Annotated in this window: 52 protein-coding genes, 1 rRNA gene and 1 pseudogene; 25 read left to right on the top strand and 29 right to left on the bottom strand. The window is 68.4% G+C overall.

Annotation, left to right across the window (positions count from 1 at the left end; all coding sequences use genetic code 11):
* Window positions 1-110: 110 nt before the first annotated feature.
* Together E1J61_RS32500 and E1J61_RS32495 are read right to left on the bottom strand one after the other, a co-directional pair.
* Window positions 111-1,253 (bottom strand): hypothetical protein, encoded by a 1,143-nt coding sequence (locus tag E1J61_RS32500; RefSeq protein ID WP_133097955.1) that lies wholly within the window; start codon window positions 1,251-1,253, stop codon window positions 111-113.
* Window positions 1,254-1,339: 86 nt separating this feature from the next.
* Window positions 1,340-1,885: a GNAT family N-acetyltransferase gene (locus E1J61_RS32495; protein ID WP_133097969.1), complete on the bottom strand. Its 546-nt coding sequence runs from the start codon at window positions 1,883-1,885 to the stop codon at window positions 1,340-1,342.
* 208 nt (window positions 1,886-2,093) lie between these two features.
* Between E1J61_RS32495 and E1J61_RS32490 the strand changes: the two genes are divergently transcribed.
* Window positions 2,094-2,330: a hypothetical protein gene (locus E1J61_RS32490; protein WP_029048395.1), complete on the top strand. Its 237-nt coding sequence runs from the start codon at window positions 2,094-2,096 to the stop codon at window positions 2,328-2,330.
* A gap of 9 nt (window positions 2,331-2,339) precedes the next feature.
* On the opposite strand, the gene E1J61_RS32485 is transcribed toward E1J61_RS32490, so the two are convergent.
* Both E1J61_RS32485 and E1J61_RS32480 read right to left on the bottom strand, forming a co-directional pair.
* Complete coding sequence (locus tag E1J61_RS32485) at window positions 2,340-3,704, bottom strand: MFS transporter (RefSeq protein WP_133097954.1); 1,365 nt, start codon at window positions 3,702-3,704, stop codon at window positions 2,340-2,342.
* A gap of 75 nt (window positions 3,705-3,779) precedes the next feature.
* Window positions 3,780-5,525, bottom strand: a complete 1,746-nt coding sequence (locus E1J61_RS32480; RefSeq protein WP_133097953.1) for an IlvD/Edd family dehydratase — start codon at window positions 5,523-5,525, stop codon at window positions 3,780-3,782.
* A 192-nt stretch (window positions 5,526-5,717) separates the two neighbouring features.
* Here E1J61_RS32480 and E1J61_RS32475 point away from each other — a divergent pair, with 192 nt between their 5' ends.
* Window positions 5,718-6,698, top strand: coding sequence for a LysR substrate-binding domain-containing protein (locus E1J61_RS32475; RefSeq protein WP_207951291.1), 981 nt, complete (start codon window positions 5,718-5,720; stop codon window positions 6,696-6,698).
* Window positions 6,699-6,717: 19 nt separating this feature from the next.
* On the opposite strand, the gene E1J61_RS32470 is transcribed toward E1J61_RS32475, so the two are convergent.
* The 5 genes from E1J61_RS32470 to E1J61_RS32450 all read right to left on the bottom strand — a co-directional run bounded on the left by E1J61_RS32470 (window position 6,718) and on the right by E1J61_RS32450 (window position 11,716).
* Window positions 6,718-7,284: a DUF3016 domain-containing protein gene (locus E1J61_RS32470; protein ID WP_133097952.1), complete on the bottom strand. Its 567-nt coding sequence runs from the start codon at window positions 7,282-7,284 to the stop codon at window positions 6,718-6,720.
* 77 nt (window positions 7,285-7,361) lie between these two features.
* Window positions 7,362-8,537 carry an L-rhamnonate dehydratase gene (locus E1J61_RS32465; protein ID WP_133097951.1) on the bottom strand — a complete coding sequence of 392 codons (1,176 nt, stop codon included), beginning with the start codon at window positions 8,535-8,537 and terminating at the stop codon, window positions 7,362-7,364.
* Between the two features lie 89 nt (window positions 8,538-8,626).
* Window positions 8,627-9,646: a 4-hydroxythreonine-4-phosphate dehydrogenase PdxA gene (locus tag E1J61_RS32460; protein WP_133097950.1), complete on the bottom strand. Its 1,020-nt coding sequence runs from the start codon at window positions 9,644-9,646 to the stop codon at window positions 8,627-8,629.
* A 22-nt stretch (window positions 9,647-9,668) separates the two neighbouring features.
* The gene (locus tag E1J61_RS32455; RefSeq protein ID WP_133097949.1) at window positions 9,669-10,661 is read right to left on the bottom strand and encodes a tripartite tricarboxylate transporter substrate binding protein; all 993 of its coding nucleotides are present in this window, start codon (window positions 10,659-10,661) and stop codon (window positions 9,669-9,671) included.
* Window positions 10,662-10,768: 107 nt separating this feature from the next.
* Entirely contained in the window at window positions 10,769-11,716 is a 948-nt protein-coding gene (locus E1J61_RS32450; RefSeq protein ID WP_133097948.1) for a LysR substrate-binding domain-containing protein, read from the bottom strand.
* A 142-nt stretch (window positions 11,717-11,858) separates the two neighbouring features.
* Here E1J61_RS32450 and E1J61_RS32445 point away from each other — a divergent pair, with 142 nt between their 5' ends.
* The gene (locus E1J61_RS32445; protein ID WP_133097947.1) at window positions 11,859-12,788 is read left to right on the top strand and encodes a dihydrodipicolinate synthase family protein; all 930 of its coding nucleotides are present in this window, start codon (window positions 11,859-11,861) and stop codon (window positions 12,786-12,788) included.
* 166 nt (window positions 12,789-12,954) lie between these two features.
* On the top strand, window positions 12,955-14,529 hold the full coding sequence (locus E1J61_RS32440) for an aldehyde dehydrogenase (NADP(+)) (protein WP_133097946.1): 1,575 nt from the start codon (window positions 12,955-12,957) through the stop codon (window positions 14,527-14,529).
* Here E1J61_RS32440 and E1J61_RS32435 read toward each other — a convergent pair.
* Window positions 14,526-15,452, bottom strand: coding sequence for a LysR family transcriptional regulator (locus E1J61_RS32435; protein ID WP_133097945.1), 927 nt, complete (start codon window positions 15,450-15,452; stop codon window positions 14,526-14,528). The two genes, E1J61_RS32440 and E1J61_RS32435, sit on opposite strands and share 4 nt — an antisense overlap.
* Window positions 15,453-15,573: 121 nt before the next feature.
* Window positions 15,574-16,062: a histidine phosphatase family protein gene (locus E1J61_RS32430; RefSeq protein WP_133097944.1), complete on the bottom strand. Its 489-nt coding sequence runs from the start codon at window positions 16,060-16,062 to the stop codon at window positions 15,574-15,576.
* A 167-nt stretch (window positions 16,063-16,229) separates the two neighbouring features.
* Here E1J61_RS32430 and E1J61_RS32425 point away from each other — a divergent pair, with 167 nt between their 5' ends.
* Together E1J61_RS32425 and E1J61_RS32420 are read left to right on the top strand one after the other, a co-directional pair.
* Window positions 16,230-16,889 carry a dienelactone hydrolase family protein gene (locus E1J61_RS32425; protein ID WP_133097943.1) on the top strand — a complete coding sequence of 220 codons (660 nt, stop codon included), beginning with the start codon at window positions 16,230-16,232 and terminating at the stop codon, window positions 16,887-16,889.
* 123 nt (window positions 16,890-17,012) lie between these two features.
* Window positions 17,013-18,062 (top strand): phytoene/squalene synthase family protein, encoded by a 1,050-nt coding sequence (locus E1J61_RS32420; RefSeq protein WP_133097942.1) that lies wholly within the window; start codon window positions 17,013-17,015, stop codon window positions 18,060-18,062.
* A gap of 18 nt (window positions 18,063-18,080) precedes the next feature.
* Here E1J61_RS32420 and E1J61_RS32415 read toward each other — a convergent pair whose 3' ends face one another.
* Entirely contained in the window at window positions 18,081-19,259 is a 1,179-nt protein-coding gene (locus tag E1J61_RS32415; RefSeq protein WP_133097941.1) for an FIST N-terminal domain-containing protein, read from the bottom strand.
* A gap of 91 nt (window positions 19,260-19,350) precedes the next feature.
* Window positions 19,351-20,349, bottom strand: a complete 999-nt coding sequence (locus E1J61_RS32410; RefSeq protein ID WP_133097940.1) for a tripartite tricarboxylate transporter substrate binding protein — start codon at window positions 20,347-20,349, stop codon at window positions 19,351-19,353.
* Window positions 20,350-20,535: 186 nt separating this feature from the next.
* On the opposite strand from E1J61_RS32410, the gene E1J61_RS32405 reads away from it, so the two are divergent.
* The 3 genes from E1J61_RS32405 (at window position 20,536) to tcuB (ending at window position 24,186) form a co-directional block, all read left to right on the top strand.
* The gene (locus E1J61_RS32405; protein ID WP_133097939.1) at window positions 20,536-21,462 is read left to right on the top strand and encodes a LysR family transcriptional regulator; all 927 of its coding nucleotides are present in this window, start codon (window positions 20,536-20,538) and stop codon (window positions 21,460-21,462) included.
* 128 nt (window positions 21,463-21,590) lie between these two features.
* Entirely contained in the window at window positions 21,591-23,000 is a 1,410-nt protein-coding gene (gene tcuA / locus E1J61_RS32400) for an FAD-dependent tricarballylate dehydrogenase TcuA (RefSeq protein ID WP_133097967.1), read from the top strand.
* A complete protein-coding gene (gene tcuB / locus E1J61_RS32395) occupies window positions 22,987-24,186 on the top strand; it encodes a tricarballylate utilization 4Fe-4S protein TcuB (protein WP_133097938.1) in 1,200 nt (399 codons plus the stop codon). Before tcuA ends, tcuB begins: the two co-directional genes overlap by 14 nt.
* Before the next feature lie 131 nt (window positions 24,187-24,317).
* Here the strand turns inward: tcuB and E1J61_RS32390 are convergent, their stop codons facing one another.
* The 5 genes from E1J61_RS32390 to E1J61_RS32370 all read right to left on the bottom strand — a co-directional run bounded on the left by E1J61_RS32390 (window position 24,318) and on the right by E1J61_RS32370 (window position 28,909).
* Window positions 24,318-25,325, bottom strand: a complete 1,008-nt coding sequence (locus E1J61_RS32390) for a tripartite tricarboxylate transporter substrate binding protein (RefSeq protein WP_133097937.1) — start codon at window positions 25,323-25,325, stop codon at window positions 24,318-24,320.
* Between the two features lie 196 nt (window positions 25,326-25,521).
* Entirely contained in the window at window positions 25,522-26,253 is a 732-nt protein-coding gene (locus E1J61_RS32385; RefSeq protein ID WP_133097936.1) for an SDR family NAD(P)-dependent oxidoreductase, read from the bottom strand.
* Window positions 26,254-26,343: 90 nt separating this feature from the next.
* Complete coding sequence (gene pcaF / locus E1J61_RS32380; protein ID WP_133097935.1) at window positions 26,344-27,546, bottom strand: 3-oxoadipyl-CoA thiolase; 1,203 nt, start codon at window positions 27,544-27,546, stop codon at window positions 26,344-26,346.
* Window positions 27,547-27,585: 39 nt separating this feature from the next.
* Window positions 27,586-28,224 (bottom strand): 3-oxoacid CoA-transferase subunit B, encoded by a 639-nt coding sequence (locus tag E1J61_RS32375; protein WP_063241051.1) that lies wholly within the window; start codon window positions 28,222-28,224, stop codon window positions 27,586-27,588.
* A gap of 22 nt (window positions 28,225-28,246) precedes the next feature.
* The gene (locus E1J61_RS32370; RefSeq protein WP_195428012.1) at window positions 28,247-28,909 is read right to left on the bottom strand and encodes a 3-oxoacid CoA-transferase subunit A; all 663 of its coding nucleotides are present in this window, start codon (window positions 28,907-28,909) and stop codon (window positions 28,247-28,249) included.
* Between the two features lie 517 nt (window positions 28,910-29,426).
* On the opposite strand from E1J61_RS32370, the gene E1J61_RS32365 reads away from it, so the two are divergent.
* Entirely contained in the window at window positions 29,427-29,666 is a 240-nt protein-coding gene (locus E1J61_RS32365) for a hypothetical protein (RefSeq protein ID WP_133097933.1), read from the top strand.
* A gap of 41 nt (window positions 29,667-29,707) precedes the next feature.
* On the opposite strand, the gene E1J61_RS32360 is transcribed toward E1J61_RS32365, so the two are convergent.
* Both E1J61_RS32360 and E1J61_RS32355 read right to left on the bottom strand, forming a co-directional pair.
* Window positions 29,708-32,770: an AAA family ATPase gene (locus E1J61_RS32360; RefSeq protein ID WP_133097932.1), complete on the bottom strand. Its 3,063-nt coding sequence runs from the start codon at window positions 32,768-32,770 to the stop codon at window positions 29,708-29,710.
* A complete protein-coding gene (locus tag E1J61_RS32355; RefSeq protein ID WP_133097931.1) occupies window positions 32,767-33,915 on the bottom strand; it encodes an exonuclease SbcCD subunit D in 1,149 nt (382 codons plus the stop codon). The genes E1J61_RS32360 and E1J61_RS32355 overlap by 4 nt, the downstream gene beginning before the upstream one ends.
* A gap of 111 nt (window positions 33,916-34,026) precedes the next feature.
* On the opposite strand from E1J61_RS32355, the gene E1J61_RS38715 reads away from it, so the two are divergent.
* Window positions 34,027-34,161 (top strand): hypothetical protein, encoded by a 135-nt coding sequence (locus E1J61_RS38715; RefSeq protein WP_256376149.1) that lies wholly within the window; start codon window positions 34,027-34,029, stop codon window positions 34,159-34,161.
* Between the two features lie 147 nt (window positions 34,162-34,308).
* On the opposite strand, the gene E1J61_RS32350 is transcribed toward E1J61_RS38715, so the two are convergent.
* Window positions 34,309-34,515: a dodecin gene (locus tag E1J61_RS32350; RefSeq protein WP_029048440.1), complete on the bottom strand. Its 207-nt coding sequence runs from the start codon at window positions 34,513-34,515 to the stop codon at window positions 34,309-34,311.
* A 237-nt stretch (window positions 34,516-34,752) separates the two neighbouring features.
* On the opposite strand from E1J61_RS32350, the gene E1J61_RS32345 reads away from it, so the two are divergent.
* The 3 genes from E1J61_RS32345 (at window position 34,753) to E1J61_RS32335 (ending at window position 37,955) form a co-directional block, all read left to right on the top strand.
* Window positions 34,753-35,448, top strand: coding sequence for a phospholipase D family protein (locus E1J61_RS32345; protein WP_133097930.1), 696 nt, complete (start codon window positions 34,753-34,755; stop codon window positions 35,446-35,448).
* Window positions 35,449-35,575: 127 nt separating this feature from the next.
* Window positions 35,576-36,286, top strand: coding sequence for a dienelactone hydrolase family protein (locus tag E1J61_RS32340; RefSeq protein WP_133097929.1), 711 nt, complete (start codon window positions 35,576-35,578; stop codon window positions 36,284-36,286).
* A gap of 121 nt (window positions 36,287-36,407) precedes the next feature.
* Window positions 36,408-37,955: an acyl-CoA synthetase gene (locus tag E1J61_RS32335; protein ID WP_133097928.1), complete on the top strand. Its 1,548-nt coding sequence runs from the start codon at window positions 36,408-36,410 to the stop codon at window positions 37,953-37,955.
* Between the two features lie 31 nt (window positions 37,956-37,986).
* On the opposite strand, the gene E1J61_RS32330 is transcribed toward E1J61_RS32335, so the two are convergent.
* Window positions 37,987-38,688, bottom strand: coding sequence for a glycine zipper 2TM domain-containing protein (locus E1J61_RS32330; protein WP_133097927.1), 702 nt, complete (start codon window positions 38,686-38,688; stop codon window positions 37,987-37,989).
* Window positions 38,689-38,862: 174 nt separating this feature from the next.
* Window positions 38,863-39,321, bottom strand: a complete 459-nt coding sequence (locus E1J61_RS32325) for a MarR family winged helix-turn-helix transcriptional regulator (protein ID WP_133097926.1) — start codon at window positions 39,319-39,321, stop codon at window positions 38,863-38,865.
* Window positions 39,322-39,531: 210 nt separating this feature from the next.
* Here E1J61_RS32325 and E1J61_RS32320 point away from each other — a divergent pair, with 210 nt between their 5' ends.
* On the top strand, window positions 39,532-40,095 hold the full coding sequence (locus tag E1J61_RS32320; protein ID WP_133097925.1) for a YggT family protein: 564 nt from the start codon (window positions 39,532-39,534) through the stop codon (window positions 40,093-40,095).
* 159 nt (window positions 40,096-40,254) lie between these two features.
* The gene (locus E1J61_RS32315) at window positions 40,255-40,548 is read left to right on the top strand and encodes a hypothetical protein (RefSeq protein ID WP_133097924.1); all 294 of its coding nucleotides are present in this window, start codon (window positions 40,255-40,257) and stop codon (window positions 40,546-40,548) included.
* Window positions 40,549-40,602: 54 nt separating this feature from the next.
* Here E1J61_RS32315 and E1J61_RS32310 read toward each other — a convergent pair whose 3' ends face one another.
* On the bottom strand, window positions 40,603-41,622 hold the full coding sequence (locus E1J61_RS32310) for a LysR family transcriptional regulator (protein WP_133097923.1): 1,020 nt from the start codon (window positions 41,620-41,622) through the stop codon (window positions 40,603-40,605).
* A 60-nt stretch (window positions 41,623-41,682) separates the two neighbouring features.
* On the opposite strand from E1J61_RS32310, the gene E1J61_RS32305 reads away from it, so the two are divergent.
* Window positions 41,683-43,305 (top strand): MFS transporter, encoded by a 1,623-nt coding sequence (locus E1J61_RS32305; protein ID WP_133097922.1) that lies wholly within the window; start codon window positions 41,683-41,685, stop codon window positions 43,303-43,305.
* Window positions 43,306-43,508: 203 nt separating this feature from the next.
* Complete coding sequence (locus E1J61_RS32300; protein WP_133097921.1) at window positions 43,509-44,345, top strand: IclR family transcriptional regulator; 837 nt, start codon at window positions 43,509-43,511, stop codon at window positions 44,343-44,345.
* Window positions 44,346-44,375: 30 nt separating this feature from the next.
* On the opposite strand, the gene E1J61_RS32295 is transcribed toward E1J61_RS32300, so the two are convergent.
* A complete protein-coding gene (locus tag E1J61_RS32295; protein ID WP_133097920.1) occupies window positions 44,376-45,224 on the bottom strand; it encodes a phytanoyl-CoA dioxygenase family protein in 849 nt (282 codons plus the stop codon).
* Between the two features lie 250 nt (window positions 45,225-45,474).
* Here E1J61_RS32295 and E1J61_RS32290 point away from each other — a divergent pair, with 250 nt between their 5' ends.
* The 5 genes and pseudogenes from E1J61_RS32290 to E1J61_RS32270 all read left to right on the top strand — a co-directional run.
* On the top strand, window positions 45,475-46,401 hold the full coding sequence (locus E1J61_RS32290) for a MoxR family ATPase (protein ID WP_133097919.1): 927 nt from the start codon (window positions 45,475-45,477) through the stop codon (window positions 46,399-46,401).
* A 5-nt stretch (window positions 46,402-46,406) separates the two neighbouring features.
* Complete coding sequence (locus tag E1J61_RS32285) at window positions 46,407-47,474, top strand: DUF58 domain-containing protein (RefSeq protein WP_133097918.1); 1,068 nt, start codon at window positions 46,407-46,409, stop codon at window positions 47,472-47,474.
* Window positions 47,471-49,444: a DUF3488 and DUF4129 domain-containing transglutaminase family protein gene (locus tag E1J61_RS32280; RefSeq protein WP_133097917.1), complete on the top strand. Its 1,974-nt coding sequence runs from the start codon at window positions 47,471-47,473 to the stop codon at window positions 49,442-49,444. Before E1J61_RS32285 ends, E1J61_RS32280 begins: the two co-directional genes overlap by 4 nt.
* Window positions 49,445-49,475: 31 nt before the next feature.
* Window positions 49,476-49,946: a MarR family winged helix-turn-helix transcriptional regulator gene (locus tag E1J61_RS32275; RefSeq protein WP_133097916.1), complete on the top strand. Its 471-nt coding sequence runs from the start codon at window positions 49,476-49,478 to the stop codon at window positions 49,944-49,946.
* A pseudogene (locus tag E1J61_RS32270) lies at window positions 49,943-50,334 on the top strand (MFS transporter); the annotation flags it as partial. The gene E1J61_RS32275 and the pseudogene E1J61_RS32270, both read left to right, overlap by 4 nt.
* 351 nt (window positions 50,335-50,685) lie before the next feature.
* Here E1J61_RS32270 and E1J61_RS32265 read toward each other — a convergent pair.
* On the bottom strand, window positions 50,686-51,018 hold the full coding sequence (locus E1J61_RS32265; protein WP_133097915.1) for a hypothetical protein: 333 nt from the start codon (window positions 51,016-51,018) through the stop codon (window positions 50,686-50,688).
* A gap of 235 nt (window positions 51,019-51,253) precedes the next feature.
* Window positions 51,254-52,723: a DegQ family serine endoprotease gene (locus E1J61_RS32260; protein ID WP_133097914.1), complete on the bottom strand. Its 1,470-nt coding sequence runs from the start codon at window positions 52,721-52,723 to the stop codon at window positions 51,254-51,256.
* Between the two features lie 170 nt (window positions 52,724-52,893).
* Between E1J61_RS32260 and E1J61_RS32255 the strand changes: the two genes are divergently transcribed.
* Both E1J61_RS32255 and E1J61_RS32250 read left to right on the top strand, forming a co-directional pair.
* The gene (locus E1J61_RS32255) at window positions 52,894-53,382 is read left to right on the top strand and encodes a MarR family winged helix-turn-helix transcriptional regulator (protein ID WP_133097913.1); all 489 of its coding nucleotides are present in this window, start codon (window positions 52,894-52,896) and stop codon (window positions 53,380-53,382) included.
* Between the two features lie 33 nt (window positions 53,383-53,415).
* Entirely contained in the window at window positions 53,416-53,838 is a 423-nt protein-coding gene (locus tag E1J61_RS32250) for an organic hydroperoxide resistance protein (RefSeq protein ID WP_133097912.1), read from the top strand.
* Between the two features lie 50 nt (window positions 53,839-53,888).
* Here E1J61_RS32250 and E1J61_RS32245 read toward each other — a convergent pair whose 3' ends face one another.
* Both E1J61_RS32245 and rrf read right to left on the bottom strand, forming a co-directional pair.
* Window positions 53,889-54,158 carry a GIY-YIG nuclease family protein gene (locus E1J61_RS32245; protein ID WP_063241085.1) on the bottom strand — a complete coding sequence of 90 codons (270 nt, stop codon included), beginning with the start codon at window positions 54,156-54,158 and terminating at the stop codon, window positions 53,889-53,891.
* A 104-nt stretch (window positions 54,159-54,262) separates the two neighbouring features.
* Window positions 54,263-54,376, bottom strand: a 5S ribosomal RNA gene (rrf, locus tag E1J61_RS32240).
* Window positions 54,377-54,421 lie beyond the last annotated feature (45 nt).

Below are 54,421 nucleotides of genomic sequence, written 5' to 3'. Positions count from 1 at the left end.
GCTGCATTTCCTGTGGTTGTCTCCTCCGAGCCCGATCCTGCGGGCAGGGACTTGAACCCGCGATTGCCGCGGGTTTTTTTCTTGCCGTGACGGTGTCCGGATGCGCCGCCTCAGAGCTGCGGCGCACGGCAGGCCGCACCGCCGGCATTGGCGGCTTCAGGCATGCCGAACACCGCCCGCGCCCCGCACTGCGAACCGAACATGCGCGCCTGGTCGTGCCCCACGCCCACCACTTCATACGCCTGATGGCGGATGGCCAGGCCCGGGCTGGCGAGGTAGCGCTCGTAGCGCAGGTAGCCGCGCGCACGCTGCAGCCGCGTCGCGCCCTCGGCCTCGGCGCCGCAGGCCTTGTCGAGTACGCGGTGGTTGGGATCGTTGTCCTCGGTGCCGGCGAGATAGGTCACCTTGCGCCCGGCATAGCGCTTGTACAGCGCCATGCCGTCGGCACCTTTCGCGTACGGCACCATGTCCTGCACGCCGTAGCGGTACTTGTCGTAGTCCGGGCAAATGGCCTTGTCATACGGCGCGAACAACTTGCCATTGGCGCCGGCCGGCCGTACCGGCGTGAAATACAGGTAGGACGACGGATTGGCCACGACGTAGCGCAGGTCGATGCCGCCCGCGCGGATGCGCTCGTCGACATTGTTCAGCACCGCGTAGCGGTGCACGACCTGGGCGCCGCCGGAATGGCCGGCCACCGTCACCTTGCCGACCTGCGGCAGCCGCGCCTTGTCGGTGACGAAGGCGAGCAGGTCGTCGAGCACCTGCAGCGAACTGACGCGGGCCGGGCCGTCGATCGCGTCCTCGCCGCTGAGCCAGCCTTGCACCGACCATTGCGGCATGCCGGTAAAACCCTTCTTCTGGTCAGGCGTGCCGGGAAAATTCGGCGCGAGCAGCAGCACCTCGTCCGGCTTGCGGCCGCTGGCCTTCAGCAGTTCGGCGCCGGCGGCATAGTAGTCGTCGCCGTTGCGCTGCAGGCCATGCTGGACAAACACGACTTCACGAATGCGCGACAGGTCGCCGTCGAGCCGGTGGTTGGCATAGACCGGGAAGTCATAGCCGGCGCCAGCGCCAAGATGCACGCGTTGCCAGTGCGGTGCGGCCACCGCGGTATCGGCAGCCTTGGCCGCGGCGGGCGGCACTGCCGTCGTGCCGGCGCAGCCGGCCAGTACCACAGTCATGGCTGCAGCGGCCAGGGCCAGGGACAGGCGAGAACGGTTGTGCTGAGGCAAGCTGGCGGTCGATAGGATCATGGCTGGGCGCCTCCGGTTGGCATGCCGGCGATGGTAGGCCAGGGGCAAGCGGTTCGGCAACGCCTGCCGTGCCCGCCATCCCTGCGTTACGCCAGCCGCTTGGCCAGCGCCGCCACGTCGGGCCAGGTCACGCGCCGCACCATGACGCGCAGGCCCGGCCCGTGGAAATCGTCTTCGAACGGTTCCGATGCCTCGCCGCCCAGCCGCTGGTAGAACTCGCGCGCCTGCGTATTGGCCTCAAGCACATAGAGGAACAGCGGCTGCCCCGGCCAGCGCTGCGCCACGCGCTGCACGCAATGCGCCAGCAGCCTCTTGCCCAGTCCCTGGCCATGGAAGGCAGGCAGGACATGCAGGTTGTCCAGGTAGATGCCGTAGCGGGGGTCGGCCTCGGGCAACAGGCAGGCAAAGCCGGCGTCCGCGCCATCGACCAGCGCCAGCGTGGCCTCCACGGGGCCATCCGCGCCGTCATGCATGCGCGCGCGCCAGGCCGCCAGCCGCTCCGGATAGGCCTGCTCGCGCAGGTACGCGTCTGGCAGCATGCCGGGATAGGTGTGCTGCCAGCTGGCGGTGTGCATGGCGGCGAGGCGGTCGGCATCGGCAGCGGTGGCGGGAATCAGCGCAATATCGGGCATGGAGTGCATGGAGTATCGGGACGAGACGGGAACGGCACAGCGACGATGCCAGAAGCGCCCATTGTGCCCGTGGTACGCCAAAGCTTGCAAAAGTCCGAGGAACAGATTGCAATCGGCATGCACGGCGAACCCTGCCTTCGCCCCTGCCCTGCCGGGAACGAAGGTTGCAGCGCCTCGTGGTCACCGGCGCAATCGAGAGGAATGCCTTATGTACATGGTCTACTGGTCCGAAGCCCACGGCACCGGACTGACGCCGCACGCGCAGTCGTTCCCGAGCGACGCGATGCGCGAGGCGCTGCACTTCACCGAAGCGCTGCGCCAGCGCCAGCATGCGGGCGAGCCGGTGAGCTTTGTCACGCTGTGCTCGGAAAACCCCAACTCGGTCGGCCGCGCCGGCGCGGCGGATCCGCCGCCCGACTACGAGTGGAAGAAGCGGCGGCCGTGACGATTGCGGTCAGGCACCGGCCTGCTGCGCCGCACCGGCGCGCGCCGCCGGTCGCAGCGCGGCGCGCACCACGAACGCCATCACCACCGCGAACACCAGCATCGCCGCCAGGAAGTACAGCCCCGCCGCCAGGCTGCCGGTGGCGTCCTTGATCACGCCGATGCCATACGGCCCGAAGTAGCCGCCGAGGTTGGCCAGCGAGTTGATGGTGGCAATCCCCACCGCGGCGCTGGCGCCGGTCAGGAATTCGCCCGGCAGTGCCCATACCACCGCCTGGATCGAATAGATCGAGAACGCGGTCAGGCAGATAAACAGGAACTGCAGCACCGGCGACTGCACCCAGGCGCTCAGCGCCATGGTGATCGCTGCCATCCCCGACACCACCACGATATGGCCGTAGCGCTCGCCCTTGCGGTCCGAGTGGCGCGGCACCAGGTACAGGCCGACCACGGCGAACAGGTAGGGCACCGCCGACAGCAGGCCGGTCATTGCATCGGTCACGCCGAACTGCTTGATGATGGTCGGCAGCCACAGCGATAGCCCGTAGATGCTCAGCGGGAACGGCAGGAACAGCAGCGACAGCAGCAGCACGCGCTTGTCCCTGAGCGCCTGCAGCGGATTGCCGTGCGGCTTGAGCGCATAGGCGGCCTGGTCGGCGGCGAGTTCGCGCTCGATCCAGGCGCGGTCGGCCGGTGCCAGCCATGCGGCACTGGCGGGCGATTCCGGCAGGATGCGCAGCGTCGGCAGGCACAGCAGCACCGCGGGCAGGCCGCTCAGCACGAACAGCGTCTGCCAGTTGGACATGCCGAACAGCCCCTGTGTCGACAGCACCAGGCCTGCAATCGGTCCGGTGATGATCAGCGCGATCGGCTGGGCCAGCACCAGCAGGCCGATGATGCGCGCGCGATGCCGCATCGGGAACCACTTGGTCAGGAAGTACAGGATGCCCGGATACAGGCCGGCTTCGGCCGCGCCCAGCAGGAAGCGCAGCACGTAGAAGCTGTGCGCGCCCTGCGTGAACGCCATCGCCATGGTGATCAGGCCCCAGGTCAGCAGGATGCGCGCGAACCAGCGGCGCGCGCCGAAGCGCTCCAGCGCCAGGTTGCTCGGCACCTCGCACAGGAAATAGCCGACGAAGAACAAACCCGCGCCCAGGCCATAGGCCGCGTCGCTGATGCCGATCGCCGCGTTCATGTGCAGCTTGGCAAAGCCAACCACCGAGCGGTCGATATACGCGACCACGTAGATCAGCGCCAGGAACGGGATCAGCCGGCGCACCAGCATGCCGACGATGCGGGTCTCTTCCTGCGCCTGTGCGCCGGTTTCCTGTGCTGGGACGGCGCGCTCCAGCGGCGCGGTCTGTGTGCCTTGCATGGCTAGTCTCCTCTGTTCTTGTAAGGGGTCGCGCGCGCCGCCGGGGCCGCGCGCATTCAATGCAATGGGATGGAATCAGTGCGAGTGGCGCGGCACTTCACGTCCGCGGCAGCCGACGAGGAAGTCGAGGTCGCAACCTTCGTCGGCCTGCAGCACGTGGTTGATGTAGAGCTTGCGATAACCGCCGTCGGCGGGCGCCTGCAGCGGCTGCACGTCGGCCATGCGGCGTTCGAACTCGGCGGGATCGATATCCAGGTGCAGGCGCCCGGCCTCGCAGTCCAGCTCGATCCAGTCGCCGTCGCGCACGATCGCCAGCGGGCCGCCGGCGGCGGCCTCGGGCGCGACGTGCAGCACCACGGTGCCGTAGGCGGTGCCGCTCATGCGCGCATCGGAAATGCGCACCATGTCCTTGATGCCATGGCGCAGCAGCTTGGGCGGCAGGCCCATGTTGCCGACCTCAGCCATGCCGGGATAGCCGCGCGGGCCGCAGCGCTTGAGGACGAGGACGGAATTCTCGTCGACGTCGAGCGATTCATCGACAATGCGCTCCTTGTAGTGCTCCAGGTTCTCGAACACCACCGCGCGGCCGCGGTGGCGCAGCAGCTTGGGCGTTGCCGCCGACGGCTTGAGCACCGCGCCGCGCGGCGACAGGTTGCCGCGCAGGATGCGGATGCTGCCGTCGCGGATCAGCGGCTTATCCAGCGGTCGGATGACTTCGTCGTTGGTGATCGGCGCATCCCTGACGTTGTCCCAGAGCGCCTTGCCGTTGACGGTCAGCGCGCCCGGATGCGGCAGCAGGCCGGCCTCGCCCATGCGGCGCAGCACCGCGGGCAGGCCGCCCGCGTAGTAGAACTCTTCCATCAGGAAGCGGCCCGACGGCATCAGGTCGACGATGGTCGGCGTGTCGCGCCCCACGTTGCTCCAGTCTTCCAGCTCCAGCGGCACGCCGATGCGGCCGGCGATCGCCTTCAGGTGGATCACGGCGTTGGTCGAGCCGCCGATCGCCGCATTGACGCGGATCGCGTTCTCGAACGCCTGGCGCGTCAGGATCTTCGACAGCGTCAAGTCCTCGCGCGCCATCTCCACGATGCGGATGCCGGACATGTGCGCCAGCACGTAGCGGCGCGAATCGACCGCAGGGATCGCCGCGTTGTGCGGCAGCGACGTGCCCAGCGCTTCGGCCATGCAGGCCATGGTCGAGGCGGTGCCCATGGTGTTGCAGGTGCCGGCCGAGCGCGACATGCCGGCTTCGGCCGACAGGAACTGGTGCAGGTTGATCTCGCCTGCCTTCAGCGATTCATGCAGCTGCCACACCGCGGTGCCCGAGCCGATGTCCTTGCCGTCGAGCTTGCCGTTGAGCATGGGCCCGCCGGTAACGACGATGGCCGGCACGTCGCAGCTGGCCGCGCCCATCAGCAGCGCCGGCGTGGTCTTGTCGCAGCCGGTCAGCAGCACCACCGCATCGATCGGATTGCCGCGGATCGCTTCTTCCACGTCCATCGCGGCCAGGTTGCGCGTCAGCATGGCGGTCGGGCGCAGGTTCGATTCGCCGTTGGAAAACACCGGGAATTCCACCGGGAAGCCGCCGGCCTCGTACACGCCGCGCTTGACGTGCTCGGCCAGCTTGCGGAAATGCGCGTTGCAGGGCGTGAGTTCCGACCACGTATTGCAGATACCGATCACCGGGCGGCCGTCGAACGCGTGCTCGGGAATGCCCTGGTTTTTCATCCAGCTGCGATACATGAAGCCGTTCTTGTCGGCGGTGCCGAACCACGCCGTCGAGCGCAGCGGCTTGCGTTGCTTGTCCTTGGAATCCGACATGTTGTTCCTGATGCGAGGGCTGCCCGGGAAGGCGGCGGGAATGGCAGGGACGACGGATCCAGCGGCCTGGCAAGCGCCACGCTGTCTCCTGTCGTTGTTGTTTTGTCGGACGGAGTGTATGCAGCTTGCCGATATGCTACTAATGAAGAGTTCGGCATTTGCGATATCGATATCGGCATTGGTATTTACCCTATGGACGCCCCCAACCTTTCCGTCGCGGCTGATGCAGCACCTGCGGCACCCGTATGGCACAGCCACACCCGCCTGAAGACGCGCCAGCTGCTGCTTTTACTGGCCGTCGCCGACGAGGGCAGCATCCACCGCGCCGCGGAACGGCTGGCGATGACGCAGCCGGCCGCGTCCAAGCTGCTGCGCGAGCTGGAAGAGATGCTGTCGGTCCCCCTGTTCGAGCGCCTTCCGCGCGGCATGGCGCCGACGGACTATGGCCGCGCGATGATCCGGCACGCGCGCGCGGCGATCGGCAGCCTGAACCAGGCGCGCGAGGAAGTGCTGGCGTTGAAGGCGGGCCGGCTCGGCCACGTGGCGATCGGTGCGATCACCTCGCCCGGCGTGCGGCTGCTGCCGCCGGCGATCGCCCGGGTGAAGGCCAGCTATCCGGGATTGCGGGTCTCGGTGGAGATCGACAACAGCAACGTGCTGCTCGACCGGCTGGGGCAGGAGAAGCTGGACATGGTGGTCGCGCGGCTGTTTCCCGAGCACGACAAGGGCCGGTTGCGCTACGAGCCGATGGCGGAAGAGCCCGTCTGCGCCGTGGTGCGGCCCGGCCACCCGATGCTGGCGGCGCCCGCCCTGTCGCTGGCCGACACCACCGACGCCGCCTGGATGATCCCGCCGGCCGGCACGGTGCTGCGCCACCGCTTCGAGCTGATGTTCCAGCGCGCGAGCCTGGCGCCGCCGACCAACGTGGTGGAAACCGCCGCGCTGCTGTTCCTGACGCGCATGGTGACGCAGTCAGACATGATCGCGGTGCTGACCGCGGATGTCGCGCAGTACTACGCGGCGTTCGGCATGGTGGAGGTGCTGCCGATGGCGATGCCCTGCCATATGGACGACTTCGGCCTGATCACGCCGACCGACCGGCTGATGTCGCCCGGCGCGCTGCTGGTCACGGATGCGCTGCGCGAGACGGCGCTGCGCATCTACGGCCCGTAGTGCTAATGCCCGCTTCAGATCATCCCTGCCCGTCCTGGCGCGCTGCGATCCGGCGCCTGACGGTCTCGTCGAACCAGCGGTCCATCATCGCCTTTTCATAGCGCAGCCTGTCGCTCTGGCTGTAGACGTTGACACCCATGTTGAAGTTCTGGTCGGAGATGCGCTGCTCGCCGCTGCCGATCACGGCACCGTCGCTGCCGCGCAGTTCATAGCGCAGCGTCATGCGCGGCCAGGTGACATCGCGCACGATGCGCACGTCATAGCCGCGCACGCGCCATGGCTCGAAATGTCCTGCGAGATCGACATCCAGCACCGCGATGCTGAGCGCATAGCCCTGCGGCAGGTAGCGTGCCGCCAGCTCGTCGAAGTGTCGGCGGATATCGTTCATCACCTGCGCGCGCTCGCGGTCGCTGCCGTATGCGCTGCGGTAGGCGGCATCGGTGTAGGTTTCGGGATGGGGGAAGGAAACTGTCAGCGTTCCGGCAGGCGGCGCGGCGAAGGCACTGATGGCGCTGACGGCACCGATGGCACACATCAGGCCCATGGGTGCCGCGCAGGCGGCCAGCAGACGGCGGGATCTGGCCATGGCGAACTCCAGCACAAGGGCATTGCGCTTCTTGATTGTAGTGCGCCAGGGCCGGTCAGCCAGCGACAGCCCGCCTGTCAGCCGATGATGTTGAACTGGCTGAAGTACTCCTCGTTCAACTCCAGCCCCAGCCCCGGCAGGTTGTCGTCAAGCTGCAGGTAGCCGTTGTCCGGGGCCGGATCCCCCTTGAAGATGTAGTAAAACAGCTCGTTGCCGACCTCGACGTCGTGCACGGGGAAGTACTCCGACATCGGCGATGCGGTCGACGCCATGGTCAGGTGGTAGTTATGCATCTGCCCCGCGTGCGGGATCACCGGCACCGACCACGCCTCGGCCATCGCGTTGATCTTCTGCGCCGCGGTGATGCCGCCGACGCGGTTGGTGTCGTACTGGATCACGTCGACGGCGCGGCGCTCCAGCAGGTCCTTGAAGCCGTACGAAGTGAACTCGTGCTCGCCGCCGGAGATCGGGAACGGGCTCGCCTTCTTCAGCTCAACATAGCCTTCGATATCGTCGGCGATCACCGGCTCTTCCAGCCAGCGGGGATTGAACTCCGCCAGGCGCGGCAGCATGCGGCGCGCGTATTCCAGCGTCCAGCCCATGTAGCACTCCAGCATGATGTCGACGCCGTCGCCGACCAGCTCGCGCAGCAGCCGCACCTGCTCGATGTTCTTCCGCATGCCGGCAGGGCCGTCCTTGGGGCCGTAGCCGAAGCGCATCTTCATCGCGGTAAAGCCCTGGTCGAGGTAGCCTTGCGCTTCGGCCAGGAAGGCGTCGCGGTCGTCGTTGTTGTAGAGCTTGGAGGCATAGCACCAGATCTTCTCCTTGGTGCGCCCCCCCAGCAGCTTGAACACCGGCTTGCCGACGGCCTTGCCCATCAGGTCCCACAGCGCGATGTCGACCGCCGAGATCGCCGCCATGCCGATGCCCTTGCGGCCCCAGGCCTGGGTGCGGCGGTACATCTTCTGCCACAGGTATTCGTTGTCGAACGGGTCCTGGCCGATCACCACCGGCGCCAGGTATTCGTCGACGATCTGCTTGGCCACGCGCGGGGCCAGCGCGCAGTTGCCGATGCCGACCAGCCCGCTATCGGTCTCGATCTCGACCACCATCCAGCCGTGGAAGCGGAACGAGCCCATGGCGTCGCCGCGCTCGAACAGGATGTCGGTGGCGTTGGTGCAGAAATGCGCCTGCGGCGGCACGGTCTTGCCCTTCCATTCGAAGACGCGGGCGCGGACGTTGGTGATCTTCATGTTCAGTTCCTGATGGCAATGCGTTGGCGCGAACGCTCCCCGGCCGCGCCGGGGGCGGTCATGCTGGATCCGGTATGGATTGATGGTGGCTAGGCGTTTGCGGCGGCGCGCCGTTGCGCGCCCATGCGGCAGGCGATCTGGAACGCCTGCTGCGTGGCGCCGGGATCGGCGCGGCCCTGCTGCGTGATATCGAACGCGGTACCGTGCGCCGGCGTGGTGATCGGCACCGGCAGCCCGCCCTGCACCGTCACGCCGCGCGAGAATCCCATCAGCTTGATGCCGATCTGTCCCTGGTCGTGGTACATGGTGACGATGGCGTCGAACTGCCGCTGCGACGGGCCGCCCTGCACCTTCAGGAAGATGGTGTCGGCCGGGAACGGGCCCTCGACGTTCACGCCGCGCCCGCGGGCAGCGGCGACGGCCGGGGCGATCACGTCGATCTCTTCGCGGCCGAAGGCGCCGTTGTCGCCGTTGTGCGGATTCAGGCCGCACACGGCGATGCGCGGGCTTGCCATGCCGGCGCGGCGCAGTGCCTGGTCGATCAGGTCGATGGCACCACCGACGCGTTCCGGCGTGATCATCGCCGGCACGTCCTTCAGGGCCACGTGCGAGGTGACGCGCGAGGTCCACAGGCCGTCGAGCACGTTGAATTCGCAAAAATTGCCGTGGTAGCCGAGCTGCTCGGCAAACCAGTGCAGCTCGTCGCTATGGTCCATGCCGGCGGCATGCAGCGAGCTTTTATTGAGCGGCCCGAACAGGATCGAATCTGCCTGGCCCGACTGCGCCAGCTCCAGCGCGAGCGACAGCGTGCCGAGGCTGTAGCGGCCGCCCTCGGCACTGGATGCGCCGCGCGGATAGGCGGGCTTGCCGTCCAGCTCCCAGTGGTAGAGGCGCGGCGCGCCTTGTGCGAACGCGAGGGTATCGGTCTCTGCCAGCGCCAGCTCGACGCCCGCCACCTCCATGCCGCGGCGCCATTCGTCGCGGTCGGCGATCAGCAGGATGTCGGCCTGTTCGCTGGTGGCCGGGTCGGCCAGCAGGCGTGCGATCAGTTCGGGGCCGATGCCGGCGGGATCGCCCAGCACCATCGCGATTCGTGGACGTGAAGTCATGAAATTCTCTTGAAATACAGGCTCAGTCGAGCTTGACGCCAAGCTCGGCGATCAGCTTGCCATAGCGCGCGTACTCGGCGCGCGAGAAGGCATCGAACTGCGCGGCCGTCAGCGTGCCGGGCACGGCGCCGACCTCGCTCAGGCGGCGCACGGTATCCGGGTCCTTGATCACCGTGGTCAGCGCCGTGCCGAGCTTCTGCAGCGTGGCGGGAGGCGTGGCGGCCGGCGCATAGACGCCGTACCAGGCGTTCATCTGGATGCCCGGCACGCCGGCCTCGGCCAGCGTCGGCACATTGGGCAGCAGCGCCGAGCGCTTGTCCACGGTCACCGCCAGCGCGCGCAGCTTGCCGGCCTTGATATGGTTGATCACCGACGGCATGGTCTCGAAGCTCATGTCCACCTGGCCGCCCATCAGGTCGACCAGCGCGCTGCTGCTGCTCTTGTAAGGCACGTGCAGCAGCTTGCCCTGGATCTGGCGCGCAAACGCGGCGCCGGCCAGGTGCTGGGTGCTGCCGACGCCCGACGAGCTGAAGCGGAACTTGTCCGGGCTCGCCTGGATCTGCGCCACCAGCGCCTTGACGTCGCGCGCCGTGACCTGGTTGTTGACCACCAGCACGTTGGGCACCGACGACACCAGCGCCACCGGCGCCAGGTCCTTGAGCGGGTCGAACTGCAGCTTGAGCAGGTGCGGCGCGATCGCCTGCGAGGTGACCACGCCCATCAGCAGCGTGTTGCCGTCCGGCGCGGCCTTGGCGGTGATGTCGGCGGCGATGGTGTTGGACGCGCCGGGGCGGTTGTCGACCACGACGGGCTGCTTCAGCTGTGCGGCCAGCTTGTCGGAGACGATACGCGCCATCACGTCGGTGCCGCCGCCGGGCGCGGCGCCCACCATCAGGCGCACCGGCCGTGTGTCCTGCGCCCAGGCGCTGGTCGTCGCTGCAACGGCCACCGTGGCCAGGCCGGCAAGTGCGCCGGCGAGTTTGCCGGCGCACTTGCCAACATTCCGTGTCTTCATCGCTGTCTCCGTTGTGCTGTCCGGCTCTGGTGGCGCGGATGAGCAGACTATATGGGTATCAGCGATTCGCTACTACTGACGTTTTTTGAACTGGCGATCACCTGGCGTTATACCTCGGCCGCTGGCTTCCCCGCCTGCGCTTTCAGGATCGCCACCAGTTGCCGTGCGGAAGCCGACAAGGCGCCGCCGCGCCGCGTGACGATGCCGAAGGTCTGCTGGCGCGACTGCAGGTGCACTGGCAGTATGCGCAGCATCTTCTGGCGCACGAACAGCTCCGCCACGCTGGTCGGCAGCAGCGACACCAGCCCGGGATCGCGCTGGAGCATGGCCACGGTGATCAGCGCCGACGACGTCGAAATGGCGTTGGCGGGGAAGCTGACGCCGGCATGGTCCAGTTCGCGCTGCAGCAGCGCATGCATCGGCATGTGCCCCGCGTAAGTGATCCAGCGATAACCCTCAAGGTCGGCAAAGTCCATCGCCTGCACCCGGGATGCGGGGTGAACGTGGCCGACCACCACGGACACCTGCTCGTCGCCGAGCGGGTGATAGTGGTACTTGCCGGGTTCGTCGCTGACCAGCGAGCGGCCGAGCACGAGGTCGAGGTGGCCGTCGTCGAGCTGGCCGAGCAGGCGCAGGCTGGTGTCCTCGATGATCTCGAGCGCCAGGTCGGGATGCGCCTGCCACAGTTGTTCAAGCGCCGGCACCAGCACCTCGGGCACGGCGCCCATGATCACGCCGACGGCGACGCGCCCGCCACTGCCAGCGCGGATGCCGGCCACTTCCTCGCACATCGCCCCCAGGTCCGCCACCAGCTGCCGTGCATGGCGGATCACGCAATGGCCGAAGGCGTTGGGGCGCATGCCGCGTTTGGAGCGCTCGAACAGTGGCGCTTCCAGCATGCCTTCCAGTTCCTGCAAAGACTTGCTGGCGGCCGACTGCGTCATCGCCATCGCGGCCGCGGCCTGGTGCAGTGACTGGTGCTCGTCCAGCGCGATCAGCAGTTGCAGTTGCTTCATGCGCAGTCGGCCGGTGAGGGTGTCCAGGGTGGATTTCATATCGGGACCGTGTGAGTCGCAAAAGCGATCACAAGATGGAAAGGATTCAATATACAGGCCCTCCCCCCGCTCGTATATTGGCCCGACCCGATTGACTGCCCAGAACCCGCGCCGGCCGCGTGCCAGCCGCAAGGAGGAGACCATGACCCGATTCCAGCCGCCCGTCTACCGCGGCGTATTCCCGGTAGCGCCAACCATTTTCGACGAGCAAGGCGGTCTCGACCTCGACGGCCAGCGCCGCTGCATCGACTTCATGATCGACGCCGGCTCGCACGGCATCTGCATCCTGGCCAACTTCTCCGAGCAGTTCGTGCTGACCGACGACGAACGCAGCGTGCTGATGAAGACCGTGCTCGAGCACGTGGACGGCCGCGTGCCGGTGATCGTCACCACCACGCATTTCAGCTCGCGCATCTGCGCCGAGCGCAGCCGCGCCGCGCAGGACGCCTGCGCCGCCATGGTGATGGTGATGCCTCCCTACCACGGCGCCACCATCCGCGTGCCCGAGCGCGGCATCTACGACTTCTTCGCCACCGTCTCCGATGCCATCGACATCCCCATCATGATCCAGGACGCGCCGGTCAGCGGCACCACGCTGTCCGCGCCCTTCCTCGCCCGCATGGCGCGCGAGCTGGCCAATGTCTCGTACTTCAAGATCGAAGTGCCGCAGGCCGCGGCCAAGCTGCGCGAACTCATCGAGCTGGGCGGCGACGCCATCGTTGGCCCGTGGGACGGCGAGGAGGCCATCACGCTGATGGCCGACCTGGAAGCGGGCGCCACCGGCGCGATGACCGGCGCGGGCTTCCCGGACGGCATCCGCCAGGTCCTGGATGCATGGCAGGCCGGCGACGCCGAGCTGGCGGCGCAGCGCTACCAGCAGTGGCTGCCGCTGATCAACTACGAGAACCGGCAGGGCTGGCTGGCAACCAGCAAGGTACTGATGAAGGAAGGCGGGGTGATTGCCTCGGATGCGGTAAGGCATCCGCTGCAGCCGATGCATCCGGCCACGCGCGAGGGGCTGCTGAAGATTGCGCGGCGGCTGGATCCGCTGGTGCTGCGCTGGGGGCGGTAAGGAAGCGCCACGCATCTTGTAGCGCCGGCCCTCTCCCCCGGCCCTCTCCCGCGTAGTGGGAGAGGGCCGGGGGAGAGGGCAAGAGCCTCCACGAAGTCGCGGCGGGTAACCAATGCCACTGCGCATACTCCATCGCTAGCCACAACACCCTTTCAAAGGACCAACCATGACCCTCACCGGCGAACTCCTGGTCGGCCGTCAATCCGTACCCGGCACCCACGGCACCCTCCACGCCATCGACGCAACCACCGGCGCAACGCTCGAACCCGCCTTTGGTGGCGCCACGCTGGCACAACTCGACCAGACCTGCGCCCTCGCCTGGCAGGCCTTCGACACCTATCGCGAGATCGCGCCCGCGCGGCGCGCCGACTTCCTCGAAGCCATCGCCGGCAACATCCTGGCGCTGGGCGATGCGCTGATCGAGCGCTGCGTCAGCGAATCGGGCCTGCCGCGCGCCCGCATCGAAGGCGAGCGCGGACGCACCGTGGGCCAGCTGCGGCTGTTCGCCGGCATGCTGCGCCAGGGCGATTTCCTTGAGCTGCGCGTCGACCCGGCCCAGCCCGAGCGCCAGCCGCTGCCGCGCCCCGACCTGCGCCTGCGCCATATCCCGCTGGGCCCGGTCGCGGTGTTCGGCGCCAGCAACTTCCCGCTGGCGTTCTCGGTGGCGGGCGGCGATACCGCATCCGCACTGGCCGCCGGCTGCCCCGTCATCGTCAAGGCGCATCCTGCGCACCCCGGCACCTCCGAACTGGTCGGCCGCGCCATCCAGAAAGCGGTGGCGGAACTGGACCTGCCCGAAGGCACCTTCTCCTTGCTCTTCGATACCGGATTGGAAATCGGCCAGGGGTTGGTGGCGGACCACCGCATCAAGGCAGTCGGCTTCACCGGCTCGCGCGCCGGCGGCCAGGCGCTGATGGCGATCGCCGCGGCGCGCCAGGAGCCGATTCCCGTCTATGCGGAGATGAGCAGCATCAATCCGGTGCTGCTGTTCCCACACGCGCTGGCCAACCGCGCGCAAGCCATCGGCACGGCGTTCGCCAGCTCGCTGACGCTGGGCGCCGGACAGTTCTGCACCAACCCCGGACTGGTGCTGGCGGTGGAAAGCGAGGGCCTGGACCAGTTCCTGGAAGCGGCGGCGGCGAGCCTGGCGGACATCGGCGCACAGAACATGCTGACCGCCGGCATCCTGCGCGCCTTCTGCAACGGCGTGGGCACGCTCGCGCAGCATCCGCAGGTACAGCTGGTGGCGCGCGGCAAGGCAGGCAATGCGCTGCAAGGTCAGGCGGCACTGTTCAGCACCAGCGCCGAGGCCTTCCTGGCCGACGAGACGCTGCGCCATGAAGTCTTCGGCGCGTCGTCACTGGTGGTGCGCTGCCGCGACGCCGCGGAAATGCGGCGCGTGGTCGAATCGCTGGAGGGCCAGCTTACCGCGGCGCTGCATATCGACCCCGCCGACCACGACGCGGCGCGCACGCTGCTGCCCGCGCTGGAGCGCCTGGCGGGCCGCATCCTGGTCAACGGCTTCGGCACCGGCGTTGAAGTCGGACATGCCATGGTCCACGGCGGCCCCTGGCCGGCTACGTCGGATGGCCGCTCGACCTCGGTCGGCAGCCTGGCGATCGCGCGCTTCGTGCGGCCGGTCAGCTACCAGGACATGCCGGCGGACCTGCTGCCCGCGTCGCTGCGCCCCGACAGCGAACAGCGCCATCTCTGGCGCCTCGACGGCAAGCCGCAGCGCTAGCGCGACAGCGCCCGCAGCGTATCGATCAGCAGGCTCATCGATGCGGTCGGCGGGCGCCCGCGCCGCGTGACGATGCCGTACGGCCCCAGTTTCCGCGGCAGCGGCAATGGCAGCACCGCCAGCGCGCCCAGGCGGCCGTAGTAAGCCGCCACCGACTCCGGCAGCACCGCGATCAGCTCGCTGTCGGCCAGCAGCGACGTGGTCATCAGCACCGCGGCGGTCTCGATGGTCGACGGCGGCGCCGGCACGCCGGCATCCTCGAACGAGCGGTCGATCAGCGCGCGCATCGGGCTTGGCCGTGGCTGCATGATCCACGGGTAGCTTGTCAGTTCCGCGAACGACAGCTTGCGCCGCCGCGCCAGCGGATGTTGCGGCCCGAGCACGATCGCCAGCCCCTCGTCGCCAAGCTGCTCGAACTCGAGGCCGCTGCTGTCCCAGCCATCGGGCACGCGGCCCAGCACGATATCGAGCTGGTCGCGCTCCAGCAGCGGCACCAGCAGGTCGCTGGTCTCCACCTGCACCGCCACCTCCAGCCGCGGATGATCGCGATTCAGCCGGCGGATCACCTCGGCCAGCAGGCCCGGCGTCGGCGCCATCACCGCGCCGACCCGCACGCGCCCGATCTTGCCCGACTCCAGCGCCACCAGCTCGTCGCGCAAGCCATCCATGTCGGCAAACACCAGCCGGGCGTAGCGCGTGGCCGCCATCCCGAAGCGCGTCGCACGCAGCCCGCGCGCATGGCGCTCGAACAACGGCACGGCCAGCAGGTCTTCCATATCCTGCAGCATCTTGCTGACCGCGGGCTGGGTCAGCGTCAGCGCTTCGGCGGCCTGCCGCAGCGAGCCGCGTTCCTCCACCGCCAGCAGCAGGCGCAGGTGCTGCATCTTGAGGCGGCCGTGGAGTGTGCTGACGGGTGGGATCATGGGTGGGACGAGGGGCAGAAAAGCGTGAAGGCCGGCTTGCGCCTGCGATCACAAATTCTTATCGCTTCGTCCCGGATGGTCAAGCCGGAGATATCGCTGCAAAGCCCACGCCGACATTCGACTACGACTTCTTGGGCGAATCCAGCGAGACTTTCGACGGGGTGATTTCCCCGACATCCGTCCATGCCTTGGTGTCGAAACGGAATTTGGCGACGGCGCAGGTCGGCATGTCGCTGATCTCGTCCGACAAGCGCTGCGCGAAGTCAGTGAACTCGGGGTTGTGACCGAACAACATCACGCTGCCAAGCTTCTTGTCGAGCGCATGGACGACAGCGAGCAGGTCATCCGCGCTGCTGGCGTACAGCCGGTCTTCGATCTCGATGTCCTTGCGGGCAATGCCGAGTTCGTCGGCGATCAGGTGCGCCGTGGTCAGCGCGCGCACGGCCGGACTCGACACGAGCAGGTCTGGCTTGACCTTGCGCTCGGCCAGGCGCTTGCCCATCTCCGGGGCGTCGCGCAGGCCGCGATCGTCAAGCGGACGCTCGCGGTCGGGCAAGGACGGGTCATCGCGACTTGACTTGGCGTGGCGGACGAGAAACAGGGTCTTCATGGCCCCTCCTGATGCATCGGGATGTTGGTCGACTGTTGTTCGATTGCGGGCGTCCGCGGACCAGCAGACGAAGGCTGGCCTCGCCGCCACGCTCGCCCTATAGTGGACTGCGATGGGGCCGATTGCAACGCGGGCAGCGTCGAAGCACCATCTTCCGGAGGGCGGCCATGCGTAGCAGCAGTGCAGATGCCAGCGAGGTTGTGATCCCCGCGGATGGCGTGGCGTTGCAAGGCATGCTGGCCTTGCCGCCAGGCGCAGGCGCCCTGGTATTGTTTGCGCACGGCACCGGCAGTTCGCGGCATAGTCCGCGCAATCGGTACGTGGCCGCCGAACTCAACCGCTGCGGCATGGGAACGCTGTTGATGGACCTGCTCATGCCGGAGGAGGACCAGGTGCAGGCGATCCGCTTCGACGTCGGGCTGCTGGCCAAGCGGCTGGCACAGGCGACCGACTGGGTGGCGCGGCAGCAAGGCGTGCCACCGCGGTTGGGCTACTTCGGCGCCAGCATAGGTGCCGCCGCGTCGATCCGTGCCGCGAGCCAGTCGCCGATCCCGATACACGCCATCGTTTCACGAGGCGGCAGGGTCGACCTGGCGGGCGCCGACGCCCTTGCGAGCCTGTCCACGCCGACCATGCTGATCATCGGCGGACTCGATGTGAGCGTCATTGAACGGAATGAGTTCGCCTTTGCCCAGCTCAAGTGCCAGAAGAAGCTGGTAATCGTGCCCGGCGCCTCTCACTTGTTCGAGGAGCCCGGCGCACTGGAATCCGTCGCCCGCCTGGCAGCGCAGTGGTTCGAGCGTTATCTGGGCAAGGCCTCGCCCTGACCACGGGGCCTGCGGATCCCGGGATCCGCTTTTCGCGCCAAAGGTACAATGCGCCCGGGCCCGGCCTGACGGCCGGGCGGGCCATGCCATTCCGCAAACCTCTCTGGGAACAGGACACCACCCATGCGCGAACCCAGCCGGGAATTCCTCCTCGGTCCGCTGCTCAAAGGCGTTTCGCGTTCGTTCTACCTCACGCTGCGCGTGCTCCCTGCCCGGATGCGCGATCCGGTCGGCCTGGCCTACCTGCTGGCGCGCGCTGCGGACACGATTGCGGATACGGCGCTGGTTGCGCCGGAAAGGCGGCTGGCGTTGCTGCTGTCCTTGCGTGACCAGGTCAACGGCAACCCGGATGGCGCAGCGCCGGCGCTCAGCATCGCGACGGAAATGGCTCGCCACCAGGAGCATTCGGATGAGCGGATCCTGCTGGAGTCGCTCGATCCCGCGCTGGCGGTGCTGACGCAGCTGGAACCGGCTGACCGGCAAGCGGTGAGGCAGATCGTTTCCATCCTCAGCGAAGGCATGGAGTTCGACCTGCGCACGTTCCCCGACGAGCGCGCCGGCCGTCTCGTGGCGCTGCCTGACCTGGCGGCGTTGGACCACTACACCTACATGGTCGCCGGTTGCGTTGGCGAATTCTGGACCCGCATGACCGCGGCGCATGTGCCGGGTGCGATCAATGGCGACCTCGGCGCCATGCTGCGCAGTGGGGTCCGCTTCGGCAAAGCCTTGCAGATGACCAATGTGTTGCGCGACTGCGGCAAGGACCTGCGCATCGGCCGGTGTTACCTGCCGGCGTCGCTACTGGTTCAGCACGGGCTGGGCCCCCAGGACTTGCTGCTGCCTGACGCCTCGCAACGCGCGCGTGCCCTGATGCGTTCGCTCGCCGGCATGACGCTGGCGCATTTTCATGAGGCCATGGCATACACGCTGGCTATCCCTAAGCGTTTCGTCCGGCTGCGGCTGGCCTGCCTGTGGCCGATCCTGATCGGCATGGAGACCCTGCTGCTGCTGGTGCGCAATGAGTACTGGCTGGACCCGGCCCGCGCCTCGAAGATGCCGCGCCGCGAGGTCTACCGCATGGTTGCGGCTTCGCTTCCGATGATCTGGTCGAACGGCTTGCTGCGCAGCTGGTTTGCGTGCCAAACGCGCAGCATCGAAAACGTCATCCGCTGACTCGGGCGCCAGGTCCGTTCAATGGCTGGTGAAGACCGTCAGCACCCCCGTATAGCCATAGAGGTGATCCCTCGCGATCTCGCCGCCGGCGAAGAAGCCGGCCAGCGGCAGGTCGCCCAGCGCAGCGCGCACGGTTTGCAGTTCGGCATGCGGCGCGCCGAAATGCGGCCCGCCCCGGCCCGAGCAGCTGATATAGAGCGCGCCACGCGCGTGGCCGCCGCCGTGTTCGATATCCGTGCGGATTTCCGTGGCGATGCGTTCCAGGTCCGCGCGCGCCGCGGCGGCGTTGCGCATGCAGAATGCCAGCCGCATGCCGGGCGCGACCTGGTCGGCAAGCGCGAGCACGCGATGCTGCACATCGAGGCCGATCAGGTGGCGCACCAGCGTATCCGCGCCGAACCGGCCCGGCTGCACCGGCGCATCGTCGGTGGCAGCGTTCAGGCCCGCAAGCGTTCCCGACAACGCTGCCGCCATCGCTTCCACGGGTGCGTCGCGCTCGACGCCCAGGTCCTGCAGCACGCAATCCAGCGCGGGCTTGCCGTCCAGCGCGAACAGCAGGTTGTGTTCGCTGCGCGTGACCGCGCGTGCCGGGCCGATCGGCTGGCAGCCCTGCGTGACGCGGGAGACGAGTTCGACTTCCGGGCCAAACAGCACGCCGGACAGGCCACCGGAATACACGCCGTCGGCAATATGCAGCGTACGGTTGCGTGCCGAGCTCAGTCCGCCGAACAGGTAGCCGGTGGCGGTACGCACGCTCAGCTCGTGCAGCAGCTCCTGCACGTCGGGTGTGCTGCCTTCGGCATGCACCAGCGCGGTATGGGGAACGAAGCCCGACGACGCGGCCGGCAAGGGCTGGCGTCCCGAGAACAGCTGGAAGGCCTGGCGCGGAAGCGGCGCTGCCAGCAGCACCATCGCCGGCTGGTCGAAGTACTCCACGCCGCTCGCCGACACGCCGAGGCCAACCGTGCCGACCCACGACACCCCGGGCCAGTTCTGCTGCAACGCGGCAAGGATCGCCTCGGCGGCGAGCGCGTAGTAATCGCTCAGGTAGCACCAGCCGAGCGTCAGCGGCGGCGCATGATCCAGCCGCGCCTGGCGCAGCAGGTCCTGCGTGTCCAGCTGCCTCTGGCAGTCAGCCAGTGCGACCTGCCACTCGACATGGGCGGCGTCAGCGTGAACAAAGGTCAGGTCATGCATGGCTTGCCTCCGGGTCCAGGCTGGCGTCATACCATTGGACTGCGGCAGGCAGCGGGTGTTCAGGTCCCGCGTCGATGCGCGTGGCCCTGGCTTAGTCCGCCTTCGCCCCCGACTCGCGTGCGACCTTGACCCACTTGTCGGTCTCGGCGCGGATAAACGCCGCGAGCTGCGCCGGCGTCATGTCGCCGGCGGTCACGCCCTGCTCTTCGAAGCGCTTCTGCACATCCGGCGCCTTCAGCAGCTTGCCCAGTTCCGCCGACACCCGCTGCCCGATCGCCGCCGGCGTACCGCGCGGCGCCATCAGCGCGAACCACGTGGTGACTTCATAGCCTTTCACGCCGCTCTCGGCCAGCGTCGGCACGCCCGGATAGGCGCCTGAGCGCTTCGCGGTGGTGACGGCCAGCGCCTTGACCTTGCCGCTGCGCACGTGCTGCGAGGCCGACGGGCTGGTCTCGATCGCCATCTGGATCTGGCCGGCGATCAGGTCAGTCATCATCGGCGCGCCGCCCTTGTACGGCACGTGCGCGATATCGGTCCCGGTGAGCGAGCGGAACAGCTCGCCGGACATGTGCTCGGTGCTGCCGATGCCGGCCGAGCCGTAGTTGACCTTGCCGGGGTGCGCCTTGATGTAGGCGATCAGCTCCGGCACCGACCGCGCCGGGATGGCGGGATTGACCACCAGCACGTTGGGCGTCAGCGCCACCAGCCCCACGGGATCGAGGTCGCGCGTGAACTCGTACGGCAGGCTCTTGTAGACGGCCGGCGCCATGGTGTGCGCCACGGTGGCGAGCAGGAAGGTATAGCCGTCGGGCTGCGCGCGCGCGACATTGGCCGCGCCAATGGTGCCGCCGGCGCCGGGGCGGTTGTCGATCACAACGGGCTGCTGCAGCGCCTCGCCCAGCTTCTGGCCGACGGTGCGCGCGAGGATGTCGGTGGTGCCGCCGCTGGCGAAGGGCACCACCAGCGTGATCGGCTTGGTCGGCCAGCTGTCGGCAGCGAATGCGGAAGTGATGGCGGCGGGATTGCCCAGCACGGCGCCGGCGGCCAGCGCCGCAAGCACGCCGCGGCGGATGCGCGAAACGGAAGGCATGCAGTCTCCTTTGCGGGAAGTCATGTTGTTATGGGACGGCGGGCGGGCGCCCGCTTCTGGTGGTGCGACTCTACGCAGCCGCCATGGCGCGCGCCATCGGGCGGGCGTTAAGGGGTCTTCAGGATTCGTGAACCGCGACGGGTTTTCCGCTACCATGCCGCCAATTTGCGGCAGCGGGGATGCGACATGGAACTGAGGCAATTGCGCTACTTCGTCAGCGTGATCGAGCATGGCAGCATGGGCAAGGCGGCGCTGGAGCTTGGCGTGGTCACTTCCGCGCTGAGCCAGCAGATCAGCCGGCTGGAAAGCGAACTGTCGACGCGGCTGCTGCAGCGCACCTCGACCGGCGTGGTCGCCACCGATGCCGGCCTGGCCTTCTGGCGCCAGGCCCAGCTGGCGCTGCGCCATATCGACGACGCTGCGCTCGCGGCCCGGCAGGCGCGCTTGTCCGGCCATGTCAGCGTGGGGCTGCCGCCCAGCACGGCGGGGGTACTGGCGCTGCCTTTCATGCAGGCCATGCGCGAGCGCTACCCCGACGTGCGGCTGCGCATGGTGGAGAGCCTGTCTGGCTATCTCGGCGCCATGCTGAGCGCGCGCCAGATCGACCTGGCGGTGCTGTTCAGCGAGGAGCCGGCGCAGCGCTGGAGCGTGCTGCCGCTGCTCGACGAGCGCCTGTTCGTGATCGGCGCCGAAGGGCTGGCCGGGATGCCGCGCGGAGAAAGCACCTCGGTGGCGGCGCTGGACAAGCTGCCGCTGATCCTGCCCAGCGGCTCGCACGGCTTGCGCGCACTGGTCGCCGCCTGCTTCCGGCAGGCAAAGCGCGAGCCGCAGGTGGTGGCCGAGATCGATGGCCTGGCGATCCTGATGGATGCCGTGCAGGGTGGCCTGGGCGCCACCATCCAGCCCGGCGCGGCGCTGGCGCGCAGCCAGGGCATGCCCTACCGTAGCGTGCTGCTCACCGACACCGGCGCGACCCGCCCCAACCTGCTGGTGAGCCTGTCCGACGATGAGCTATCCCCGGCGGGGCTGGCCGCGCGCGTGGTGCTGGCCGACGTGGCCGCCACGCTGGTGCGCGAAGGGCGCTGGCCGGGGGCCACGCTGCGCCCTCGCTGACGCCTTCGGGATTGTCCCCGCCAGGGCTTCACGAAAGCTGAAGCCCCCTTGCCGCGGCCCTGATGGCGGCTGTGCGCCTTGCCGGCCAAGATGGCGCCAGCAAGGAGACAATCCCGATGGTCGACGTATTGGTGGACGTATTGATTATTGGCGGCGGCAACGCGGCCCTGTGCGCGGCGCTGATGGCGCGCGAAGCCGGGGCCTCGGTGCTGCTGCTCGAATCGGCGCCGCGCGCCTGGCGTGGCGGCAATTCCCAGCACACCCGCAACCTGCGCTGCATGCACGACGCGCCGCAAGACGTGCTGGTCGATGCCTATCCCGAGGAAGAGTACTGGCAGGACCTGCTCAAGGTCACCGGCGGCATCACCGACGAGCACCTGGCGCGGCTGGTGATCCGCGCCTCGTCCACCTGCCGGCCGTGGATGCGCAAGCATGGCGTGCGCTTCCAGCCGCCGCTGTCGGGCGCGCTGCATGTGGCGCGCACCAACGCCTTCTTCATGGGTGGCGGCAAGGCGCTGGTCAATGCGTATTACCGCAGCGCCGAGGCGATGGGCGTGCAGATCCGCTATGAAACGCCGGTCGACGCGATCGAGATGGATGGCGACCGCTTCGTCGCCGCGCGCAGCGGTGGCCAGCGCTTCACCGCGCGGTCCTGCGTGCTGGCCGCCGGCGGCTTCGAGTCCAACCGCGAATGGCTGCGCGAGGCCTGGGGCCGGAACGAACGCGGCGAATGGCCCGCCGACAACTTCCTGATCCGCGGCACGCGCTTCAACCAGGGCGTGCTGCTGCGGCACATGATCGAAGCCGGTGCCGATGCCATCGGCGATCCGTCGCAATCGCACTGCGTCGCCATCGATGCGCGCGCGCCGCTCTATGACGGCGGCATCTGCACGCGCATCGACTGCGTGTCGCTGGGCATCGTCGTCAACCGCGACGCCGAGCGCTTCTATGACGAGGGCGAGGACTTCTGGCCCAAGCGCTATGCGATCTGGGGCCGGCTCGTGGCGCAGCAGCCGGGGCAGATCGGCTATTCGATCATCGACAGCAAGGCCGTCGGCCGCTTCATGCCGCCGGTATTTCCCGGCGACAAGGCCGACACGCTGCCCGAACTCGCGCGCAAGCTCGGGCTGCCGGAGGCGCAGTTCGTGCGCACCGTGCAGGACTACAACACCGCGTGCCGCGTCGGCACGTTCGACCATACCGCGCTGGACGATTGCCATACCGAGGGCCTGGCACCGGCCAAGACGCACTGGGCACGACCGCTGGACCAGGCGCCGTTCTACGGCTATGCGCTGCGGCCGGGCATTACCTTCACTTACCTGGGGCTAAAGGTGAACGACCGGGCCCAGGTGCATTTCGGCGGCAGGCCGAGCGGAAATCTATTTGTGGCAGGAGAAATGATGGCGGGCAACGTGCTGGGCAAGGGATATACGGCCGGAGTCGGCATGTCGATCGGCACCGCCTTCGGGCGCATTGCCGGCACGCAAGCCGCGCGGGCAGCTGGGATCAACTCGGGAGCGATCCATGCAGAAGCTTGAAGCCCTGGCGCGAGAGGCCGCCGATCTGGCAGGCGCAGACGCTGTCGCCAGGCATGGCAACGCACGCGTGATCCGGGTGCTGCCGCTGACCGACAACGAAGCCGAAGTCGCGCGGCAGATGCAGATCTGCAATGCCTGCCGCTATTGCGAAGGGTTCTGCGCGGTGTTCCCGGCGATGACGCGGCGGCTTGAGTTCGGCAAGGCCGATGTCAACTACCTGGCGAACCTGTGCCACAACTGCGGGGCGTGCTACCACGCTTGCCAGTATGCGCCGCCGCATGACTTTGGCGTCAACGTGCCGCAGGCGATGGCCAGGGTGCGGCTGGAGACGTACAGCGAATATGCGTGGCCCGCGCCGCTGGGCAAGCTGTACCAGCGCAACGGCCTGACGGTAGCGGTGGCGCTGGCGATCGGGCTGGCATTGTTCCTGGTGCTGGCGGTGACGACGGGCGGTGCCCTGTGGCAGCGGCATGCCGGCGGCAACTTCTACGCGGTGTTCCCGCACAACACGCTGGCGGCGATGTTTGGCGCGGTGTTTGGGTTCTCGGTGCTTGCGCTCGGGGTCGGCGTGCGGCGCTTCTGGCGCGATGTGTCGGCCGGGACGGCGTCAGCGCCTGCGGTGGCCGAGGCGGCGAAGAACGTGCTGGCGCTGACCTACCTGGACGGAGGTCATGGCGATGGATGCAATGAGGCGAGTGATCGCTTTACGCTGGCACGGCGGCGCTTCCACCATTTCACGTTCTATGGCTTCATGCTGTGCCTTGCCTCGACGGCGGTAGCTACCGGGTACCACTATCTGCTGGGCTGGCATGCGCCGTATCCGGTTGCCAGCCTGCCGGTGCTGCTGGGTATCGCTGGCGGGTTGGGGCTGTTGATCGGGCCTGCGGGCTTGCTATGGCTGAATCTCCGGCGGCATCCGATGCAGGGGGATGTGCGCCAACGCCCGATGGATCGGGGTTTCATCGCGCTGTTGTTGCTGACCAGTGCTACCGGGCTCGGGTTGCTGGCGTTGCGTGACACGTTGGCGATGCCGTTGCTACTGGCGGTGCATCTTGGCGTGGTGATGGCGTTGTTTGCGACCCTGCCGTATGGGAAGTTTGCGCACGGGATCTATCGTAGCGCGGCGCTGCTCAAGTCCGCGATGGAGAAGCGGCATGGGGGCGGGCCGCAGCTGGGAAGCGATTGAGGCTTGTAAGGTCGGGCGTCTGACCCTGGCCACCAAAAAGCAAAACCCCACATTCCGAAGAATGTGGGGTTATCAACCATCTGACCAGCCCGACGGGACCGGCGATTTTCCAGGCTAAGAAAGCTTCAGGCTCAGTCTACCGTAGCACCCGAAGCCTTCACAACCTTCGCCCACTTGGCGGTTTCCGACTTCATGAACGCGGCCAGCTGCGCCGGCTTTTCCGGATTGGGTTCAGCGCCCTGGTCGGCCATTTGCTTCTTCACTTCCGGCATGGCCAGGATCTTGACCACTTCCGCGTTCAGGCGATCGACGATCGGCTGCGGCGTGCCGCCCGTGGCGTACAGCGCGAACCACGAAGTCGCCTCATAGCCCGGCACGCCCGACTCGGCCACGGTCGGCACGTTCGGCAGCGCCGGCGAGCGCTTGGCCGAAGTCACGGCGATCGCACGCAGCTTGCCCGCCTTCACATGCGGATACGACGACGGCATGTTGTCGAACATCAGGCCGATCTGGTTGCCCAGCAGGTCATTCACCGCCGGCGCGCTGCCCTTGTACGGAATGTGCTGGATATGCAGGCCGGTCATCGAGTTGAACAGCTCACCCGACAGGTGCATCGACGAGCCGCTGCCCGACGAGCCATACGACAGCTTGTCCGGATTGGCCTTCACGTAGGCGATCAGTTCCTTGACGTTGTTGACCGGCACCTTGGGGTTCACCACCACCAGGTTCGGCACCATCGCCACGCGGGTGATCGGCGCGAAGTCCTTGACCGGGTCATACGGCAGCTTGGAATACAGCGACTGGTTGATCGCGTGCGTGCCGATGGTGCCCATGAACAGCGTGTAGCCGTCGCCCGGCGCCTTGGCCGCCAGCGAAGCGCCGATGTTGCCGCCCGCGCCCGGACGGTTGTCGATCACCACCGGCTGGCCGAGCGCCTTGCCCAGTTGCAGGCCGACGATGCGGGCCAGGATGTCGGTGGTGCCGCCGGCCGAGAACGGCACGATCAGCGTGATCGGCTTGGTCGGGTAGCCGCCTTGTGCGTGCGCGGCGCCAGCGAAGCCGGCAAAGGTGGTGGCCAGCGCCACGCCGGCGGCGAGCAGGCGGCGGCGCGTGGTGGAGGTCTGGGAATCGTGTCTCATCGGTATTACTCCGGTAAAGCTGTCCCAACGGAGATTGGGGCCCGTGCAGGACGTTGTGCTGAAATGGCGTGATTGCCGTTCCCGAACGGATGCCGCGCACTCGCGCGCATCCCGGTTGACGGCCCGGCTCCGGGCCGCCATGCGTGACGTTTGGTTAACGTCTCTTCTTGTCGAATCTTTGAGTGCCGGCGCGCGCTTATACCGGCGCAACGCCCAGCGTGGTGCCGCCGCACACGTACATCACCTGGCCGGTGACGAAACCGTTGTCCGGCGACAGAAAGAACAGCGCGGCGCGCGCGACGTCTTCCGGGGTGCCCATGCGCTTGACGGTGATGCTGGCAAGGATGCGTTTGGTCTGCTCGGCGCCTTCCGGGTTGCTCTTGCGGAACAGCTCGGTGGCGATCGGGCCCGGGGCCACCGCGTTGACGGTGATGCCGTCGCCGCCAAGTTCCATCGCGAGCGTGCGGGTCATGCCGATCAGGCCGGCCTTGGTGGCCGAGTACACCACGCGCTCGGGCTTTCCCAGCGCGGCGCGCGAGGCCATGTTGACGATGCGGCCGAAGCCTGCGGCGCGCATCGCGGGCAGGCAGGCTTGCAGCAGCAGCAGCGGCGCTTGCAGGTGCAGGCCGGTCACGTAATCCAGGTCGGCAACGGTGGCGCTGTCGGCGGTGCCGGGACGGGTGGCGCCGGCATTGTTCACCAGGCGCGTGACGGCAAAGCGCGACGTGACCTGCTCGGCCACGGCGCGGGTCGCGTCGGCGTCGGTCAGGTCGGCCTGGAAAAAGGTCATGTTGGGATGCGACCAGGCCGGCGCGGCGTAGTCGACATTGACCACCTGGGTCACGCCATCGGCCAGCAGCATTTCGCAGATGGCGCGGCCGATGCCGGAACTGCCGCCGGTGACGAGGGTGGCTACGGGGAGGGACATCTTTGACTCACTTTCAGGACTACCGCGGTCTTGCTCCCTCTCCCGCAAGCGGGAGAGGGGAGCCAACACTCAGCAATGCGACGACAACGATTAAACGCGCTCGATCACCATCGCAATACCCTGGCCCACGCCGATGCACATCGTGCACAGCGCGAAGCGGCCGCCGGTGCGGTGCAGCTGGTACATCGCGGTGGTCACCAGGCGCGCGCCGCTCATGCCGAGCGGGTGGCCCAGCGCGATCGCGCCGCCGTTCGGGTTGACGCGCTTGTCGTCGTCGGCCACGCCCAGTTCGCGCAGCACAGCCAGGCCCTGCGCGGCGAACGCTTCGTTCAGCTCGATCACGTCGATCTGGTCCAGCGTCATGCCCAGTTGCTTGAGCAGCTTCTGCGTCGCCGGTGCCGGGCCGATGCCCATCACGCGCGGCGCCACGCCGGCGGTGGCCATGCCGACGATGCGCGCACGCGGGGTCAGGCCGTGTTGCTTGATGCCGGCTTCGCTCGCCAGCAGCAGCGCGCAGGCGCCGTCGTTCACGCCCGAGGCGTTGCCGGCGGTGACGGTGCCGTCAGGGCGGACCACGCCGCGCAGCTTGGCCAGCGCTTCCATGCTGGTGGCGCGCGGGTGCTCGTCGCGCTCGACCACGATCGGGTCGCCCTTCTTCTGGGCGATGGTGACCGCGGTGATCTCCTGCGCCAGCGTGCCGTCGGCCTGCGCGCGCGAAGCCTTCTCCTGGCTGCGCAGCGCCATCAGGTCCTGGTCTTCGCGGCTGATCTTGTAGTCGGTGGCGACGTTCTCGGCGGTCTCGGGCATGGAGTCCACGCCGTAGGCCGCGCGCATGGCCGGGTTGATGAAGCGCCAGCCGATGGTGGTGTCGAAGATCTGCGCATCGCGCGAGAAGGCGCTGGTGGCCTTGCCCATCACGAACGGGGCGCGGCTCATGCTTTCCACGCCGCCGGCGATCATCAGCTGCGCTTCGCCCGCCTTGATGGCGCGCGCGGCGGTGCCGGTGGCGTCCATGCCGGAGCCGCACAGGCGGTTGATGGTGGCGCCCGGCACGTCCTGCGGCAGGCCCGCCAGCAGCGACGACATGCGCGCCACGTTGCGGTTGTCTTCGCCGGCCTGGTTGGCGTTGCCGTAGATCACGTCATCGATGGCCTTCCAGTCGACATTGGGATTGCGGGCCATCAGTGCCTTCAGCGGCACCGCGCCGAGGTCATCCGGGCGCACCGCGGACAGGCTGCCGCCGTAGCGGCCGATGGGCGTGCGGATGGCGTCGCAGATAAAGGCTTCGGTCATGGTGTGTCTCTCTCTTTGTGATGGATATCGATGCGGCGCTCAGGCCTGCTTCAGGGGCACGCCGGTCAGGCGCTGCAGTTCTTCAAAACTCAGGCCTTCCACCAGGTCGCGCGCGACCAGGCCGTCGGGGGTCACGTCGAGCGTGGCAAGGTCAGTGTAGATGCGCGTCACGCAACCGATGCCGGTCAGCGGATAAGTGCACTGCGGCACGATCTTGCTTTCGCCCTGCTTGGTCTGGTGTTCCATCATCACGAACACCTGCTTGGCGCCGATCGCCAGGTCCATCGCGCCGCCCACGGCGGGGATGGCGCCGGGCGCGCCGGTGTGCCAGTTGGCCAGGTCGCCCTTTTCCGACACCTGGAACGCGCCCAGCACGCAGAAGTCGAGGTGGCCGCCGCGCATCATCGCGAACGAATCGGCGTGGTGGAAGTACGAGCCGCCCGGCTTGATCGTCACCGGCTGCTTGCCGGCGTTGATCAGGTCGCCGTCTTCCTCGCCGGCAGCGGGCGCGGGGCCCATGCCGAGCAGGCCGTTCTCGCTATGCAGCAGGATTTCCTTGTCTGCGGGCAGGTGGTTGCCGACGAGCGTCGGCAGGCCGATGCCGAGGTTGACCACGGCTCCTTCCGGAATGTCTTTGGCCACGCGGGCGGCCATCTGGTCGCGGGTCAGGCGTTGCATGCTGTTTCTCCTGTTGCCGCGCTCAGGCGACCTTGACGACGCGCTTGACGAAGAGGCCCGGCGTCACGATGTGTTCGGGGTTCATCTCACCCAGCTCGACAACCTTGTTGACCTGCACGATGGCGCACTTGGCGGCCATGGCCATGATCGGGCCAAAGTTGCGCGCGGTCTTGCGGTAGGTGAGGTTGCCCCAGCGGTCGGCGGTGTCGGCCTTGATCAGCGCGAAGTCGGCGTGGATCGGCGATTCGAACACGTAGCCCTGGCCATCGATGATGCGGGTCTCCTTGCCCTCTGCCAGCGGCGTGCCGTAGGCGGTGCGGGTAAAGAAGCCGCCGATGCCGGCGCCAGCAGCGCGGATGCGCTCGGCCAGGTTGCCCTGCGGCACCAGTTCCAGCTCGATCTCGCCGGCGTGGTAGAGCGAGTCGAACACGTACGAGTCCGTCTGGCGCGGGAACGAGCAAATGATCTTGCGCACGCGCCTGGCCTTCAGCAGCGCAGCCAGGCCGGTGTCGCCGTTGCCGGCGTTGTTGTTGACGATGGTCAGGTCGCGCGCGCCTTGCTCGATCAGCGCGTCGATCAGTTCCGCGGGCATGCCTGCGAGGCCAAAGCCACCAATGAGGATGGTGGCGCCGTCGTGGATGCCGGCCACCGCCGCTTCCACCGTGTCGTATAGCTTGTTGATCACTTGCGTTTCCAGGTCGGAAGATCCGCAGGCTACCAGAGCGGGCCGCAAGGCGCGGCGCATGAAAGACGGTCTCCGATAGTCCTGCCGGAAGGATGTTCGTTCGCAGCCGGCGGCATTGGCGCCGCCAGTACCGCCCGTTGAACGGTCCAGCAGTCTGCGTGGTGTTGTTTGGGGCCGCGCGGTTGCCACGGCCGCGATCCGAAAGCCGCCAGCGGTTGGCTGGCCATTGTTCGCTATTAGAACTTGAATTCGCAGAATGAACAGGTTACACCTGCGCGCGGGCGACGGTCAACCAGTGGGCCCGCCCAGGGCACACACGGTGGGCGATCACCGCGCGAGGTGACGGCGGCTTCCCGTGTAGGACAGAACCGACAGGGGAATCGGTTCGCTGTCGATGTTGCGCCGGGGTCGCGGGGACTATCGTTGAATCAGAGGAAGGCAGCGCCCGCACAGCAGCCCCCGGACCACCCGGCTCAGGCGCGCCACCAGGCAACAGACAAGAACGAGGAGTCAGACCATGGCCACCGCCAATGTCCCGAATGCCTCCACGCAACATGCCGCAGCCCTTGCGCGCATCCTGCAGGTTACGCAGCAGGCGTGGGGATTGGGCCAGGAAAACAAGCGAAGCATCGCGTCCGCGACAGGTCTCGGCGTTGCGCCCAAGCTGTCGCGCCGCGCGCGGCTGGCGCGGGCCGCCGCACGCGCGTTCGAGGCGCAGGTCATGGCGATCCGGTGCCGCCAGGTGTTCGTCGGCTGAGCGGCATGCCGGCCACCCCGGCCGGCAAATACGCAAATATCTCAGGCCGCGGCCGCCACGCCGCTCAGCGTGGCGCGGCTGCCGCCAACCCCCGGCCGCACTTCCAGACGCACGTCGATGCGCTCGCGCAGTTCTGCCACGTGCGAGATGATCCCTACCAATCGGCCGGCTTGCTGCAGGTCGAGCAGCGTGCGGATGGCAAAGTCCAGGCTTTCCGGATCCAGCGTGCCGAACCCTTCGTCAACGAACAGCGTATCGAGCTGGATGCCGCCCGCGCGCGACTGCACCACGTCGGCCAGGCCAAGAGCCAGCGACAGCGACGCCAGGAAGCCTTCGCCGCCCGACAGCGTATTGGCCGGGCGCGGCGCCCCGGTGTCGTGGTCGAACACTTCAATATCCAGCCCGCCTGCACTGCGCTGGTCGGCCTGCTCGCGCACGCGCTGCAGCACATAGCGGCCCCGGCTCATCGCCAGCAGCCGCGCCGACGCGGCTTCCAGCACCTCGTCAAGCAGCGTTGCCAGCACGAAGCGCTGGAAGGTCATGCGGCGCGGGTTGTTGCCGTTGGCCACCTCGGCCAGCCGGCCCAGCACCGCATAGCGGGCTTCGATATCGCGGCCCTGCGCGTCGAGCTGCTGCAGGCGCAACTGGCATTGCTGCAGCGTGTCGCGCGCGCGGCCGCGATCCGCCTGTTGCCGGACCAGGGCTTCGACTGCGTCGGCGGCGGCCTGCCCGGCGGCGCGCAATCCGTCCAGGTCCGGCACGCCGAGCCCTTGCGCGGCGGCGTCGGCGCGCTCGCGCAGCCGGGCGGCGGAGACCAGCTCCATATCGAATGCACGCAGCGCCTGGTCGATACGCGCCATCTCGGCATCGGGCAGGCTGGCCGCGGCATGCGCCCGTGCATCGGCAAGACCTTCACGCGCCAACGCTTGCGCCAGCGCGCCTTCCGACTCGGCAAGGCGCGCGGCGGCTTGCGCCTGGGCCTGCCGGGCCGAGCCGAGCGCGGCCTGCGCGGCGGCGGCATCGGTGGCTGCCTGCCGTTCCGCCGCCTGCGCGGTGGCGAGCGCGTGCTCCAGCGCCGCGGCATCGGCCTGGGCCTGGCGCAGGGCTTCGGCCAGCGCCACCGGATCGCGCGAGTCTTCGGGAACCTGCGCGCAGGCAACCTGCCATTCGACCTGGCACTGCGCCAGCGCTTGCGAAGCCGTTTCCGCTGCGGCGGCGGCTTCGCGGCCGGCGAGCTCCGCCGCCTCGCGCGCGGCGCGGCTGGCGGCGATGGCGGCTTCGCACTGGCCAACGCTGGCCGCTGCCTGCTGGCCTGCTGCCAGCGCGGCTTCCAGCGTTGCCATGTCTGTCTTCAGCTGCCGCGCGGCCTCCTCCGAGACATCGCCCAGGGCCTGCGCGAGTTCCTCGGCGCGCTCGCGCGCCTGCAAGCTGGCGGCCTGCGCGGCTTGTAGCTGGCCGGCGCAACGCACCGCCTGCGACTCGGCCTCGAGCATGGCGCCGCGCGCCTGCTCCAGCGCCTCATCGGACAGCGGTGTCTCGACATGCTGCGCCGGCGTGGGATGCGCACTGCTGCCGCATACCGGACACGCCTCGCCGGTGGCGAGCAACGCCGCCAGCCGGGCCGCCTGGCCGGCGCGCCACGCGGCTTCGGCTTCGGCCAGCGCGGCACGGCGGCGTTCGCGCATGCGGTCGGCCAGTTGCAGCGCCGCTTCCACGTCGGCTGCCTGCGCGACGGCATTGGCGAGCGCCTGCATCGCCTGCGCGTGACGGCTGAATTGCCGCGACTTTTCCTGCAGCGCGGCGAGCTGCAGTTGCGTGCCTTGCAGCTGCGCGGCAGCCAGCTGTGCCTGCCCGAGCGCGGCCTCCGCCGCCACGGCCTCGGCCTGGCTCGCCGCCAGCCTGGCGGCGGCACGCTCGCGCGCCGCGGTGGTGGCGGCTTGCTTCTGCTGTGCCGCCTCCAGGGCCTCGCGCAGCGTGCCGAGCTGGCGCGCGCGCGGCAGCATGGCGTCCAGTTCCGCGCAGCGCCGCTGCGCGGCCGAGCGCAATCCGGCACGGCCGGTCTCGGCCTGCAATGCGGCGGCGGCCTGCGCCGCCTGCTGCGTGGTGCGTGCCGCGCCCGCTTCGGCCTGCTCAAGCGCGGTTCCGGCCGCAGTGAGGTCCCGCTGCGCGAGCTGCCACTGCTGCAATGCCGGGTTGACGCGTGCCGCCCGCTGCGCCGCCTGCAGCCGCATGCGTTCGGCCTCCATCACGGGTTGCTGTGCCAGCAACGCCGTGTGCGCGGCTTCGGCCTGCTGGCGCTCCTGCAGCCGCGCCGCGACCTGTTCGCCCGCGCCCAGCGCCGCCTGCGCAGCAGCCAGCGCCTGGCGTGCGCCCTGCTCCTGTGCCTGCAGCGCATGCATTTCCGCCTGCAGCGCGGCAATGCCGTCGGCAAGCGCCTGCGCGCTCTCCATGCCGGCCTGCCGCAGCGCTTCGTCGCGCTGGATGCCGATGCGCTCGGCATCGCGGCGGATGCCGGCCGCCTGCGTCTTCAGCAGTTCTTCCACGCGGCGATAGAGCTCGGTCCGGAACAAGCGCTCCAGGATCGCCTGCCGCGCCTGCGAACTGGCGGTCAGCAGTTCGCGGAAGCGCCCTTGCGGCAGCACGATGACCTGGCGGAACTGCGCGCTGTCGAAGCCGAGCAGCTCGCGGATGGCATCGCTGACCTTGCCCGGCTGGCCAGCCTTGCTGACCCAGCCATTGCCGTCATGCTGGTCGAGCTGCGCCTTGGCCGGCTCCGTCAGCCAGCCCTCGCCGCGCTGCTTGGGCCGCTCCTGCGCGGGCGAGCGCACCACGCGCCAGCGTTGCGCGCCCAGGCTGAATTCCAGCGTGACCTCGGTGCGCAGTCCCGGCGCGGCGTTGGCGCTGCGCATGGCCTGCGCACTGCGCTCGCCGCCGGAGGTATCGCCATACAGCGCAAAGCAGATGGCGTCGAGCAGCGTGGTCTTGCCGGCGCCGGTGGGGCCGTGGATCAGGAAGAAGGCCTGGTCGCCGAGCCGCGTGAAATCGACCTGCTCGGTCGCGGCAAACGGCCCGAAGGCCTGCAGGGTCAGGTGCAGCGGTCTCATGCCGACTCCCGCTCCGCCGCCGCCATGCCGGCCAGCACATGGTCCAGCACCTCGCGGTGGCCCGGCTCCAGCTCGGCATCGGCCACCTCGCGGAAAAAGCTGGCAAACAGCTCGCCGGTGCCAAGCTGGCGCAGCTGGCGGCCCGCTTCCGAGGCCGTGCCGCTGCGCGCCAGCACCGCGCGCTCGATCGCCAGCGCATTGGGGTAGACCTGGCGCAGCTTGGCCATGGGGTCGAGCAGCGCGCCGGCATCGGTCAGGCGTGCATGGATATAGTCGTCGCGCTGCGGGTCATCTGCGCCAGCGGCAAGCAGCGCGGCCAGTTCGCCTTCCACCACGCGCACGTCGCGCAGCGGCTGCAGCGGCACCGGCGTGATCGAGACGGTGCCATCGCCATCGAGCTCGATGCGCGACACCGACTTGTCGTGCGCGCATTCGGACAGCGAGTACTTGAGCAGCGAGCCGGCGTAATGGATGCGGCCCCCGCCAAGCGTCTGCGGCCGGTGCAGGTGGCCCAGCGCGACCAGGTCGAAACCGGCGAACAGGTCGGCCGCCACGGCGCCGCTGCCGCCGACCGACAGCGGCCGCTCCGATTCGCTGGCCGCGCCGCCGACCACGAAGGCATGGCCCACCACCACCGCGCGCACGCCCGGGGGATGGACCGCGCGGATCGCGTCGAGCTGCGCGCGCAGCGCGGCTTCGTGCGAGGGCAGATCGGCGCCCATGGCGTCGCGCACCACCGCGGGCTCGGCATAGGGCAGCGCGTAGACGCGCACTTCGCCGTGCGCGTCCTGCAGCGTCACGCTGGCGGCCTCGGCCAGCGTGCGGCCGGCCACGTGCAGGCCCTGCGCGCGCATCAGGCGCGCGCCGAATTCCAGCCGCTGCGCGCTGTCATGGTTACCGGCGATCATCACCACCGGAACGCCGGCATCGACGACAATGCGGCCCAGCACGGCGTCGAGCAGCGCCACGGCCTCGGGCGGTGGCACGGCGCGGTCATAGACGTCGCCGGCGATCAGCACGGCGTCGGGTCGTTCAGCTTTGACCAGTTCAACGAACTGGCCAAGGATATGGGCCTGGTCTTCCAGCAGGCTGCGGGCATGGAAGAGCCGGCCGAGATGCCAGTCGGCGGTGTGCAGGAAACGCAATCTGGGATCCGGTGGATTTTGCGCGCATGTGGCGCGCGAACCCAGCATGATAAATCGTCGCGGTGCCTGCATGCCGTTCAGCGACGGTTCAGCCGCGCCGGCGCATCATCCGTGAAGACCAAGCAGAAGGTGTGGCCGGCGCAGAAGCCCGTCGACGCCAGCACCACGGTGGAGCTGGTCGGCGAGTACGACAAGGAGCTGATCGGCGAATCGCACTTCGACGTGAAGGAAATCCGCCTGCCTTGATCGTTGACCGCGCGGGCATGCGCCCGTCGGGGATTGCGCCGCAGTTGACCGCGGCGAACGGGCCGCCGCCGGCCGCTCTGTAAATGCAGGAGGCCAAGCAGTCCGAAGCAGGAACGATACGCGGCGCAAGCCGCGAGCGCGCCGGGCTCAGGTCACGCGGAAGCCGACCTTCAGCGTGACCTGGAAATGAGCGATCTTGCCGTTCTCGATATGGCCGCGCGTTTCCACCACTTCGAACCAGTCGATGTTCTTGATGGTTTCGCCAGCCTTGGCGATGGCGCTGCGGATCGCCGCATCGCAGCCATCCGGCGAAGAGCCGACGATTTCGACCAGCTTGTAGGTATGGTTCGACATGTCCCTCTCCTTGGCGGGCAGGCCCGCGGGGTTCCATCCATCATAGGCGCCATGCGCCGATAGTCCCAAGGCCGGTGCCGCCGGCGCATATCCTGTTACACATCGCCCTTTGCCAGTGGCGTATGCGGCTGCTACGCTGCGGTCCCGCGCACCACAGCCCGCGCCGCGCGGCGCGCGCAGGCTGTCCCTGACCGAAGCCAGCATAAACGTCGCGACCTACGCGCCCTGACTTACCGAATGTTCCGCCGTACCGTACTGGGCCTTGCCCTCGCCGCCGCCGTATCGGCCTTCACCTCGTTCAGCCCCTTCGCCCTGATCGCGCATGCGCGTTCGGCGTCCGGCTTCGACCAGGTCACCGAGTCCATCACCAACAGCATCAGCGACACCTTCAGCGAAGCGGTAGCGAAGCACCTGCCTTCGCGGTCCGGCAAGCCAGCGCAGCCGCCCGAGGCCAGCCCCGCGCCGAGCAAGGCGTTCGCGCAGGGCAGCGGCTACACGCTGTGCTTCGTGCCCGACGGTGCGAGCTGCCAGGCGCTGCTGGTCAATGCCATCCGCAGCACGCGCCGGCAGCTGCTGATCCAGGCTTACTCGTTCACCAGCGCACCGATCGCCGAAGCCGTGGCGCAGGCGCACCGGCGCGGCGTGGACGTGCGCGTGATCCTCGACAAGAGCCAGCAGTCGGAGCGCTATACCAGCGCCACCTATCTCAAGCACGCGGGCGTGCCGGTGGTGATCGACAACAAGCCCGCGATCGCGCACAACAAAGTGATGGTGTTCGACGAACAGGCAGTGTTCACCGGCTCGTTCAACTTCACCAAGTCGGCGCAGGAGCGCAATGCCGAGAACGGCATGCTGATCCGCGGCGATGCGGCGGTGGTGAAGGCCTATACCGACAACTGGCACAAGCGCTACCGGCAATCGCGCGCATATTGAGCGCTTCCCTGACCCGGCAAACGACAGCGCCGGCACGACGGCGCGCGCGGTGGCAAACTTGCGGCTGGCGCGCGGCACGCGCCGCGCGTTCCGCCTACCTAGCGAGCCATTCCGGAGAGCCTTTGCCATGACAGCCATTCCCGACAGCCAATGGATCCGCGTCGACAGCGACGCGGGCAGCTTCGACGCCTACCTCAGCCTGCCGCCGGCGGGCGTCCGGCCCGGCGCGCCCGGCATCGTGCTGCTGCAGGAAATCTTCGGCGTGAACGAACACATCCGCGCGGTGGCTGACCAGTACGCCGCCGACGGCTATGCCGTGCTGGCGCCCGACGTGTTCTGGCGCGACGCGCCGCGCGTCGAACTGGGCTACGCCGGCGACGACATGACGCGTGCGCTGGCGCTGCGCCAGGCGGTCGACATCGAAGCCGCGATGGGCGACATCGCCGCCACCGTGCAGGCGCTGCGCCAGCGTACCGGCGCCGGCAAGGTCGCAGCGGTGGGCTACTGCTTCGGCGGCCTGCTGTCGTACCTGAGCGCGGCGCGCGGGCTGGTCGACGCGGCGGTGCCGTACTATGGCGGCGGCATCCAGAACCAGCTGCAGGAAGCGGCGAACATCCGCGTGCCGGTGCAGTTCCACTACGGCGCGCTCGACGCGCACATCCCGCCCGAGGCCGTGCAGAGCGTGCGCGACGCGGTGGCCGGCAAACCCGGCACCGAGATCCACGTCTACGGCAACGCCGACCACGGCTTCAACTGCTGGGCGCGGGCCTCGTACCACCAGCCCAGTGCCGCGCTGGCACACGGGCGCGCGCTGGCCTTCCTGGCGCAGACGCTGTAACAGGCCACCCGGGGGCGCTCGCCCCCTGCGCCGCCTTGCCAGGGCGAGGCGGCAGCCCTTATCCTCGGCGCTTGGCTTCAAAGACTTGCTGGACCCTCAAACCATAACGACGGAGACCACCATGCAGTCAGAGCAGCAGCGCGCCCTGCGCAACACCATCCCCGACGCCATCGCCCGCGCGGTGCGGCGCAGTCCCGCCAAGACCGCGCTCCGCTTCGGCGAGCGGGCCTGGAGCTACCGCGAACTCGACCTCGCCGCCGCCCGCGTGGCCGGCGCGCTGGCACGATGGGGCCTGCGCCCCGGCGACCGCGTCGCGGCCTTTGGCAAGAACTCGGATGCGTACGTGCTGCTGTGGCTGGCCTGCCTGCGCAGCGGCCTGGTCCATGTGCCGGTCAACTTCTCGATGACGCGAGCGGAGGCGGAATACCTCGTGACGCAGTCGGGCGCCAGCGCGATCTTTGCCGACCCGGCACTGGCGGCGCGCATCGAAGGCCTGCCGTGCCGCATCGGCGGCACGCTGCATGGCGGCGGCAGTGCGCGCGATATCCTCGCCGCGGCAGCCAGCGGGCCCGAAGCACCAATACTCGACAGCCTCGCCGACACCACGCCGGCGCAGATCCTGTACACCTCCGGCACGACCTCCGCACCCAAGGGCGCGGTGCTGACCCACCGCGCGCTGCTGGCCGAGTATGTCAGCACGATTGACGCCTGCGACATCCGCGCCACGGACTATTCGCTGGCAGCGCTGCCGCTGTACCACTCGGCGCAGATGCACGTGTTCCTGATGCCGCTGCTGCTGTGCGGCGGCACCACGCTGATCGCCGACAGCCCCGAGGCGGGCTACTGCCTGCGCACCATCCACGCGGAAGGCATCACCAGCTTCTTTGCCCCGCCCACGGTCTGGATCTCGCTGCTGCGCCATGCCGAGTTCGAGCCCGCCAGGCTCGGCGCGCTGGTCAAGGCCTACTACGGGGCATCGATCATGCCGGTGCCGGTGCTGCTGGAGTTGCAGCAGAAGCTGCCGGCGCTGCGCTTCTACAACTGCTACGGGCAGAGCGAAATCGGGCCGCTGGCGACAGTGCTGGGCCCCGACGAGCATGCGGCGCGGCCCGCGTCGGCAGGACGGCCGGTGCTGAATGTCGAGACGCGCATCGTCGACGAGACCATGCAGGACGTCCCTCCCGGCGAGCTCGGCGAGATCGTGCACCGCTCGCCGCAACTGCTGACCGGGTACTGGGACAAGCCGGAGCAGACCGCCGAAGCCTTTGCCGGCGGCTGGTTCCATTCCGGCGACCTCGGCTACATGGATGCCGAGGGCTACCTGTACGTGGTCGACCGGATCAAGGACGTGATCAATTCAGGCGGCGTGCTGGTCTCGAGCCGGGAAGTGGAGGAGTGCCTGTACACGCATGGCGCGGTGGCCGAAGCGGCGGTGTTCGCGCTGCCGCATCCGAAGTGGGTCGAGGCAGTGGCCGCGTGCGTGGTGCGCAAGCGCGGCCAGGAGGCCAGCGAAGAGGCGCTGATCGCGCATGCGCGCGAAGCGCTGGCGCCGTTCAAGGTGCCGAAGCGCATCGTGTTCGTCGACGACCTGCCGCGCAATACGGCCGGCAAGCTGCTCAAGCGCCAGCTGCGCACGGATTACGCGCAGCTGTTCAGCACCGAAGCCTAGCCGGCCGGGAGCGCCATCGCATCGGCATCGGTCAGTACGGTACCGCCACGCCGTTCTCGACCTTGACGCGGTCGCCGATGCGCATCTGGTAGGCGTTGGACTGCGTCAGCGTCAGGTAGGCGTTGTCGCTGGTGCGCACGCGCAGGCGGTAGGCCGGCGCGCTGGTGCCGGTGCGCTTCTCGACCTCGTTGCCGGCCACCGCGCCTACCACGGCGCCGCCGATGGTCGCTACCGTATTGCCGCGGCCGCCGCCGACCTGGTGGCCGAGCAAGCCACCGACGATGCCGCCGACCACCGCGCCCGCGCCGCTGGTCGAGGGCGGCTGGCCGGCAACCACTTCGATGGCCTCTACCCAGCCGTAGCGTACGCCGTACGCCTGGTTGCCGTAGTTGCTGTTGCCATAGCCGTTGCTGTCGTAGCCGCCGTCCGGATATTGCTGCTGCGGATACCCCTGTTGCGGATAGCCTTGCTGCGGATATTGCTGTTGAGGGTAGCCCTGCTGGGGATAGCCCTGCTGCGCCGGGTAGCCGCTGATGGTGGTGCCGCTGGTGCCGTAGTTGCCGCCATAGCTTCCACCATAGCTGCCGCCATAGGCGGTATTGGTGCCGTAGCTGCCGTAGCCGCTGCCATACCCCCCGCCATAGCCGTTGTCATAGCCATACGGCGTGGCACACCCGGCGAGCGCACCGGCGCCCAGCACCGCAAGCACAACCGAACGAAAGGGGATGGACATGGCTCGACTCCTGCGCACTGCGCTTATTGATGATGGTGATGAATGCGCGCGAGTCTAGGGCCGCGCGCGGGCGGCGGGTGTCACCGGAGCTTTTGATTGGTAACCGCCTGTAACCGGATCCGTGGCGCCCGGTTGGCACCCGGTTGGCACCCGGTTGGCGCTCGGCTGGCAGGCTCAGCCGCGCTCGGCGCCGTCGTCGTTGAACTGCGTGATGCGTGCCACGCGGAAGGTGTTGCGCAGCGATTCCAGCTCGGTCCGGTGCAGCATCGCCAGCCGGTTCAGGCTGCGCTCGCCCTTGGCCAGCAGGTGCACCTGCACCACGCGCCGGTCCTCGGGATTGAGGCGGCGCTTGACCAGTCCGGCCGCCTCGCAGCGGTTGACCAGCGCCACCACGCCGTGCTGCTTGGCCTGCAGTCGTTCGGCCAGCTCGCCGATCGAGGCCCACTCCTTGTCGGCGCTGCCGCGGATATGCAGCAGCAGCAGGTACTGCTGCACGGTCAGCCCTTCCTCGCGCGCCGCATCCTCGGAAAACCGCAGGAAGCGCCGCAGCTGGTAGCGGAAGTCCGAGAGCGCCTCGAAATCCGCCTTGTTGAGCGGCGCAGGGTTGCGGGACGAGGCTGGCTTGCTGGGCATAGGACGAGACGGAAGAACGGCGCAAGGCGCAAAAAAAACGGGGACGTGCCCGCCGCCGGCGCAGTGCGGCCGCGGGCGCTCGCAATTATAGGGCGGCGCCGGCATGTTGGACGCGCCACAGGCACGCGTCCCGGATGTGCCGACGTGACGCCGGGCTATGGCAGAATCTGTGCGGTTGCAGACACCCTAACCCCACCGGAAACCGCATCGATGTTTACGGAAATCGCCCTCTTCCTGCTGGATACCATCTTTACCTTGTTCGGCATGGCCCTGCTGCTGCGCGTCTGGATGCAGCTGACGCGGCTGCCGACGCGCAACCCGGTCTCGCAGGGCGTGTTCCAGATCACCGACTGGCTGGTGCGGCCGCTGCGCCGGATCATTCCGGGCGTGGGCGGCATCGACTGGGCCACGGTGGTGGCGGCCTGGCTGACGGCGGTCGTGTTCCTGCTGCTGGTCGCGCTGCTCAGCGGCGCCGACCTGCTGGCGTTCCTGCCGGCGGTGCTGCTGACCGCGTTGCTCTATGTGCTGAAGTGGGCGATCAGCCTGGTGATGTGGGTCACGCTGCTGATGGCGATCCTGTCGTGGGTCAACCCGCATTCGCCGATCACGCCCGCCATCGACCACCTGACCGCGCCGGTGCTGCGCCCGATCCAGCGCGTGGTGCCGCGCCTCGGGGGCTTCGATGTCTCGCCGCTGGTGCTGTTCGTGATCGCGCAGATCCTGCTGATGGTGGTCGCCAGGCTGGGCGCGAGCGTGTTCAACATGCATTTTTGAGGACCGCAGGCCGCTGCGATGGGGCCGGCACTGGCCGGCGCACTGTCCAGATGTCTGGACAGTGTTTCGAGAATTGACGCTTTTTCTGCTTAGTGTGAAGTCCTACATTACAGGCAACGTGGCGCTGCAGCCACGCACCCTGCCAAGAAGGACCACACCATGAAGACCCTCGCACAACCCCGCAACCTGGCGCTTTCGCTGCTGTGCGCGGCCGGCCTGTCGTTTGCCGCCGCTGCCGCGCACGCCTCTGAACCCGTTTCCGATATTGCGCGCCTCGACGGCGGCATCGCCCACGCCAGCAAGGCCGATCCTTTCCTGGACGGCGCTCGATATGCCTTCCGGAACGGCCGCGCCGATCCGTTCACCGACGGTGCCAGGCAAGGCAAGGTCGATCCGTTCACCGACGGCGCCGCCATCACCGACCGCCGCGACAGCTTCACCGAAGGCGCCTGAGTCTGCGCGTTTTCCCTTGCCACGGCCTTGCGCCGTGGTGGCCCGCCGGCGTCCTCAACCCGCTGGCCGGGCCTCTCCCTGTGCCAGGCCGCTTCCGTCCGCCTGCGCGTCGTCTTCGGGCCCAGCGCCCTCCCTCGCCCACTCGCCGGGCTCGATCCCTTCCAGGCCTGGCTCGGGCCCCAGCTCCGACACCATCATCGACTCGATCGCTTCCATGAACACGCGCACCTTGCGCGGTTGCAGGCGCCGGTCCGGCAGCAGCGCGAACACGCGCAGCGGCGGCAGCGGGAAATCCGGTAGCACCCGCACCAGGCGGCCCTGCGCGATCTCGGCCTCGCAGTAGTTCACCGACAGCCGCGCGATGCCGAGGCCCGCCAGCGCGCCCTGCAGGCGCAGCTCGGCGTTGAAGGTCTGCATGCGTGGGCGGATCGGCACGGAGACGGTCTCGCCGTCGCGGGTGAATTCCCACACCGTGTCGCCCGGCGTGGTCAGCGTCGGCATGTTGGCCAGGTCTTCCGGGCGCAACTGCGCCGGCAGGCTGTCCGCCAGCGACGGCGCGGCGAACAGCCCGCGCTCGACGTGGTAGATGCGGCGGGCCACCGTGCCGGAGTCGGGCAGGTCGGCATCGACGATGACGAACGCCACGTCAAACCCGTCGCGGATCGGGTCGACCAGTCCCTGCGTGATCTCGACCGCCACATCCAGCGCCGGATGCGCGACGAGTGTGCGGCAGATCACCCCGCCCAGTTGCTGGGCGCCGAATTCATAAGGCGTGGCGATGCGCAGCACGCCCTGTACGCGCTCCTCGCGCGCCAGCGTTTCCTGACGGATCTCGCGCAGCCGCGCGAACAGCGGCGCCACATCGCGATAGACGGCCTTGCCGGCATCGGTGAGGCGCATGCGCCGCGTGGTGCGCTCCAGCAGCTTGGCGCCGATGGCGGTTTCCAGCCGCGCCACCGCGGCCGACACGCGCGACTTGGGGCAATCGAGCTGCTCCGCCGCGGCCGTGAACGTTCCCTGCTCGACGACGCAGCAGAACGCTTCCCAGTCGTTCCATTGAATTGTTTGATTCACCGGACAATGTTTCCCTGACAGCCTGTAGTTCTCGGCGGCAGGCGACATTATGCTTGAGCGATGCAACAAACGCCTGTCCCGGCTGCACCGGACGGCTCAGCCCCAGCGCTGGCAACATCAGTCCCGGCAGCCCTCGCCCCCGCTACGACACCGGCCTCCGCCCCAGCACACCCCCGCATGCAACTCGCCAGTCACCCCGAAATGGGTCACTGGCGTCTTTCATTGTTCGGCCTGACGCTCGGCCTGGTCACCGGCATCGACTTTTCTTCCACGTTGATGATGGGCGTGGCCAGCCAGCATATCCAGGGCGGCGTCGGCGCCGCGCCCGAAGATTACCTGTACGCGGTCTCGGCTTATGCCGCCACCGCGGTGCTGATGAACATGGTGCTCGACCAGGTCGCGCGCCGCATCACGTACAAGCGCTTTACGCTGGTGTCGCTGGTGGTGTTCATCCTGGGTTCGCTGATCTGTGCCGAATTTGCCAGCCCCACCGGGCTCATCTCCGGCAAGGCGGTGCAGGGCCTGGGCGCCGGGGGCCTGTTCGCGGCCTCGCGCATCCTGGTGCAGCTGGTGTCGACGCCGGCCGAACGCGGCGCGCTGATGCTGCGCTTCGGCGGCGGCGCGTTCTCGATGCTGGCGCTCGCGCCGTGGCTGACCAGCATGTTCCTCGACGATATCGGCTGGCGCGCGGTGTTCCTGTTCCAGGCCGGCATTGCCTTGCCGGTGCTGCTGTCGGTGGCGCTGACCTACCCCACGCGCGCGCCGCGCGACCGGCATCCGCCGGTGTCGACGCTGGACTGGCCCGCCGCGATCGCCGCCGCGGCCGGCGCGCTGGTGTTCCTGCATACGCTGCAGGAAATGCGCTACACGCGCTTCTTCAGTTCGCTGGAAATGCCGCTGGCGGCGCTGTGCGGGCTGGCGCTGTTTGCCTTCGCCGGCTGGCGCCTGTACCGCCATCCCGACCCGTGGATCGACCTGTCGCGGCTGGCCGGGCGCCAGTATCTCTACGGGCTGGGCTTCTACACGCTGTATTACCTGATGTCGTCGGCATGGGCCTTCCTGCTGCCGTCGCTGACGCAGACCGGCCTGGGCCTGACCTTCCGCACCACCTGCATGCTGCTGGCAACCAGCGGCACGGTGGCGACCATCGGCGCCATCGTCATCACGCTGGGCATGGCGCTGGTGTTCCGCAAGCGGCGCGTGATCGCGCTTGGCTTTGTCTTCTATGCCTGCGCAGCGATGCTGTTTTCGCACCAGCTGATGCCGGGCGCCCCCGACTATGCGCTGGTGCCGGTGGTGCTGCTGGAAGGGCTGACGCCGGTGCTGCTGATGGTGCAGGTGGCATCGATGACCTACCTGGAGGTGCCGGTCGAGGATTTCTCGCACGCCTACCAGTTCAAGAACGTGTGCAAGCAGATTGCCTCGGCCGTGGGCACCGGCCTGGCCAGCGTGTTCATGCAGGACGGGCTGGCCGAGCACCGCACCCACCTGGTCGAGCAGGTCACGCGCTTCAACCCGGCGCTGCAATCGCCGGATGCGCTGTCGGCCTCCGGGCTGGCGAAGATCTCGCTGGAAATCGACCGGCAGGCCACGCTGCTGGCAGGTATGGACATGCTGCATGGCTTCGCGGTGATCTGTGTGCTTGGCGCGGTGTTCGTGCTGGTGCAGCGCAGCTTCCGCTAAGACGCCTCTCCAGCCCCCGATAACAAGGGAGGCGGTGCAGGAGACAGCATGGCGGCGGCGTTCCGAGCGGGCGCCGCCGGGGCCATGCCGCCATCCCCCGCTGGTGGTGAGCCATGGGGGCCGGCACTGGCGTTGTGCCGGCATTTCCTCTACCCTTTCGGCCTTTCCGTGCCAATCCGGCGACCCGCGCCGGTGCTACACCGATGGCCAGTTCCACCGACTCCCCCCGCGACGCGCAGACGCCCCAGGGCGCAGGCAGCGCCGCCGCGCCCGAGAAGCCAAGCGACAGCTATGTGCAGTCCTTTGCACGCGGGCTGTCGGTCATCCGTGCCTTCAATGCCCAGCACCCGGCACAGACGCTGACGGAAATCGCCCAGGCCAGCGGCCTGACGCGCGCGGGCGCGCGCCGCATCCTGCTGACACTGGTGGGACTGGGCTATGTGCAGGCGGACGGGCGGCTGTTCCGGCTGACGCCCAAGATCCTCGACCTCGGCTTTGCCTACCTGACCTCGATGCCGTTCTGGAACCTGGCCGAGCCGATCATGGAGACGCTGTCGCAGCAGGTGCATGAAAGCTGCTCGATCTCCGTGCTGGACGGAACCGAGATCGTCTACGTGCTGCGCGTACCGGCGCGCAAGATCATGACCATCAACCTGTCGATCGGCAGCCGGCTGCCGGCGTATTGCTCGTCGATGGGCCGCGTGCTGATGGCAGGGCTAAACGAAGCCGAGCTGGACGCCGTGCTGCGCGCCAGCGAACTGCGCGCGCGCACCAGCCGCACCGTGACTGACATCGAAGCGCTGAAGACCATCGTCGCCGATATCCGCACGCGCGGCTGGGCGTTGAACGACCAGGAGCTGGAAGAGGGACTGGTGTCGCTGGCGGCGCCGATCCGCAACCGCGCCGGCCAGACCATCGCCGCGATCAATATCAGCGGCCAGGCCAATCGCACCAGCGCGCAGGAAATGCTGGAGCGCTTCCTGCCGCCGCTGCTCGAAGCTTCGGAAAAAATTTCGGGGCTGGTCGGGCTGCGTACCTGAAGGCCGGCCCCACCACCCGCGCCGGCTGCCTCAGCCGGCCACCGGCAGCGCCACGCTGCCGAACTCGGCCGAACGCGTGCCGTCCAGCGGCCGGTTGCTGGCGCCGAAGTAAGCAAAGGCAACCGACAGCTTGACCGCGTTGGAGGCATTGCGGCCCGCCGCGTGGAACAGCCGGCTGTCGAAGAACAGCACGTCGCCGCGGTGCAGCGCGAGCGGCCGCGCCGCCTGCAGCAGCGGCTGGCTGGCGGGGTGCGCCTCGATCAGGAATTCCGCGGGATCCAGCTGGCCCGGCTCCAGCGCCGCGCGGTGCGAGCCCGGAATGACGCGCAGCACGCCGTTGCTTTCATCCTCGTCGCCCAGCGCCAGCCAGACCGTCACCAGCTCGGGCTTGGCAAACGACCAATAGCGCGTATCGCGGTGCCAGCCGGTCTGGCTGCCGTAGTGCGGGTGCTTGGTCATCACGCAGTTGTGGTGCGCCAGCGTCAGGCACGCGGGTTCGCCCAGCAGCGCCTGCACCACCGACACCAGCTTCGGAGCGGTAGCCCAGTCGTGGAACACTTCGTCGCGGCCGTAGGCCTGGCGCAGCCGCCTGACGGTGCCGCCGCCGGCGGCGTCGCGCGCGGCCGGGGCGCCGGGATAGCCCAGGTCGGCCTCGAACTCCACCGGTGGCACCACCGCCGCCAGGTGCCTGCGCGCCACCGCTTCCAGCGCGGCGCAGTCTGCCTCGCTCCCGAAGCCGCGCAGGATCACGAAGCCGTTGGCATGGAAGGCCTGCGCCAGGCGCAGCAGCGCGTCGGAATCGGCGGCGCCGGGGGTCAGCACGGCAGCCGCAGGGAGGTCGGCACGGAGGTCGGCGGAGGGGTCCAGCGAGGCAGTCATTGCAGCGGGCAGCGGAAGGAGAAAGAAATACGGTTGGGCCGGCGGTGGCCCGACAGGCTCATGATGCCAGAACCGGCGCAAACTGGCGCAGCCTGTGCGCCATCCGGGTGCATCGCCGCCGGCCCGGGGTGTCTCCGTTCGGAAACAGACGGTGCCGCGTGCCGCGCACGCCGCTACAATGCGCTGCACTGCGTCCCCGTTTTTGCCGCCGGTCCGGCTCCCTTCCAACTCCCTTGCGCCGAGGTCCAACGTGACTGCTCGCCCACGCATCGTCGCTTCGCTGGCCGAGGCCCAGGCCCAGCTGGGCCGCATCGTCCTTGGCAAGCCGCAGCAGGTCCGGCTGGCGCTGGCCTGCATGCTGGCGGGAGGCCACCTGCTGCTGGAAGACGTGCCCGGCGTGGGCAAGACCACGCTCGCGCATGCGCTGGCGCGTACGCTCGGGCTGCAGTACCAGCGCGTGCAGTTCACCAGCGACCTGCTGCCGGCGGACCTGATCGGCGTCTCGGTGTTCGTGCGCGATGCGGGCGAATTCCGCTTCCATCGCGGCCCGGTGTTCGCGCAGGTAGTGCTGGCCGACGAGATCAACCGGGCGCCGCCCAAAACCCAGAGCGCCCTGCTCGAAGCCATGGCCGAGCGGCAGGTGACCCATGACGGCACCACGCACGCGCTGCCGGCACCGTTCTTCGTGATCGCCACGCAGAATCCGCTGGAGCAGCTGGGCACCCATGCGCTGCCTGAATCGCAGCTCGACCGCTTCACCATGCGCGTGTCGCTGGGCTATCCCGATCCCGCCTTCGAGCGCGTGCTGTACCTCGGCGGCGCCAGCGCGGCGGAAGCCACGCCGGTCATGGATGCCGCGCAGGTGCTGGCCCTGCAGCAGGCCGCCGCGCAGGTGTACGCCAGCCCCGCGCTGGTCGATTATGTGCTGGCACTGGTGCAGGCCACGCGGCGCCACAGCGGCTTTGCCGCCGGCCTGTCGCCGCGCGCCGGGCTGGCGCTGCTGGCCTGCGCGCGCGCATGGGCCCTGCTGGCGCAGCGCGAACTGGTGCTGCCCGAGGATGTGCAGGCGGTCTTTGCCGCCGTTGCCGCGCACCGGCTGCTGCCGGCGGGCGGCGGCAGCCCCGCGGCGGTGGACGGCGAGCTGGCGGCGCTGCTTGCCGGCGTGGCCATTCCCTGACGCCCATGGCGAGCGATCCGCTGGCGGCGCCGCACGACAACCGGAACGCGGCCGCACACCATCGCCTGCCCTGGCCAGGCCTGTTCGCGTCCGTCAGGCTCTTCCGCCAGCGCATTGCCGCGCGCCGGCCGTCCGGCGGCACCGTGCGGCTGGACCGGCGCCATCTCTATATCCTTCCCGCGCGGGGCGGCATCGGCTTTGCCGTGCTGCTCGGCGCGATGCTGCTGACTTCGCTCAACTACAACATCAGCCTGGGCTTCGCGCTGACCTTCCTGCTGGCCGGCATCGGCATGTCATGCATGTGGCTGGCCTACCGCAACCTGCTCGAACTGGCGGTGAGCGCGGGCACGGTGGCGCCGGTGCATGCCGGCCAGCCCGCGGTGTTTGCGCTGCGCGCCGACAACGCCGACGCTGGCGCCCGCATCGGCATCGAGGCGCGCGTGCCGGCGCTGCCAGAAGTGGTGCCGGCCACGCTGACGCTCGATGGCCACGCCAGCGGCACGCTTGCACTGCACGTGCCGGCCCCGCGGCGCGGGCGGCTGGTGCTGCCGCGCGTGGTGATCAGCAGCCGCTTCCCCTTCGGGCTGTTCCGCGTCTGGAGCCATGCGGACCTGCCGCTGTCGACGCTGGTCTACCCGGCGCCGGAAGTTAATGCACCGCCCCCGCCCGCCGCGTATCGCCCTGGCGCGGATGACGCGGGACCTGCCGCGTCATCCGTTCCGGGCGACGACGGCATCGACCAGCTGCGGCGCTACCGCAGCGGCGACCCGCTGCACCGGATCGCGTGGAAGCACAGCGCGCGCACCGGCCGATGGCTGAGCCGCAGCGGCGATCCGCCGCAGCGCCCGGCGCGCTGGCTCGACTGGCAGGCGATGCCCGCGGGCATGGACGCCGAAGCGCGGCTGTCGCGGCTGTGCGCCTGGCTGCTGGCCGCGCCGGACGATGCGGAAATCGGCCTGCGCCTGCCGGGCCTCGAATTGCCGCCCGCATGCGGCGCAAGCCATCGGCGCGCCTGTCTTGAAGCGCTGGCGTTGTGGCCGCAGTATCCAACGCGGCCCGGAGCCCGCCGATGAACGCCGTGGCAAGGCCGCTGCGGCATGAAGACCACGGCATGCTGCTCGGCCAGCTGGCGCTGGTGCTGGCGCCGCAGGCGCGGACCTTGCCGGTGTCGGTCAGCCTGCTGTTGTTGCTGCTGCTGGGCTGGCGCTGGCTGCTGTGGCGCCGGCGCGCGCCGCTGCCGTCGCGCTGGATGCTCGGCACCACCGCGCTGCTGGTGCTGCTGGTGGCCAGTGCGCTGGCCTGGCAGGCCGGCGGCGGCGTGGGGCGCGAGCTGGCGGTGGCGCTGCTGGGTGCGTTCGTCATCCTCAAGCTGCTGGAGTGCCGCGCGCTCGGCGATGCCACGCTGGTGACGCAGTTGTCCTTCTACCTGCTACTGACGCTGTACCTGTCGGACCAGCCTTTCTGGCTGGCGCTGTACAGCCTGGCCATCGGCGCCTGGGTGTTGCGCAACTGGCTGCTGCTGCACCACCCGGAGGCGCGCAGCCGGCTGGCGATCTGGCCGATGCTGGGCCGCATGGCGCTGCTCGGCCTGCCGTGGGCGGTGGCCATGTTCGTGCTGTTCCCGCGGCTGGAGCATCCGCTGTGGCAGCTGCCGCAGTCCGCGCCCACCGGCACCACCGGCCTCAGCGATACCATGCGGCCAGGCAGCGTCGGCCAGCTGATCCGCTCGCCGGCGCTGGCGCTGCGCGCTGAAGTCGCCGGCCCGCCGCTGCCTGCCGCGGCGCTGTACTGGCGCGCGCTGGTGCTCTGGGGGTACGACGGCACCACCTGGCGTCCGGCGCGGCAGCGCCTGCACGCGCAGGCGCCCGCACCTGCGATGGCAGTGGCTGGGCGTGGAGTCGACTACAGCATCACGCTCGAGCCCAGTTCGCAGCACTGGCTGCTGGTGCTGGACCGCGGACAGGCCCTGTCGCCATCCGCCGACGCCGCCGTCACGCCAGATGGCGAATTCCTGTCGCGCCGGCCGGTGGACCAGCGCATCCGCTACCAGGCGCGATCGACGCTCACGCCGGCACCGGAGGCGCTGGATGCCGCCACGCGCCGGCTGGCGCTGGCCCTGCCCGCAGGCAACCCGCGCGCCCGCGCGCTGGCGTCAACCTGGGCCGCGCAGCACGCCGATCCCGCCGCACGCGTGCAGGCGGCACTGCGCCTGTTCGCCGCCGCGCCGTTTGCCTACACGCTTAGCCCGCCACAGCTCGGCGCGGAGCAGGTCGACAGCTTTGTGTTCGACACCCGGCGCGGCTTCTGCGAACACTACGCCAGCAGCTTCGTCTTTCTGATGCGCGCCGGCGGCGTGCCGGCACGGGTCGTCACTGGCTACCAGGGCGGCGAATACAACCCCATCGGCGGCCACTACGTGGTGCGCCAGTCCGACGCCCACGCCTGGGCCGAAGTCTGGCTCGACGGCCGCGGCTGGGTGCGCGTCGATCCCACCAGCGCGGTCGCGCCCAGCCGGATCGAGCGGGGCCTGGACGCCGTCCTTGGCGCCGAGGCCGCGGCCTGGCGCCCGGCGCACCAGCCGGGCTGGCTGCAGGATGTCCGTTGGGCCTACGAGGGCATGGTCTACCGCTGGCAGCGCTGGGTGCTGCAGTACGACCACGCGCAACAGGCGCGCCTGCTGGCCACCCTCGGCACGGGCGCCAGTGCCGGGCAGCTGCTGGCCGGCGCGCTCGGGGTGCTGTGCCTGCTCGCACTGGTGCCGCTGTGGCGGCGCCGGGAGCGGGCCGATCCGCTTGACGCAGCCTACGACCGCTTCTGCGAACTGTTGGCCCGGCACGGCTGCGCGCGCGCGCCGGCCGAAGGTCCCCAGGACTTCGCCGCACGCGCCAGCACCCGACTGCCGCAGGCGGCCGCAGCCATCGCGGCGGTTGCCGCGGCCTACATCGGGCAACGCTATGGCAATGCCGATCCGGCTCACGTGCGGCAGGCGGCGGAGCGCATGCGGGCGGGTACGCGGGAGATCGCGGGCGCGCTGCGTCGGTAATCAATCCGTCGCCAACGCATTGCTGCCCGCCATGAGTTTCGAAGCCCGCATAGATCGCTATTGCGCCAACCATCCCGAAGCGCCGCGCGACCTGATCCTGGCCTCGCGCTTGCTGCTGCGCGCGCATATCGACCAGGCGCTCGCCCCCTTTGAGCTGGACTTGAACCAGTACCTGGTGATGAGCATGCTGTCGGCCGACGAAGGCCAGCCCAGCATGGCGTCCGAGTTGGGTACGACACTGGACGTCACCCGCATGCAGATGACGCGGCTGCCGGACGGGCTCGAAGCGCGCGGCCTGCTGCGCCGCCAGGCGTCGGCGCAGGACCGCCGCGGACTGGGACTGACCCTGACCGCGGCCGGACGGCGCCTGCTGGAGCGGGCCGCGCCGGTGGTCCACGCCGCCTACGGCGAGGCCTGGGCACCGGTGGGCGCGAGCGGCCTCGCCGGTGCCACCCGCGCGCTGACGCAGTTGCACCGGACCCTGCAAGCCCTGCAGCCATGACGGCCGGCACATCCTGGCGGCCGCTGTCGCGGCTGCGCGTCGACATGCGCTGGCTGCGCTGGCTCAGCCACCGCCAGCGCCAGACGCTGCTGATGATGCTGCTGGCGCTGGCCACCGGCGTGGAGTTCCTCGAGAACATCATGTTCGTGTTCGCGTCGAGCCATATCGTCGGCGGCATCGACGCCGATCCGCGCACCTTTGCCCCGGTGCAGGCGGCCTACGCCGTCGGCAGCATGCTGATGATCCTCAAGCAGCGGTGGCTGTTGCGCCGGTTTGGGTACCGCTATTAGCTGACCGGCGCCCTGCTGCTGTTCATGGCCGGTACGCTTGCTGCGGCCACCGGCCATACGCTGGCGCAGATGTGGCGGCGCGTTTTGTCCAGGGCGTGCAGCAATGGGGGGCGGCGGTGCAGGCGGCGCTGTCCGCGCGCGGCTTCGACATGGCACAGGCACACCAGGGAGCACTGGCGCAACTCGCAGCGATGGTCGAGCAACAGGCCAGGCTGATTGCCTGCGAGGATATCTACCGGTTGATTGCGGTGCTCGCGCTTGGCGCGGCGGCGTTTCATGCTGGCGCAGCGGCGTCTGGCCTGAAACGCGCGCATTTTCCCGCCGTCAGTGGCGGAACGCTGGATTGACTGCAGGGCGAAGGAATCGGGGAGGTGCGGAGTCGCCGCGCAGCGGATGATGGCGCGGACGGGTCGCAGTGCCGGCAGAGGCGGCAGCGGCGAAATACCTGCTCAGAACAGCGACAGCTGGCGCATGCCGAAACCGATGGTTTCTTCGACGCGCGCGCGTGCGTGGGCCAGCGATCCTTCGGCGCCCGAGTAATTGCCTGCGGCCCAGTGGTAGACCACGGGAACTTCGCCGCGCTCGGACAGGCGCACCTCGCCAAGCTTGTCGCCGCGTTCATTGCGGTAGAAATGCGAGCGATAGCCGCGCTCCCAATGCGGGGCGACTACTTTCTTGCGCCGCCGGGGCTTCGGCGCGGAGCCGGCCGCCGACGTCGTTGACGCCAGTCGCCGCGCTCTATCGGTACCCGGCGTTGTGGCGCGGGTGAAATCCAACTGCATAGACTTCCTTTTTGTCGATTCAGCAGAACCAGGGCCGGCGGGGGCTACCGCCGCATGCTTCGTGCATCGCAGTCGAGATAATACCTGTTGGCGCGCCTTCTGTAAGTAATTGGTTGTGCGGAATGCCGCTTCCCATAAGGCTTAGCGGGCCGTATACCGGTCGAGGTATACGGCCCGCGTTAACCCAAAAGCCTTGTCTGTTAACGATTAGCGGGTAGCGCCGGCGCGCCCGGTGTCAGCCGATATCGAGCGGAATAAAGATGCGGGCATCGTCGCGCTGCACCAGCAGCGCCACCTGCTTGCCGGACTTTGCCACCAGCGCTTTCAGCTGCTCGGCCGAAGTGATCGGCGTGCCGTTGAGCGACAGGATCACGTCGCCCGGCTGGATGCCAACCCGCGCCGCTGGCCCGGCCACGCCTTCGACCACCAGGCCGCCTTCGATGCCGCTGTCGCGCTTTTCTGCCGGCGACAGCGGACGCACCGCCAGCCCGAGCCGGCCGCTGGCCTCGTTGGTGCCGCCCTTCTGCGCCACCGCCTGGTCCTTGGCCGTGCCGATTTTCACCGACAAGGTCATCGGCTCGCCCTTGCGGATGATCTTCAGCGAGCTTTGCGTGCCGGGCTTGAGGTCGGCCACATGCTCGGGCAGGTCGCCCGAATGGTCGATCACGTCGTTGCCCAGCTGCACGATCACGTCGCCCGGCTTCAGGCCGGCTCGCGCTGCGGGACTGTCCGGCTCGACCGAGTTGACCAGCGCGCCGGTCGGCTTGGACAAGCCGAACGATTGCGCCAGCGCCTGGTTGACTTCCTGCACGCTGATGCCGAGGCGGCCGCGCGTGACCTTGCCGGTCGCCACCAGCTGCTGCTGGACCTTGGTGGCCACGTCTATCGGGATCGCGAACGACAAGCCCTGGTAGCCACCGGTCTGGCTGTAGATCTGCGCGTTGATGCCGATCACCTCGCCACGCTGGTTGAACAGCGGGCCGCCCGAGTTGCCCGGGTTGACGGCCACGTCGGTCTGGATGAACGGCACGTAGGTATCGTCAGGCAGCGAGCGCGACTTGGCGCTGACGATGCCGGCAGTCACGGTGTTCTCGAAGCCGTACGGCGAACCGATGGCCAGCACGGGCTCGCCGACGCGCACCTGCGAGGGATCGCCCAGGCGAACCGTCGGCAGGTTCTTGGCATCGATGCGGATCACCGCCACATCGGTCTGCGGATCCGTGCCCAATACCTTGGCCTTGAATTCGCGACGGTCGGTGAGCTTGACGGTCACCTCCTGCGCGCCGTCGACGACGTGCGCATTGGTCAGGATCAGGCCGTCAGGGCTGACGATAAAGCCGGAGCCCAGGCCGCGCACCAGTTGCTGCTGGCCACCTTGCGGGCCCTGGAACTGAGGGCCGAAGCGCTTGAAGAACTGGAACAGCGGATCGTCGGGATCGATCCCGGGCGGCATCTGCGCGGCGGTGCGTTGGGCGCGCGCGGTCACGCTGATATTGACCACGGCGGGTCCATATTGCGCAACGATGCCGGAGAAGTCCGCCGGCGTGGCCACGGCGGCCGCTGGCTGCGTGGCTGCGACGGACGTCGGCATGGGAGCAGCGTATCCGGGCGTGACGACTTCCTTCTGCAGGTAGGCATACCCGCCGCCCAGGGCGGCGAGGGCCGCAATACCGACGGCCGTGCGAGCAATGGTCTGGCGAATCATGTCAGGGTCCTTTCGTAGAAGATCTGGCGTCGGCACTTTGCGACGCGACGGGATCATGCTAACGACCGAGACTTAAAACAGGCTTAAGGTTACGAGTGCCTTGATTATCACTTTTAGCGCAGGTGACAAATTTATGTTGCGCACAATTCAATTGCGTATAATATATCGGCATGGAACGCGACAACGATGACACCTCGAATTGGCTGCTGCTCGATCGGCAACTATGCTTTGCCCTGTATTCGACGTCGCTTGCGATGACCAAGCTGTACAAGCCCATGCTTGGTGAGCTTGGACTCACTTATCCGCAATACCTGGTGATGCTTGTATTGTGGGAGACTGAAACGCTGACGGTATCGGAACTGGGTGGTCGCCTTGCGCTGGATTCCGGCACGCTGACACCGTTGTTGAAGCGGCTGGAAGCCACCGGCCTGGTTACCCGCAACCGCGACACCGGCGACGAGCGCCGGGTACTGGTGCGCGTGACCGAGGCCGGTCGGGCCCTGCGCAATGCAGCCGAACGCATTCCTGAACAGATGTTGTGCGCCACGCAGTGCCCGGTCGAAGAAATCCAGGCCCTGACGCAGCGCCTGCATGCACTGCGGTCCACGCTGGAAGCAGCGCGTACCGATTTCCCACCGCCGCACGACGGCAAGCCTTGATACGCCCCTGCGGGCAACCAAACGGAGCCTTAAATGAAACTCGAAAAAGTCGTTTATACCGCCCATGCCAAAGCAACCGGCGGCCGCGATGGCCGGGCCACAACCTCCGATAGCCAACTCGACGTCAAGCTGGCAGTGCCCAAGGAAATGGGTGGCGCCGGCAACGGCCTGAACCCGGAACAGCTGTTTGCCGCTGGCTACTCGGCCTGCTTCCTGGGCGCGATCCGGTACGTGGCCGGCCAGCAAAAAATCAATGTACCGGCAGAGGCTTCGATCGAAGGCGCCGTCGGCATCGGGCCGATTCCGCAAGGTTTCGGCATCCAGGTCGAGCTGAAGATTTCGCTGCCGGGCTTCGAACGCGAAGCGGCGGAGAAACTGGTGGAGCAGGCTCACCAGGTTTGCCCGTATTCGAATGCCACCCGCGGCAATATCGACGTGACGCTGACGGTCGTCTGATTCCGCGCCCAGACAAAACGGCCAGGATCGCCTAGCGGTCCTGGCCGTTTTTATTTTGGGTCTTCGTGCTGCGCACAGAACGCGCGCTTCTGCGCCGCACTCATCCGCTTGATCTCGATTTCCGCCTTCAATGCTTCCGATTTGGTTTCAAAACGCAACCGCACCATGACCCGGATGGGCTTGCGCGAACGCGTATATTTGGCCCCCTTTCCCGACAGATGCTCCGCAAAGCGCCGATCGACGTCGGTGGTGATCCCGGTATAGATCGAGTCACCGGTGCATTCGAGCAGGTAGAGATACCAGGCGCAGTCGTCTGACATGGAATGAAAGGTCTAAGCGAGCCGATAAACCGCTGATAAACTCGAAGCCGCCAAAGCAAAAACCCCTCGCAGCACACGCTGTCGAGGGGTTTTGCACAATAAGAGCCTGGCGATGACCTACTTTCACACGGGTAATCCGCACTATCATCGGCGCGGAGCTGTTTCACGGTCCTGTTCGGGATGGGAAGGGGTGGTTCCAGCTCGCTATGGTCACCAGGCATGAGGGGTTGTGGCGCTGGGGTTCAAGCCAGCGTCACGAATCG

It is taken from the genome of Cupriavidus sp. L7L (assembly GCF_004353535.1).
GTDB lineage: Bacteria > Pseudomonadota > Gammaproteobacteria > Burkholderiales > Burkholderiaceae > Cupriavidus > Cupriavidus oxalaticus_A.
The sequence above is the reverse complement of the archived record's forward strand: the minus strand, read 5'-3'. Positions and strand labels throughout refer to the sequence as shown.

Bases quoted from the DNA above. Each gene is read 5' to 3' on its own strand.
- E1J61_RS32500 (WP_133097955.1), bottom strand. From the start codon at position 1,253: ATGATCCTATCGACCGCCAGCTTGCCTCAGCACAACCGTTCTCGCCTG.
- E1J61_RS32495 (WP_133097969.1), bottom strand. From the start codon at position 1,885: ATGCCCGATATTGCGCTGATTCCCGCCACCGCTGCCGATGCCGACCGC.
- E1J61_RS32490 (WP_029048395.1), top strand. From the start codon at position 2,094: ATGTACATGGTCTACTGGTCCGAAGCCCACGGCACCGGACTGACGCCG.
- E1J61_RS32485 (WP_133097954.1), bottom strand. From the start codon at position 3,704: ATGCAAGGCACACAGACCGCGCCGCTGGAGCGCGCCGTCCCAGCACAG.
- E1J61_RS32480 (WP_133097953.1), bottom strand. From the start codon at position 5,525: ATGTCGGATTCCAAGGACAAGCAACGCAAGCCGCTGCGCTCGACGGCG.
- E1J61_RS32475 (WP_207951291.1), top strand. From the start codon at position 5,718: ATGGACGCCCCCAACCTTTCCGTCGCGGCTGATGCAGCACCTGCGGCA.
- E1J61_RS32470 (WP_133097952.1), bottom strand. From the start codon at position 7,284: ATGGCCAGATCCCGCCGTCTGCTGGCCGCCTGCGCGGCACCCATGGGC.
- E1J61_RS32465 (WP_133097951.1), bottom strand. From the start codon at position 8,537: ATGAAGATCACCAACGTCCGCGCCCGCGTCTTCGAATGGAAGGGCAAG.
- E1J61_RS32460 (WP_133097950.1), bottom strand. From the start codon at position 9,646: ATGACTTCACGTCCACGAATCGCGATGGTGCTGGGCGATCCCGCCGGC.
- E1J61_RS32455 (WP_133097949.1), bottom strand. From the start codon at position 10,661: ATGAAGACACGGAATGTTGGCAAGTGCGCCGGCAAACTCGCCGGCGCA.
- E1J61_RS32450 (WP_133097948.1), bottom strand. From the start codon at position 11,716: ATGAAATCCACCCTGGACACCCTCACCGGCCGACTGCGCATGAAGCAA.
- E1J61_RS32445 (WP_133097947.1), top strand. From the start codon at position 11,859: ATGACCCGATTCCAGCCGCCCGTCTACCGCGGCGTATTCCCGGTAGCG.
- E1J61_RS32440 (WP_133097946.1), top strand. From the start codon at position 12,955: ATGACCCTCACCGGCGAACTCCTGGTCGGCCGTCAATCCGTACCCGGC.
- E1J61_RS32435 (WP_133097945.1), bottom strand. From the start codon at position 15,452: ATGATCCCACCCGTCAGCACACTCCACGGCCGCCTCAAGATGCAGCAC.
- E1J61_RS32430 (WP_133097944.1), bottom strand. From the start codon at position 16,062: ATGAAGACCCTGTTTCTCGTCCGCCACGCCAAGTCAAGTCGCGATGAC.
- E1J61_RS32425 (WP_133097943.1), top strand. From the start codon at position 16,230: ATGCGTAGCAGCAGTGCAGATGCCAGCGAGGTTGTGATCCCCGCGGAT.
- E1J61_RS32420 (WP_133097942.1), top strand. From the start codon at position 17,013: ATGCGCGAACCCAGCCGGGAATTCCTCCTCGGTCCGCTGCTCAAAGGC.
- E1J61_RS32415 (WP_133097941.1), bottom strand. From the start codon at position 19,259: ATGCATGACCTGACCTTTGTTCACGCTGACGCCGCCCATGTCGAGTGG.
- E1J61_RS32410 (WP_133097940.1), bottom strand. From the start codon at position 20,349: ATGCCTTCCGTTTCGCGCATCCGCCGCGGCGTGCTTGCGGCGCTGGCC.
- E1J61_RS32405 (WP_133097939.1), top strand. From the start codon at position 20,536: ATGGAACTGAGGCAATTGCGCTACTTCGTCAGCGTGATCGAGCATGGC.
- tcuB (WP_133097938.1), top strand. From the start codon at position 22,987: ATGCAGAAGCTTGAAGCCCTGGCGCGAGAGGCCGCCGATCTGGCAGGC.
- E1J61_RS32390 (WP_133097937.1), bottom strand. From the start codon at position 25,325: ATGAGACACGATTCCCAGACCTCCACCACGCGCCGCCGCCTGCTCGCC.
- E1J61_RS32385 (WP_133097936.1), bottom strand. From the start codon at position 26,253: ATGTCCCTCCCCGTAGCCACCCTCGTCACCGGCGGCAGTTCCGGCATC.
- pcaF (WP_133097935.1), bottom strand. From the start codon at position 27,546: ATGACCGAAGCCTTTATCTGCGACGCCATCCGCACGCCCATCGGCCGC.
- E1J61_RS32375 (WP_063241051.1), bottom strand. From the start codon at position 28,224: ATGCAACGCCTGACCCGCGACCAGATGGCCGCCCGCGTGGCCAAAGAC.
- E1J61_RS32365 (WP_133097933.1), top strand. From the start codon at position 29,427: ATGGCCACCGCCAATGTCCCGAATGCCTCCACGCAACATGCCGCAGCC.
- E1J61_RS32360 (WP_133097932.1), bottom strand. From the start codon at position 32,770: ATGAGACCGCTGCACCTGACCCTGCAGGCCTTCGGGCCGTTTGCCGCG.
- E1J61_RS32350 (WP_029048440.1), bottom strand. From the start codon at position 34,515: ATGTCGAACCATACCTACAAGCTGGTCGAAATCGTCGGCTCTTCGCCG.
- E1J61_RS32345 (WP_133097930.1), top strand. From the start codon at position 34,753: ATGTTCCGCCGTACCGTACTGGGCCTTGCCCTCGCCGCCGCCGTATCG.
- E1J61_RS32340 (WP_133097929.1), top strand. From the start codon at position 35,576: ATGACAGCCATTCCCGACAGCCAATGGATCCGCGTCGACAGCGACGCG.
- E1J61_RS32335 (WP_133097928.1), top strand. From the start codon at position 36,408: ATGCAGTCAGAGCAGCAGCGCGCCCTGCGCAACACCATCCCCGACGCC.
- E1J61_RS32330 (WP_133097927.1), bottom strand. From the start codon at position 38,688: ATGTCCATCCCCTTTCGTTCGGTTGTGCTTGCGGTGCTGGGCGCCGGT.
- E1J61_RS32325 (WP_133097926.1), bottom strand. From the start codon at position 39,321: ATGCCCAGCAAGCCAGCCTCGTCCCGCAACCCTGCGCCGCTCAACAAG.
- E1J61_RS32320 (WP_133097925.1), top strand. From the start codon at position 39,532: ATGTTTACGGAAATCGCCCTCTTCCTGCTGGATACCATCTTTACCTTG.
- E1J61_RS32315 (WP_133097924.1), top strand. From the start codon at position 40,255: ATGAAGACCCTCGCACAACCCCGCAACCTGGCGCTTTCGCTGCTGTGC.
- E1J61_RS32305 (WP_133097922.1), top strand. From the start codon at position 41,683: ATGCAACAAACGCCTGTCCCGGCTGCACCGGACGGCTCAGCCCCAGCG.
- E1J61_RS32300 (WP_133097921.1), top strand. From the start codon at position 43,509: ATGGCCAGTTCCACCGACTCCCCCCGCGACGCGCAGACGCCCCAGGGC.
- E1J61_RS32295 (WP_133097920.1), bottom strand. From the start codon at position 45,224: ATGACTGCCTCGCTGGACCCCTCCGCCGACCTCCGTGCCGACCTCCCT.
- E1J61_RS32285 (WP_133097918.1), top strand. From the start codon at position 46,407: ATGGCGAGCGATCCGCTGGCGGCGCCGCACGACAACCGGAACGCGGCC.
- E1J61_RS32280 (WP_133097917.1), top strand. From the start codon at position 47,471: ATGAACGCCGTGGCAAGGCCGCTGCGGCATGAAGACCACGGCATGCTG.
- E1J61_RS32275 (WP_133097916.1), top strand. From the start codon at position 49,476: ATGAGTTTCGAAGCCCGCATAGATCGCTATTGCGCCAACCATCCCGAA.
- E1J61_RS32265 (WP_133097915.1), bottom strand. From the start codon at position 51,018: ATGCAGTTGGATTTCACCCGCGCCACAACGCCGGGTACCGATAGAGCG.
- E1J61_RS32260 (WP_133097914.1), bottom strand. From the start codon at position 52,723: ATGATTCGCCAGACCATTGCTCGCACGGCCGTCGGTATTGCGGCCCTC.
- E1J61_RS32255 (WP_133097913.1), top strand. From the start codon at position 52,894: ATGGAACGCGACAACGATGACACCTCGAATTGGCTGCTGCTCGATCGG.
- E1J61_RS32250 (WP_133097912.1), top strand. From the start codon at position 53,416: ATGAAACTCGAAAAAGTCGTTTATACCGCCCATGCCAAAGCAACCGGC.
- E1J61_RS32245 (WP_063241085.1), bottom strand. From the start codon at position 54,158: ATGTCAGACGACTGCGCCTGGTATCTCTACCTGCTCGAATGCACCGGT.